A 56364-nucleotide genomic window follows, 5' to 3' on the forward strand; every position below is an offset into this window, starting at 1 on the left:
TCTCGGACGAGGACATGAAGTTCGTCCTCGACGTCGACACCGAGGTCTGGAAGCAGGAGGCCGCCCTGGTTCCCGAGTTCTTCAAGACCTTCGGTGAGCACCTCCCCGAGGAACTCTGGGACGAGTACCACGCGCTGCTGAACCGTCTGGAACGGTAGTCACGACGGTGGCCCCGCCCCTTCCGCACGATGGGGCCGACCGACGTCGAGGGACGCGGGCACGAGGCTGTCCGCGTCCCTGACGTGTTTTCCGGGAGCGGTCGGGCCGAATCCCTCCGTTCCTCAGGCTCGGTACGTCTAGGGAGAGTGCAGGCGCAATACCGCGTGCTCGGCCCACTCCGGAGGCCGAGTGAAGCGTGAGACGACCATCATCGTCAGGAAGGCCAGTGGGACGGTCCATGCCGCAGGCTGGGCCAAGAGGACGGTCACCCAGCCGCTCGGGGTGGGCAACAGGATCGACCATCCCACCGCGCCGGTGGCGGTCACCCCGCCCACGATCAATCCGGTGGCGGCGCCCGGCAGGGTCAACCGGCGCCACCAGATCCCCAGCACCAATAGTGGACAAAAGGTCGACGCGGCGACGGTGAACGCCCAGACCACCAGCACGTTGATGTCGATCATCTGGGCGGGCAACGCCAAAAGGACCGACACGCAGGCGCCGATCACCACCGCCAGGCGTAGTCGCGGCACGCTGCCCTGGAAAAGGTCGTGGGAGAGTCCACCGGCCAGGGCCAGCAACAATCCCGACGAGGTCGACAGGAACGCCCCGAAGGCTCCTGCGGCGACCATCGCGGTCAGCAGGGTGCCCACCGAACCCGGCACCGCGTGGGCGGGCAGTACCACGGCCACGGTGTCGGTGCCCTGGAGCATCACCAGATGGGGGGTGAGCACCCGTCCCAGCAGGCCGTAGACGGTGGGGAACAGGTAGAACAACCCCAAGAGCGCGATCACGCCCACGGCCACCCGTCGTGCGGTCCGCGCGGTGGGGCTGGTGTGGAACCGCATGATCACGTGCGGTAGCCCCATGCAGCCAAGGGTGATGGCCAGCAGCGTCGACCAGGTCTCGAACAGTGGATAGCCGCCCACGTCCAACAACGGCGTACTCCACCGCTGGCTGCCCAGCACCGGCAGATCCTCGGGGTGTGGGATGGGAGCGCCCGCGGGGAAGACGTACTCGGTACCCCGCGCGACCGAGTGAGAGCCCGCGGGCAACTCCAGTTCCTCACCCTGGGGGGTGAGGACGGTGACCGGCTCGTTCAGGGTGAAGTCGGTGGCGACGCTGAACTCCACCGGGGTGGTCTGCGGAAAGTGTGTCTCCCACTCGGGATGCAGGGCCTCCGTGCGCGTGTCGGCGCCGGCGTGCACGACCAGGTAGATCGCCGGGATCGCGAGGAAGGCCAGTTTGATGAGGTAGTGGAAGGCCTGTACGTAGGTGGCCGAACGCATGCCGCCCGCCGCGATGGAACCGCTCACCACCAGCCCGGCCAACAACACCCCGACCCAGTAAGGCGTGCCGCTGACCAGGCTCAGTACCACTCCGGCCCCCTTGAACTGGGGAACCAGGTACAGCAGCATGATCACCAACACCACGAAGCCGCACAATTTGCGGAGTCGGGGCGCACCCAGTCGGTACTCGGCGAAATCCGGCACGGTGAAGGCACCCGAGCGTCGCATCGGCCCGGCGACCAACGCCACCACGGCCACGTATCCAGCGGTGAATCCCACCGCGTACCACATGGTGCCCAGGCCGTTCTTGAGAAGCAGCCCCGCCAGCCCCAGCACCGAAGCGGCGGACAGGTACTCACCGGCGATGGCCAACGCGTTCCAGTTGGGGGAGATCCTCCGCGAGGCCACCAGGAAGTCCGAGGTGGAGCGCGCGGCCCGTACTCCGTAGACCCCGATGATCAGGCTCGTGACGAGCACCAGACCGATGGCCGGTACCGCCCACGTCATGTCGCCTCGCCGCCCGTGCTCGAATCACCCTTCGAGCGTCGGCGGCGATCCACGCGCCGGCGAGAGGGGCCGCGCGCGGTGGAGCGGCCACGGTCGACCGACTCCGCCTCCCCTTCCAACCGCTCCGTGGAGCGCACGTGCCACAACGCCAGCCCGAACAACAGCGGATAGACCGCAACGGTCAGCAGCAACCAGGAGACCGGCACCTGAGCCAACCGGATCTCCCCGAGTTCGGGGAACAGGGCGAAGGAACCACTGAGACCGAACAGCAAAACGCTCAGTACCACCACCGTGCGCACCGCGGTGCGTCGCTGTGCCCGGAACAGGGCGCGGGCCGCCTCGGTGTCCACCGGGCCGGGGACCGGTTGCAGGTGTTGCACGGGCCGGTTGCCCCTGGCCAACGCGATCCGGGTCTGAGGGCTGGTGAGCTTCTCCCGACGTGGGCTCAAGACTGCTCCTTGGCCGTCCCCGAGGCGCGCCCGGACGCCGAACGTCCGAGCTGGTCCCGCTTGGCCGCCTCCAAGAGCTGGGCGCGCAGGTGGCGACCGTGACGACGGCTCACCGGTACGTCGCCTGCGGGGGTACCGGCCACCAGCCCGGAAGAGGAGGTCACCCGTAGGTCCCGCACCCACGGGATGGCGACGAGGAAACCTCGGTGCACCCGCACGAACCCGGCCGCGGCCCACACCTCCTCCAGGTACGACAGGGACAGACGGATCAAGTGGGTGCCGTCTGCGGTGTGCAGTCGTACGTAGTCACCCTGGGCCTCCACGAACTGTACGTCGTCACGCTTGACGAACACGGTGCGTCGACCGGTATCGATCTGCACCACGTGCAGGTCCTCAGCCGGGGAGGACCTGTCGCTCGGATCGCTGCGCAGTTGCGCGATCCGCCCCACCGCCTCGGCCAACCGCTCGGGTCGGATCGGCTTGAGCAGGTAGTCCACCGCGCCGATCCCGAACGCCTCCACGGCGTGCGCCTCCGAGGCGGTCACGAACACGATGGAAGGCGGCTCCGACATCACGCTCAGCACCCGCGCCACGTCCATGCCGTCCAATCCGGGCATGAGGATGTCCAGGAAGGCCGCGTCGATACTGGTGGTGCCCAGCAAACGCACCGCCGTGGCCCCGTTCGAGGCCACCAGCACCTCCGATACCTCCGGCATGTCACCGAGCAGGGAGGTCATCTCCTGGCGAGTGGAGGCCTCGTCCTCCACCACGAGCACACGCAGTTCCGGTTTCACCTGACCACCACTCCTGGTGCGAATCTCGGCACGCGCACGGTCACCTTCGTCCCTTCTCCCAGCGCGGTCTCGATCATCAGACCGTACTCGGGTCCATAGACCGCCCGTAGTCGCTGGTCGACGTTGGCCAGACCGACGCTGCGTGCCTCCGGACCGGTACCCGCCAACAGGGCGCGCGCCAACTCGGGGTGCATGCCCACGCCGTCATCCTCGATCTCGATGACGCACAAGGGCCCTTCCCCGAAGCCGGAGACGCTGATGTGCCCCCGCCCCTCCTTTCGCTCCAGACCATGCCGGATCGCGTTCTCCACGATCGGTTGCACCACCAGGAACGGGACGGCCACGGGCAGCACCTCGGGGGCCATGCGCACCGTGATGTCCAGCCGGTCGTGGAAACGGGCCCGCTGGAGTTCCAAGTAGGTCTGGGTGGCCTCCAGCTCGTCGGCGACCGTCGCGTAGTCGCCCTTGTCGGAGAACCCGTAACGCAGGTAGTCGGCGAAGTCCGACAGCAACTGGCGGGCCCGGTCGGGGTCGGTGCGCACCAGGGCCGCGATCACGGCGAGGGAGTTGTGCATGAAATGAGGGGAGATCTGGGCGCGCAGGGTCCGCAGGTCGGCGGCGGCGATACGGTCCCTGGCCCGGCGCAACGCCGCGTGGTCCAGGCTGTCCGACACCAGCGCCGCGGCCGCCTCGACGTCGGTCTCCACCGGTTCACCGGTGGCCACCAAGGCCCCGGCCAGTTCGTCGGCCACGTGCAGGGGCACGGCGCAGACCGAGGTGCCGTCCGACAACCGGGTACGGGCACCGCCGCCGTACTCGAAGACCTGGAACAGGACCCCCTCGATCTCCTCGTCGTTCGGGCGCGCCCCGTGCGCGACGACGGGGCCGTCGAGGTCGGCCAGCATCACGCCGTCCACGGCCAGGACCCGACGCAATCGCCGAACGGCCGCGCCGACGTTGCGACCATGCAGCCCATCCTGGAGGTCGACTCTCAGGGCATGGACCTGACGCATCAGTTCGACGCTCGCCCGGCGTTCCACAGAGGTTGGGCGGCGGGTGAGGGAAAGCCACGACAACCACCGATACGACACGGAACGATCTTATCCTCGCAAAGTGTGTCAGCGATCACGTCGACAGGTCACCTTTTCTCGACGATGCGCGAAGACGCCACGGGAAGGGCCCGCCACCCCCGGGAGGAAGGGTGGCGGGCCGGGAACACACGGACGTGAACGGGAGAGGTGATCACGGTCCATGCGCGACCCCCGCAAGCGGCGGGACGGGAGCCGGAATGATCCAAGGAGCACGACCTAGTGGTCGGCGGCCTTCTCGGCGCCCGCACCGGTCAGGGCACGGACTTGGAGCATCGCGAACTTCTCGAAGTCCTGTTCCTTCGAGGACAGGGTTCCGATGACCGCGCACAGGAGACTGATCGGCACGGACACCAGGGCCGGGTTGGGCAGCGGGAACCAGGCGAAGTCGGCGTTGGGCATGAGCGCGGTCTCGGACCCGGAGACGACCGGGGAGAAGAACACCAGACCGACGGCGCTGATCAGACCACCGTAGATGCCGGCCAGGGCGCCTCGGGTGTTGAAGCGCTTCCAGAACAGGCTGAGCAGCAGGGTCGGAAGGTTGGCCGAGGCCGCCATGGCGAACGCCAGGGAGACCAGGAAGGCCACGTTGAGGTTCTGGGCGAAGATCGCCAGGACGATCGCCACCACTCCGACGCCGATGGCCGCGAACCGGGCGACCCTGACCTCTTCGCTGCCGGTGGCCTCGCCCTTGCGCAGCACCGAGTTGTAGAAGTCGTGCGCCAGCGAGGACGACGAGGCGATGACCAGGCCGGCGACGGTCGACAGGATCGCGGCGAACGCGGCCGAGGCGATGATCGCCAGCAGGATCGCACCGGCCATGTCACCACCGATGCGCTCACCCACCACCTGCGCCAACTGCGGAGCCGCGGTGTTGCCCGCCGCGTCCTGGGCGGTGATGGCCTCATGGCCGACCAGGGCGGCCGCGCCGAAGCCCAGCACCAGGGTCATCACGTAGAAGGTGCCGATGAGACCGATGCCCCAGTTGACGGACTTACGGGCGCTTTGGGAGTCGGGGACGGTGTAGAAGCGGATGAGGATGTGCGGTAGACCGGCGGTGCCCAGGACCAGCGCCAGACCGAGGCTGATCAGGTCCAGCTTGTTCCACATGGTCTGAATCGGGTCGCCCACGACCTCGACGCCGTAGCGCAGGCCCGGTTCCAAGAATCCGGCCGCGTTGCCGTCCGCGGCGGCCTGGCTGGCGTTGGCGGCGTCGCCCATGAGCGCGCCGAGGTTGAAGCCGTACAGCGACAGCGTCAGGAATGTGAGCAACGCGGCGCCGGCCATGAGGATGACGGCCTTGACGATCTGCACCCAAGTGGTGCCCTTCATGCCACCGAAGGCCACGTAGATGGTCATCAGTAGACCGACGACGACGATACCGACGATCTTCGCGGTCGGGGCGTCCATGCCCAGGAAGGTCTGTCCCTCCTGAATACCGAGGAGCAGGGCGATCAGAGCGCCCGCGCCGACCATCTGCGCGAGGAGGTAGAAGATCGACACGACGAGGGTGGAGACCGAGGCGGCGGTCCGCACCGGACGCTGCTGCATGCGATAGGAGAGGACGTCGCCCATCGTGTAACGGCCGGAATTGCGCAGGAGTTCGGCGACCAACAGCAGGGCCACCAACCAGGCGACCAAGAAACCGATGGAGTAGAGGAAACCGTCGTAGCCGAACAGGGCGATCATGCCGGCGATGCCCAGGAAGGACGCCGCGGACATGTAGTCGCTGCCGATCGCGAGACCGTTCTGCAACGGGGAGAATCCACGCCCGCCGGAGTGGAAGTCGGTGGCCGAACGGGTGTTGCGACCGGCCCAGACCGTGATGCCGATCGTGGCCGCGACCATGAGGCCGAAGAGAACGAGTGTGACGAGGCGACTACTGTCGCTCATCGCTTCCTGAGCCAGGATCATCGGCCCGCCTCCTCGTCGACCTTGGCCTTCGTGCCGTTCTGGAGTTCGGCACGCAATCGGGCCGCGCGGGAGTCGAAGTTGCGATTCGCGTACATCGTGTAGAAGACCGCGATGCCGAAGGTCGAGATGAACTGGAACGCCCCGAAGACCAGAGCGACGTTGACGTTGCCGAACAGGTCGATGCCCATCACGTCACGACCGAAGGCCGACATCATGACGTAGAGCAGGTACCAGGCCATGAACGCGATGCTCATCGGGAAGACGAAGCGGTACAGCCGCCGCTTCAACTCACCGAAGCGTGGATCCGAGTGCATCGTCACGTAGGCGGATTCCTTGATGGGTTCGTCCCCGGCACCGTGCTCGGGTGGAGGAGCCGGATCCTTGCTGGGCCTGTCTGTCGCCATGGTGCGGATACCTCCGGGGGATGGGTCAGCGGGCGGTCACGCCGTTGAACGCGGGCCCTGTGCTTGTGAGATGTATTCCTCGGGACTGTAAGGAGCGACACCGTGATTGAGCAGGGGGCGCGACCTCGCGCGCGCCGAACGCGGGAGTGAAGCGTCAAACGGTCGTTCGACGTGCGGTGAACGGTCGTGCGGTACGCCGAACGGTCGCCGGATGGTCGTAGCGGTGACCATGGGTCCGCTCCCATGGTGGTGACCGACCCCTCCACCCACCCCGGAAGTCCCTCGTGGGACGAGCCGTTGTACCGTGCGAGAACCCGTGGACCCCGGACGAGGTGCGCCGTACCCGGTCAAGACAAGACGGCGCGGATACGGTTTCCGCGTTCGTGGAGGTGACAGGGCATGGCCTGGTTCGTTCTGGTGATCTCGGGTCTGTTGGAGGCCGCGTGGGCGGCGGCGCTCAACGCTTCACAGGGTTTCAGCCGTCTGTGGCCATCGGTGACCTTCCTCGTCACCCTGGCGTTGAGCATGGCCGGTCTGGCCTACGCGTTGCGCACCATCCCCTTGGGCACCGGGTACGCCGTCTGGGTGTCCATCGGCGTCGTCGGCACCGCTTTGATCGGCGTCTTCTTCCTCGGCGAGGGCTTCAGCCTGCCCAAGGCGCTCTGCCTGATCGCGATCGTGGCCGGTGTGGTCGGCCTGAAGGTCCTGAGCTGATCCTCGGCCTCAGGGGAGACGGTAGCGGCTACCGTCGGCCTCCCGTTCGAGGGATCCTTCCTCCACCAGGTAGCGGCGCAAGGTGGAGGGATCGTCGAAGCGGCCGAGAGCGGCCGCGTCGACCTGCTCCTCGGTGTACTCCATCCCCGGGGCGAAGAGCCGTTCGGCGATCCGCTCCAAGACGGACGGGCGCTCGGTATCGGCCGACGAGGGCACCGAACGGGCGGGACCCGGCACGACGGTTTTCTTCCTCGAACACACCGATCCCGTCACCGTAGGGCCACGCCAGGTCGGTGGCCGGTGGGTTTCAGCCCCGCTCCAGGAGTTCCTCCACCACCCGACCCACACCGTCCTCGAAACTGGACGGAGCCACGCGTAGCCCCAAGGCGGGATCGAGCAGTTCCGGGTGTCCGCTCTCCATCGCGTAACCGGTACCGGCCCAGGTGAGAGCGGAGCGGTCGTTGGGCATGTCGCCGAATGCCACGACCTCCTCGCGAGGCACCCCCCACTCCTGGCACAGCAGGGCCAAGGTGCTGCCCTTGTTCACCCCAAAGGCGCTCAGCTCCAACAATCCGCCCTTACCCGAGTAGGTGACCTCCGCCAACGAGCCCACCGAGGCGACGGCCGCTTCGTGCATGACGTGCACCGGAGTATCGCGAGAACGGGCGAGGAGTTTGGTGACCGGATCGGCCGCCGCCAAGAGGGCGTCGGTGTCGTCCAGCACCCCGGCCACCCAGCCGGGCGGTACCCATGGCTCCAGGTAGTAGCCGGATTCGTGGTAGAAGTCCGTGCCGGTCTCCACACCGAACCCCACCTCGGGCAGGGAGGAGCGGAGTTCGTCCACGAGGACTTGGGAGGTCTGCCGGTCGATCGCCCGCACCAACGGGTCCCGGCCCGGCAGCCGGGTGTGGGCTCCGTTGCCGCAGACCACGGCGGCGCATTCGAAGAGAGAGGCGATGGCCGTGGTGGTGCGGGGTGGGCGGGCGGTCACGATGACCACTCGAATGCCGGCCTCGATGGCGGTGTTCAGGGCGCGTCGGTTGCGTTCGGAGACCTCTCCGGTTCGGCCCAAGAGGGTCCCGTCGAGGTCGGTGGCGATCACACGTGGAAGGGCCATGGAAGGGATTATGGCCCTTGGGGACGACGGTTTCCATGGGTCGTTCGCCGCCTTCCGGCGGCGGGCTTCACGGCCCTGGAGCACGGGCGTTCCGGCCTCGGCCTGGTGGCGCACGTGTCCTCGACGCCGGTAGCGGCACCGGTTTCGACGTGCCCCCTCGTGTGCCCATGCTCATGCTGATGAACGCCCAGGTCGAGGCCCCTGCGCCGTGGCGTCGGACCTGGGGTGGTCCCTTGTGCACCGTCACCGCCACCGCCACCGCGCCCACGGGTCGGCCGGAGCCGATCTCCACCAGGTTGATCGGAGCCTGGTTCGAAGCCGGCGGAAGGGCCCCACCACCGAACCGCTCCTGCTGCGCGAACGCGGTCGGATCCGATCTGATCCGACCGCCGCGGTGCCTGTGGAGCGCTACGCGCACGCCGGGATACGGTTGGGCACGACCTGTGCCGAACCGTGCCCATGGGCGGCCCGCGGCAGACGGCCAGTTCCGGGAGGCGACCGTATGCTCAGACGCGCGAAAGTCATGACCTGGGTTCGACGTGGGTTGCTGGGTCTGCTCGCCGCCCAGGTCGCCGTGGTCGCGACCCTCCTCGGAATCGACCACTGGCGCAAGAAGGTGCGTCCACACCGGGTCGCCTTCCCCCGCACCGAACCCGCCTCGGTGCCGGTGGGAGAGAACACGGTCACCGTCTACACCTACGGCGCCGACCTCTTCGAGGACATGCTCAAGGAGATCCGAGGCGCTCGACACCGCATCCTCTTCGAGTCCTACATCATCAAGTCCGACTCGGTGGGACAGGAGTTCAAAGCCGCCCTGATCGAGGCGGCCGAGCGGGGCGTCGAGGTGTACGTCGTCTACGACGGCTTCGCCAACCTGGTGGTCCCCCGACGATTCTTCGACTTTCCGCCCTCGGTACGGGTCCTGCGCTATCCCGCGTTCCGCCCCGGCGTGCTGCTGTTGGACGTCCGTAAGTCCGGTCGGGACCACCGCAAGATCCTCACCGTGGATGGCAGGGTGGGGTTCGTCGGCGGCTTCAACATCGGCACGATCTACGCCATCGAGTGGAGGGACACCCACATGCGGCTGGTGGGGCCGGAGGTGTGGGAGCTGGAGAACGCCTTCGTCGACTTCTGGAACTCGCACAAGGCCGTGGGCGAACCCGGAATCGAGTTGCTGGGCGAGACCACGTGGGACTCGCGCATTCGAGTCCACCGCAACGTGCCCGAGGTTCTCATCTACCCGATCCGGGCGATGTTCCTGGAGGCCGTGGACCGGGCCAAGGACAGGGCGCTCTTCACCCAGGCCTACTTCATCCCCGACCGTGAGCTGGTCCGGGTCCTCATCGAAGCGGCCGGACGCGGGGTGGACGTCAACGTGCTCATCCCGGAGACCTCCAACCACGTCGTCGCCGACTGGATCGCCCGTGGCCGTTACTCGGAACTGCTTCGCGGTGGAGTGCGTCTGTGGCTGTACCAGGGCACCATGGTGCACGCCAAGACCGCCACCGTGGACGGGCGCTGGAGCACCATCGGCACCGCCAACGTGGATCGGCTCAGCCTCACCGGCAACTATGAGGTCAACGTCGAGATCTTCGACGAGGGGGTGGCCAGGCACCTGGAACGGGTCTTCGAGACCGACCTCACCAACGCCCGCGAACTCACCGAACAGGAGTGGCGCGGTCGTCCCGTCATGGCCAAGTTCAGCGAACTCGTCCTGGCCCCTTGGCGCGGGATCCTCTGAACCGGATCCGGGCCGCCTACTTCTTTGAACCCTCGGCTCCACCCTCGTGGGCCATCACCGACCAGGAAGTGTCGCCATGGAATTCGACTTCGACGATCCCGCCCTCAAGGCCGCGCTCGCCCTGCACGAGGGACAAAAGCGCCAGGGACCGGGGTCACGTGCCACCACGGAATGCCTGCTCCGCCTGGCCGCTCCGCTGCCCGAGCGGCCACGGATCCTCGACCTGGGCAGCGGCGCCGGTGCGGCGACCCTGGCCCTGGCCGAGATCGAGGGCGCCAAGGTCACCGCCGTGGACGTCTATCCGCCCTTCCTGGAGCAGCTGCGGGCCGCGGCCGAAACCGCCGGGGTCGCCGACCGTGTCGACGTACGGCTTGGGTCGATGGCCGATCTGGACGACCTGGAGGACGGCTGCCTGGACCTGGTCTGGAGTGAGGGGGCCGCCTACAACATCGGATTCGGCGATGCCCTGGCCTCCTGGCGCAGGCTGCTCGCCCCTGAAGGAGCCTTGGTGGTGACCGAGTGCGGGTGGATCACCGACGAACCCTCCACCGAAGCCAAGGAGTACTGGGAGGCCGCCTATCCGCTGCGGAGCACCGGGGAGAACGTGGACCAGGCCACCGCCGCCGGGTACACGGTGGCGGCGACCTACCTATTGCCCGACGGCGACTGGCTGGACACCTACTACGCGCCCCTGATGGCTCGAGCCGAACAGAGCGATCCAGCGGACCCGCACGCCGTGGCCGCCGCGGAGGACCTACGTCGGGAGTACCGGCTGTACCGGGAACACGGGCACGAGTACGGCTACGTGGGGTACGTCCTGCGACCTCGTTAGGGGTCCTCGGGCGCGAACCGGTGGAATCGGGGGAAGAACACGTCGGGTTCGGGCCGCCGGGGGCGAGGACCGCCCCAGTGTTGGGGGCCGGGTTGGGGGTCCTTGGTGAGCGCCGCCGCGATCGCGGAGGGGGAGCCGCCTCGTCGCCGTCCCCTCGTGCGGCCGCTCTCCTGCTCCGTGTCGGGCTCGGTCCTGTCCTCGCGGTCCGCCATCGGCCACCCCCCGTTCGACCTCGATCACGTCCATTCGGCCTGATCGGCCCTGCTTCCATGATCGACGCCGATGGGGGAGAAGCCCCTTCGACACGACGTGCCCGACGAACTCTTCCCCAGGACCGTGACTCCGCTGGGCGGTCGTGACCTTCCGAATGGGGAGGTGGGGGCACTCATGGCGACTTGACCGGGGGCAAGGGGTTTTGGGGTGAAAACAACGAAACGGGCGTCACCTCTGTTCAAGGTGACGCCCATGCGCGGACTGCGGCCCCGGCAGGATTCGAACCTGCGGCACCCGCTTTAGGAGAGCGGTGCTCTATCCCCTGAGCTACGGAGCCATGGCGGGGCGAGGAGCTCCCCGACGCAGGGTCAAGCCTAACCCAGGTTGGGTGTGCATGTGGTGCCGATCGCTGCGTGACCGCTGAGTCGGGGAGGTGTTGTGCGCGGGGCAGAGTACGCTGACCTACGATTGGTTGTCCTGGCGTCGGTGTGATGTTGTTCATTTCGCGTGTCGCGATTATGGCGACTCGGGTGTTGCGGTCACTGTGGGTTGATGGACGTGAGAACCACCGGGGGCTTGATGACCAGGCCTTCCATCGAGGGTGGAACGGGGTGCCCGGCCCGGGAGCGACCAGAAGCCCCCGGCCACGGTCGCCGAGGTGAACGGTCCAGCGTGTCCGCATGTGGACATGTAGTACGTTGCCTTGCGGCCACGATTAGGTGTTCGAGGAAAAGCAGCCGGAGGATCATTCGTGCCGTTCACTTCTGATTCGGCGCGGCGCGGGTCCCGCGTTCCGGGCGGCGGGGTGCCGGCCGCCCTGAGCCCGCGTCAGCGGGTTCGGATGACGCAGGCGCTGACGCTCGCCCTGGTCACCGCGTTGCTCATCGTTCCCCTGCCGCACGCCGCGCTGGCACCGGCCTCGGCCGAGGCTTCCTTGGAGGACCTGCGAGAGAACGCGGAGAACGCCGCGGAGGCCTTGGAAACGGCCACCGATGAGTACGTCGAGCGCCAAGGGGAGCTGGAAGCGGCTCAGGAGGACCTGGTCGAAACCCTCCACGAGCTCCAACAGATCGAGATCGACCTCGGTGAGATGCGCGAGCCGCTCGCCCAGTTGGCCAGCACCATGTATCAGCAGCCCGAGGCCGGTGTGCTCGGCATCCTCGCCACCGGTGACCTCGACGAGGACCTTCAGACACAGTCCTACGCCGCGAAATTGTCCGAGGACAACCAGGCGCTCATCCAAGACGCCACGGACCTGCGCGAAGAACAGGTGGGGTTGGCGAGCGAGGCGCAGGAGCTCCAGACCTTCACCCAGCTCGAACAGGCCGAACTCGCGGCCCAGGTGGAGGAGCTGCGTGCCCAGTCCGAGGCGAGCACCAACGAGCTCACCGACGAATTGGAGTCTCGTGGGCTGGACCCGGAGACCTACATGGCCGCCGCGGACTGTGACCCCTCGGCCGCCTCGGCCGCGGACGGCTACCCCAACGGTCTGTTGCCGCAGGAGGCCCTGTGCGCGCTCTACGACGGGCATTTCCTCCGTGCGGACGCGGCCAAGGCCTTCCTCGAACTCAACATGAAGTACGTCGAGGAGTACGGGGAGAACATCTGCATCACCAGTTCCTACCGCGACCTACCCAACCAGCACCGTGTGTACGGCGAGGTCGCCCCCGGTTTCGCGGCGGTCCCGGGCACCAGTAACCACGGTCTGGGGCAGGCGATCGACCTGGGGTGCGGTATCCAGAACTTCCGTTCGGACCGGTGGAACTGGATGGAGAGAAACGGGGCCGATCACGGCTGGATCCACCCGGCCTGGGCCAAATCGAGCCCGTTCGAGCCCTGGCACTGGGAGTTCGAGGGCTGACATCCGGACCTGTGAACGGTTCGGGCCGGTTCGGGCACCGAAGCCCGGGGTCGATTCGATACCGGGCGAGACGAGCCGTGAGCACCGGGAAGGACAGCGCCATGGGCGTGTCCGAAGGATGCCGTACGTGCTGAAAAACCCGCACTCGTCCTTGTCTCTTGGTGCCCGAACACGGTCCGAAGCCAAGCGGAGGGCCGAGAAGGGCGGGGCCGCCGGCACGCGTGTGCGGCGGGCCCTCAGGAAGTGGCGGTCTGCGGGGTGACCTCGCTGGTGCAGTGGGCACACCGGCTGGCCTTCTTGTTGATCTCGGTGAAGCAGTAGGGGCACTCGCGGGTGGTGGCCTCTTCGGCCTTGATGAACCTCTCCATCATCTTGCTCAGGGGAAGGACCACGAGGAAGTACAGGATCGCCGCGGTGAGCAGGAACGAGATCAGGGCGTCGATGAAGGCGCCGTAGAGGAACCGGCTGCCATTGACCTCGAAGTAGAGCTCTCCGAAAGTGGGAACCCCGCCGAAGACGCCGAGCAGCGGGGTGATGAACCCTTCGGTGAACGCGGTGATGAGGCCGGCGAAGACCGAGCCGATGACGACCGCGACCGCCAGTTGCACCAGGTTGCCCTGGAACAGGAACTTCTTGAAGCCTTCCATGCTGCTGCCTTCGGTGTTCGGGGTTGTTCACGAACGTCCGGACGGACGTCTGGCACAGCCTTCACCACCGATGATCGCTCGGTCAACCGCGGATGATGATGGAAAGCCGTGACGTGGTCGCGTGCCCGGCCAGGACACGGGCCTCCTCGGGGGTGGCGGCGACGAGGATCAACGCACCGCCTTCCCCACCACCGTCGCCTTCGGGTGGCACGGCGAGCACCGGCCGGTTCCCCAACACCTCGATCGCCGGCCCGGCACGTGCGGGTGGCCCGCCGAGCTCGTCCGATGCCCGGGCGGCCAATACGTCCACCCTGCTGCCCGGTGCGAGTAGTGAAACCACTCCCGGGTCGGCCACCCGGACCGGTACCGCGACCAGGTCGGGCCCGTAGGGAGCGGCGGGGGACTCGCCCACGCGGGCGTCGGTGAGCACCTCACCGGCGCGTAGGGGTGCGTTCGGCGTCAGTCCGGTGACCGGCTCGTCGGGGAGGAGCGCGCCTTCGGGGAGTACCCGGTCCGGCAGGGTACGGCCGGTGAGGTCGGCTTCGGTCAGGGGAGCGGAGGCGTCCAGGTCGCGGGTGGCGACCAGGACCTCGGTGCCGGGCTCGGGAGGCGGTCGCAGGATCAGGACGGCGCCGACCGCGGCGAAGGCGGCCAGCAGGGCCGCCAAGGCGCGTCGGTAACGGTCCAAGAAGCGAAGGAGGCCACGACGGTGACGGTAGGGGGTGTGGGTCATGCCTTCAACGCTAGGGCGGAGAAGGGGCGAGGAACCGGTTGTCCACAGGGTGGATTCCGTTGCCGTTCGACACACGAAAGCGCCGCCGGGGCCCGGCGGCGCGACCACGGTCAACGGTGAGGTGGCTCAGCTCGCGCTGCTACTCGCGGTACTGTCGGAGCTCTTTCCACTGCTCGAGGAGTCGGCGCCGGAAGAGCTCTTGGCGCTGGAGTCGGTGGACCCGGCGGAGCCCTCCTTCTTGCTCTCGCCGGAGGAGCTCGAACCGGTCAGGGCGGAGCTGTTCGTGGTGGCCTTGCCACTGTCGGTGCGGTAGAAGCCCGAGCCCTTGAAGACCACACCCACGGCCGAGTACACCTTGCGAAGACGCCCTTCGCACTCGGGGCAGACCGTCAGCGAGTCGTCGCTGAAGCTCTGCACGACCTCCATCTGAGCGTCACACTCGGTGCACGCGTACTGATACGTAGGCACTGTTCCGGGTCCTCCTTGCTGGCACTCATGCCCGTTGACTGCTAAATAGTACGCGTTCGCCGACCACGACCGTGACAGCCCCTCATCTGTACGTTCTGACCAGGGAGAACGTCACATCACGCGGTCCCGTCGAGACACGACCGTCGGCGTCAACGCCTTGGGGGACCCGCTTAATCCCCGGCCTCGGCGGACCAGACCTCGGACGTGGGGACGAAGGCGTGCAGGCCCCCACCAGGTGTGATCACCGCGTCCACGGGAAGATCGTGGGGTTCGCAGGGCAGTTCCTCGACGAACTCCTCGTCGTGGACCACCGCGATCGCCGGTGTGCGCGGGCCCTTGTGGGCGAGGGCACGGTCGTAGCAGCCCGCGCCCCGGCCCATACGGGTGCCCAGATGGTCGACCGCCAGGGCGGGACAGATCATCGCGTCCACCCGGCCAGGCGCTTGGGGGCCGTGTCGGCGCCCGGTGGGCTCCAGCAGCCCGTGCCCGGCGGGAACGAGCTCGTCGGGACCATCGAAGGAGGCCCAGTCCAGGGTTCCGTCGGTGAGGAAGATCGGAAGGAGGACGTGTGTGCCACGCCTCCTCAGCGCGTGCACCAGCCCGCGTGTATCGGGTTCCCCACCGACCGAGTAGTAACAGGCCACGACGCGGCCCATGGCCGCCCAGGGCAGTTCCATGAAGGTGTCGCGAACCGACGCGCCGACCCGGTCACGTTCCTCGGCCCCTCGCTCGCCACGCGCGGTGAGCAAGTGCTCGCGCAACGCGCGCTTGTCGGCCCGGATTCGATCGCCCATGGAACCCAGTGTGACACCGTGACGACGTCGCCGGGCGGGCCACGGCTCTTTGCCCTGGGTGAACGCCGGGTGGCGTTTTCGACGCCTTGGTCCGAAAGGGCAAAGACTTCTCTTCGCCACCCTCGTCGAGGTGACACGACAACGGGCGGCTCTGCCCTAAAGTGCCTGTCCATGAGCGCCGACATCGATCGAACGAACCCGCCGACCTCCGATACCGTCACCAAGGCGGTCATTCCGGTGGCGGGGCTGGGCACCCGCTTCCTACCCGCCACCAAGGCCACCCCCAAGGAGATGCTGCCGATCGTGGACAAGCCCGCGATCCAGTACGTGGTGGAGGAGGCGGTGCAGTCGGGACTCCATGACGTCCTGATGATCACCGGACGCAACAAACGTTCGATCGAGGACCACTTCGACCGCGCCCACGAACTGGAGGAGGCGCTCGCCGCCAAGGGGGAGGAAGACCGGCTCCGCTCGGTCCGTGCGTCCAACGACCTGGCCCAGGTCCACTACGTCCGCCAAGGTGAGCCGCGCGGTCTCGGGCACGCGGTGCTGTGCGCGGAGGCGCATGTGGGGGAGAGTCCCTTCGCCGTTCTCCTCGGTGACGACCTCATCGAGTCGGCCGACCTGTTGTGCCGCATGATCGAGGTGCGACAGCGGCACGGGGGCAGTGTCGTGGCGCTGATGGAGGTGGAACCCGAACAGGTCTCCCTCTACGGCTGCGCGGCGGTGGAGCCCACCGAGGAGGAGGACGTCGTCACGGTCACCGATCTGGTGGAGAAACCCTCGCCGGAGGAGGCCCCGAGCCGCTGGGCGATCATCGGCCGCTACGTGTGCGACCCCGCGGTCTTCCCCATCCTGCGTCACACACCGCCCGGCCGTGGCGGTGAGATCCAGCTGACGGACGCCTTGCTCGAACTCGCCCGCGCCAAGCCGGAGGAAGGCGGAGGAGTGCATGGGGTCCTGCTGCGCGGCCGCCGCTATGACACCGGGAACAAGGCCGACTACATCCGCACCGTGGTGGACTTCGCCTTCCGTCGCCCGGAGCTGGCAGAAGAGCTCCTGCCCTGGCTCCGTGAGTTCGTCGACCGTCAGGACGCCGTCGACCACGGCTGAGCGCCCGGATGGGACGCCACGGGAGTCGGTGGACACAATGGGGTCAGGGCGACCCGCGTGACGGGAGGGCCCAGCGCGCACCACGACCCGGAAGGACCCCATGAAGAGCGTCGAACAGCACGTCCTGGATCTACTGGCTCTGGTCACCGCCCCCGAAGCGACGGAGTCGGACCTGTTCCGGGCCCACGGGACGGTGCTGGCCGAGTCGGTGGTCTCCGAAGTGTCCCTGCCGGGCTTCGACAACTCTTCGATGGACGGATACGCCGTTCACGCCGCGGATCTGGCCTCGGCCTCACCCACCACACCGGTCCGACTCCCCGTGGTGGCCGACATCCCCGCGGGGGACCCCACACCGAACGCGATCCGGCCGGGTCAGTGCGCTCGCATCATGACCGGGGCGCCCATGCCCATGGGCGCCGACGCGGTGGTCCCGGTCGAGTGGACCGACGGCGGGAACGTCGAGGTCCGCATCGAAGCTCCCGCCACCCCTGGGGGATTCGTACGCCGCCGAGGTGAGGACGTCGAGGAGGGGGCGACGGTGCTGCGCGCCGGAAGCCTCATCGACGCGGGCGCGATGGGGGTGTTGGCGGCGGTGGGTCGTCGGACCGTCCCGGTTCGACCACGTCCCAGGGTGGTGGTGCTCTCCACCGGTGAGGAGTTGGTCGAACCCGGACGGGCCCTCGGACCGGGGCAGATCTACGAGTCGAACAGTTACATGATCGCGGCCGCGGCGAAGGAGGTCGGCTGCGAGGTGCACCGACACGGGTTCGTCGGTGACGATCCCGCCGGGGTTCGGGAGGCCCTGGAGGGCCTTTTGCTCCGCGCCGACGTCGTGGTCACCACCGGTGGTGTCAGCATGGGCGCCTATGACGTGGTCAAGGAGGTGCTCAGCGAGCAGGGCACCGTGGAGTTCACGTCGGTGGCCATGCAGCCCGGAAAGCCACAGGGATTCGGCACGATCGGTCCCGACCGGACCCCCATCCTCACCCTTCCCGGCAACCCGGTGAGCGCCTTCGTTTCCTTCCAGCTGTTCGTGCGGCCGGTACTGCTGCGGTTGCGCGGACTCGCCCCCTCCCCCCTACCGAGCGTGCGTGCCCGCCTGTCCGCCGCCGTCACCTCGCCGAAGGGACGCCGGTCCTACCTGCGTGCCGTGGTGGAGTCCGCGGGCCCCGGCGAGGAGGTGGAGCACACGGTGGCGCCGGCGGTTCGCCAGGGATCGCATCAATTGTCCGCGCTGGCGGACGCCAACGGTCTTCTGGTCGTTCCGGAGCAGCTGACGGAATTGCCGGTCGGTGCGGTCGCCGAGGTGCTGCTTCTGCCCGGTGGCTGAACGGCACCACTGGGCCATCGTCACCCCACAGGAGTACGGTCGTCCGTGGGCGTGCCACCGCACGCCCCCGCGGCCGGCCATCCGAGTGGGCCGTGTGGATCGCACGCGAGGACGATCGGGTGATGCCGATGACCGACACCCCACGGCCGGAGGCGCATCCCTCCGGTCTGACCCACCTCGACGAGTCCGGTGCCGCGCGCATGGTCGACGTCTCCCGTAAGGACGTCAGTACCCGTAGCGCCACCGCCACTGGTCGGGTGCTGCTCAACACCACGACCGTCGCGGCCCTGCGCGATGGAAAGGTGCCCAAGGGCGACGCCCTCGCGGTCGCCCGTATCGCGGGAATCCAGGGGGCCAAACGCACCCCGGACCTGGTCCCCCTGTGCCACCCGATCGCCGTACACGGGGTCGACGTGGACCTGACGGTCGTGGACGGCGGGGTGGACATCAGCGCCACGGTGCGCACCGCCGATCGCACGGGCGTCGAGATGGAGGCGCTCACCTGTGTCATGACCGCGGCGCTCGGACTGGTCGACATGGTCAAGGCGATCGATCCGGAGGCCGAGGTCACCGGGGTGCGGGTCGAGGAGAAGATCGGTGGCAAGAAGGGCCATTGGAGGCGTGGTGACTGAGGCGGGGCACCGGTCCGGCCGGACGCGTCGGGTCGCGGTGGTCACCGCTTCGAATCGGGCGGCGGCCGGGGTCTACTCGGATCGTTCCGGGACGGTCATCGTGGAACGCCTACGGGAATCGGGCTACGCCGTGGTGGGGCCCTGGGTGGTGCCGGATGGTCCACCGGTCACCGAGGCGTTGCTGCGCGCGCTGCGGGAAAGGGTGGACGCGGTGCTCACCACGGGGGGGACCGGGCTCACCCCGCAGGACCACACTCCCGAGGCGACCCGCCCCCTGTTGAGTTTCGAGATCCCCGGGATCGCCGAGGCGCTGCGTGCGGCCGGGCGGGAGAAAGGTGTGCCCACCGCGATCCTCTCTCGCGGTCTGGCGGGTGTGGTGGAGCGTGAGGGGCACCGCATGCTCGTGGTCAACCTTCCCGGATCCCGAGGCGGTGTGCGTGACGGGATGGACGTGCTGGCACCGGTTCTGGAGCACGCCATCGACCAGATCCATGGTGGAGACCACCCACGTTCCGAATGAGACCGGTTAATGACCGTAATCACATCTCGGGCATTCCGGGGCGAGAGAATTCCTTGACCCGAGCCCGGTTTTCGGTGCTGGAGTGAATGGAGTTTGGAATCGACCGTTTCTCGAGCATTGAAGGTGGCGCCCGTCACCCCACGCCTTTGGGGTGGAATACTGGAGGACGTCACCGACAGCGGGCGCCGGAGCGCTCCAAGAGCCGGTGTCGTATCCGCGCCGGGCGGTGCAGAGGGCCTCGGAGGGACGACGTGAATCGCAGACGAAGGTGGCCGGTCACCCTGAAAGAGGGGCCGATCGGGCTCCGTCCCCTGCGACTGCGCGACGCACCACTGCTGCGCGAGACCCGTGCTCGTAACGCGGAGTGGCTACGCCCGTGGGAACCCAGCTATCCGGAGATGCCACTGCGCACGACGGGTCTGGCCTCCTATGTCGCGATGGTCCAGGCGATCCGTGCCGAGGCCCGGCGAGGGTTGTCCATGCCTTGGGCCATCACCTACCAGGAACACTTCGTCGGGCAGCTCACGGTCGGTGCCATCACTTGGGGTTCCGCCAGGTCTGCGCAGGTGGGCTACTGGATCGACAGTGCCTACGCCGGTCGCGGTATCGCCCCGACCGCGGTCGCGTTGGCCGTCGACCACTCCTTCTTCCGTGTCGGGCTCCACCGAATCGAGGCCAGCATTCGTCCCGAGAACCGTGCCAGCAGACGCGTGGTCACCAAGCTGGGCTTTCGGGACGAGGGTGTTCATCGCAGACAGTTGCACATCGATGGGGCCTGGCGGGACCACATCTGCTATGCGCTCACAGCGGAAGAGGTCCCTCAGGGGGTGCTCCGCCGATGGTGTGACGAGGGCTCTTCCGGTCCGACCATGGAGGGTGGTTCCGGTCCTGGTTCCGCTTTGGGGACACAGGGCCCGAACGGCGGCGAGGGACCACATGATCCGGCGCGTCCGCACCCGGGGACGAACTGAACATGACAGCATCACGGATGCGGGCCGAGCCTAAACCCCTCTTTAAGCACAATGATTCATTACTTTGTGTTGAATTGTAACTCCGCTCCGCAGTTGCCTTCTGAGCTGGGCTTTCTCTGAAGGGGGTGGAGCGACCGAAACCAAGAGTCCGCAATCTTGCGACACTCCGGCCGGAATGTGGCGCATTTATGGACACGGGGTCGTACCGTGCGGAACATAGACGCATTGACGATGCGGGCAACGCGTGGATATGGCGTACGGGAATCGCTTCCGACCCGAGCGGGGAGAGGAACGATGCTCGGCCAGGAGACGTCTCTACTCCTGGAGGTACGGCCGGCCACACGCGGCGCGGTGTCGACGAAGTGTCGATCAACGTTCAGTGGCCGTCATCGTGAGGAGGGGTGATGAGCAGCTCTCCTCTGTATTTGGCCATCGTGGTGGTGTGGCTCATCGTCCTGGTTCCGATGCTGCTGCGCAAGGACGCCGTCGATCCGATCCACGAGGACGGGCGGCGTGAGGAGGAACCCGAGGCCACGGAAGCGCCTGAGGAGGGCGAGGAGGATCCCGACCACACCGAGACCCAGGTCCTCACCCGTTCGGGCGGCCTCGCGGGCGTCACGGCCGAGGAGGAGGCTCTCGACGCGAGAGGGCCGCGCCCCGAACGGCGTGCGGGCCCCGCGCGTGAACCGCGTGCCCGGATCATCGCCCGTCGGCGGCGGCGTACCAGTGTGCTCACCTTGGTCAACGTCGCCACCATCGTGGCCGTGGCCTTCGGCCTCGGGCCTTGGTGGGTGATCGCCCCACCGGTCCTGTTGCTCGGTGGACACCTCGTTCTGCTCCGTGAGGCGGCCAAGGCCGACGCCGAACGTCGTCGCGCCCGGCACAGGGCTCGCCGGCAGGACCTCCTGCGCGCTCGTCGGGCCCGTGAGATCGAACGTGAAGCCGAACGCGAGGCCGAGCGTGAGGCCGAGGTGATCGCCCTCAAGGAACGCCGCAGTCAGGTCTACGACCAATACGCGGACGCCCGTCTACGGGCCGCCGGAGACTGACCTCACTCCGGGCCCGGGGTGGACCCGTTCGGAGCACGGGAACTTTCCTGATAATGTTGTGCACGTCTTCGGGGCTGTGGCGCAGACCGGTAGCGCACCTCGTTCGCATCGAGGGGGTCAGGGGTTCAAATCCCCTCAGCTCCACCGAAGGTCGAAGGCCTTGTTCCACCCCTGGAACAGGGCCTTTCGGCATTTTGTGAACCTCGACCGCCACGGCGCCGACTCGGAAACGAGGGAAGGGGCCCGACTCCAAGGGGATCGGGCACCTTCCCGTGTGCGGGGTCGCATGGTGGTCGGTCCGACTCTGCTGTGATTCCCTGTCGCGGGCGGCCGTCCGGACCGGAGCCCCGAGTATCACCGGCGAAGCGTCCATCCCCTTCAGCGGGGCAGCCGATGTGGATCCAGCCTACCCGGAAGTTCGATGGGGCGAGGGTTCGTGACCCCCTTGGTGAGACGGCTCCGGTCACCGCCCCTCGACGCTTTGCGGGGGCCATCGTGCGTATCGGAAAAGGCTGAGGGAGTTAACCCCTTTCCGGTGTGTCCGAAACAGGGTTCTCTGAGGCGCCGGAGACGGTCGCTCGAGGGAAGACAACTTTCCTCATGATCGCCCAGAGTGACGAAAGACTTCGGGTGATCTGTCGTGGAAATGGTGCTATGTCTAGTTTTCTCCACACTTGAGAAGATGGTATCGCTCCACGTGAGCGCCAGAGTACGCCTCGGTTCCCGATGGAATCGGGTGCCGGAGGTGGAACGCCGGAGCCGCGCCGGCAATAGTGGGATGGTTGCTCTCTGTTATGTAGAGCTCTTCTGGTTTTGTCCACCAAGGTCGTTGTCTTTGCAGGTCATGGGGAGGGCGTCCTGTGGGTATGGTCAATGGGGACTTGTCTGAACTGCGAGAACATGGCTTTCTGTGGTTATTCGGGCTTCGGGTCGGCAACCTTTGGCCGTGCGCCGGTCATGGAATGATGAATGTTCGGCTTCGGGCCTTGTGGAGTGCTCCGAGATAGGACATCTTGGTTCCGGGATGGGCTGGAAACGCTAAGAAAGGTAGATGCCATGACCGTGTACGCGCAGAGCACCCGTAAGAACAACGGCTGGACCTGGTGGTAACCGGACCGGCCCGATGACTCTCGAGCGGAGTCGTCGCTGAGTAGGGGCCCATCGATCCCGAGCCGGATCGGTGGGCCCCTTTCCCATGGATGGAATGGTCTCCTTCCCCCGCGAACGTGGGTACACGAGGATTCGACCCATCACTCCTCCGGGTAGGAGCCCCTTGCGCCTTCCGGGCCAGTCGGTGTCCGGACCGAGTCGATCGTGAAGGGCGAATCACAGCGGTGTCCGACTCCCCCCAGCAGCCAGGTGGTTATCAGTCTCCGGAAGAACCGGGATCGGCGGGCGGCTATGCGCGCCCACCGGACCGGGGAGACGGGCCGGGGCGTCCGATTCCCGAGAGTCGGGTGGAACCGGTGCCGGACGAGGATCCCACCGCGATCGTGGGGGAGAACTTTCGACGCACCACCAGAGCGCGCAACAAGGTCATGCGGGCCGAACGCGGGCGAGGGTTCTGGCGTCTGGGCGTTTCGACCATCTTCTACGTCATGGTGGTCGGAGGGATGGCCGACTACGTCGAATCGCAGGCGCGGATCGGCGCGCACCTGTTGTTCTGGCTGTTCATCGCGTTCGGCCTGGGGATGACGGTGGCACGTGAACGTCGCCACGACTGGGCGCCCAGACCACGCTGGCCGTGGCTGTCGGCGGCTTTGGGCGGCGCGGTGATCGTCGAGCTACTGATCCTGGCGGTGGGGTCGCCGGCGATCATCGTGGGATCGATCATCTTGCTGGGGTTGGGGGCGTTCTTCCTCGTCCTGGTGGGATGAACCGAGGACACAAGGATCAGGTGGCCTCGTCGTCGAAGGGCGGACGTTTGCCGTTCAGGCGGGAGGCGGGCTTCTTCTCGGCCTCCTCCTCTTCCTCCCAGAAGTGCTTCTGGATGAAGCGTTTGGGGTGGAGGTCCTGAACGTCGAAGTCCTTGTACTCCGGGCCGAGCCCTTCCTTGATGTCCTTGGACGCGGAGTTGGCCATCGTGCGGAGTTGCCGCAGGACGCGGCCGACCTGCTGCGCCGCCTTGGGTAGCTGATCCGGACCGAAGACCAGCAACGCGAGAAGCAGGAGGAGGACGAACTCTCCTCCACTGATGCCGAACATGTGCCGTCCTCGCCTTCGGATGATGACCAGCTTCAAGCAGGTTAACCGTTATCGCCATGCTTGGGTAACCGTGTCCCCATCAGATGTGCGACCCCCGGGAACGCGAACCAGCCCTCCACCCGGCACCGGGCGGAGGGCTGAGGAAACGCACGTGTGACGGTCAGACCGTGCGAACGTCCGCCGCCTGCGGGCCCTTCGGGCCCTGGATGATGTCGAACTCGACCTTCTGGTCCTCTTCCAGGTTCCGGAAGCCGGTGCCCGCGATCGCCGAGTAGTGAACGAACACGTCGGGCTGACCACCCTCGACGGCGATGAACCCGAAACCCTTCTCAGAGTTGAACCACTTCACGGTGCCCTGAGCCATGTGCTCTCCCTTGGGGACTACGGCGGGACCGCACCCTGCTGGTCCCGGGTCGCCGAGCGCCGGACCGAAGAAGGGTGATACCCGAATCGACAAGCGCCCACGTGAAGTTCCGCGAGGCGCCTGGGGCATCCATGGAAACTACAACAGCAACCAGTTGCCGACAATACCAGGAAGGATGGTGCCTTGCCGAGGCCTTTCCACCAGGAATCGCCGCTATCGGAGTGTCCTGTTTCGGCTACTCGAAACTGTTGATTTCCTGCCCTTGGGCCACTAATGGAGTTGTGTTCCGGGAACGCTTTTCGTGGTTCTTCTCAGGAGTGGGTCAGGATGCGTCACGGCCATAGATCCACACGTCGAACCACAGAGGGTCGCCCCAGCTCTCGGTGGGGACCGGATAGGCCGAAAGGACCGGGTAAAGGTAGGCGAAGTGGGCGATGATCAACAGAACCACCACGCCGAAGACCACACCGCCCAAGGCGCGCAGGTAGGGCGCGAAGCGTGAACCTCCCTCACCGGCGCCCATCAACAACCCCAACATCAGCACGATACCGAGCACCAGGAACGGCAGGATCGGCAGCGCGTAGAACAGGAACATCGGCCGTTCGGGGTAAGCGAACCAGGGCAGCCAGCCCGCGGCGACGGCGAGTAGTACCGCACCCGCCCGCCAGTCGCGGAAGGTGATCCACCAGCCGAACATCACCACCGTGGCGATGATGCCGACCCACCACACGGTCGGGGTGCCGATGGACACCACCGAGGTCACGCAGTCGCCGGTGCCGCACCCGACGGCCTGGCCGTCGTAGTGGAACATCACCGGGGTGCGCATGATGATCCATTCCCACGGAGCGGAGATGTAGGTGTGGTCGCTCGTCAGGTTGGAGTGGAAGTTCATCATCCGGCCGTGGTAATCGGCCAGACTCAAGAGGGCTTCCACGGGTGCGGCCAGGAAGTTCGGCACCCAGTCGGGAAGCAGACCGACGGCGTGGTCACGGTTGTATCCACCACGGGTGAACAACCACCCCGACCACGAGACGAGGTAGACGATCGCGGCGACGACCACCGTTTGGAGGAAGGCCGGAACGGCGTCGATGCCCAGCCAACGACCGAAAGGACGATGTTGTCCGACGGTGCGTCGCGCACCGTAGTCCCAGGCGACGGTGAGCAGACCGAAGGCCGCCACGAAGAACAGCGCGGACCACTTGGTCCCGATCGCCAGGCCGAAGCACAGGCCGGCGGCCAGACGCCACCAACGCATCCCGAGCCAGCCCACCGTCGTCAGGTCGACCCCGGCCTCCGACAAGCGGACGAATCGTTCCCTGGTCCTGTCCCGATCGATCACCAGGCAAGTGAACCCGGCGAGGACCCACAAGGTGAGGAAGATGTCCACCATCGCGATACGGCTCAGTGTGAAGTGCAGGCCGTCCAGGGCGAGGATCAGGCCGGCCGTGCAACCGAGCAGCAGGGAACGGGTCATTCGGGTGGCGAGCCGGACGAGGATGAGGACGCAGATCATCCCGGCCAAGGCGGAGGCCGTGCGCCAACCCTCTGGGCTGATCGCGGTGCCGAAGGGCAAAAGCGACCACAACCAGTCGCCCAGGGCGATCATCCACTTGCCGACCGGCGGGTGCACGATGAAATCGCCGGTGCCGGTGAAGATGTCGGGATCACCTTCGGCCAGGAGGACATCGGAGTTCTCCCGGCTCTCGTGCTCGTAGCCGTAGCGCCATAGGGCGAAGGCGTCCGTGGCGTAGTAGGTCTCGTCGAAGTAGATCCGCTCCGGTCGTCCGAGGTTGAAGAACCTCAACGCCCCGGCGAACAGGGCGATGGTGACGGCGCCCGACCAGCCCAGCCACCAGGGGGTGGGCATACGAGGCACGAAGCGGGAACGGAGGTCGGTGGACCGGCTCGTGGTCCGGGGTTCGGAGGACTCGGCCTCACTGGGGAGTGCGCTGGTGGTCATCTCGACTCGTAGGTTGGGGTCACAGATGGGGGTCCGTTGCGGACGGGCCGCGAAACCGGCTTTCGGGTAGTGCCATCATGGCCAACCGTAGCGCGACAGGACGGGGATCACAGTGGTCGAGGGTGTTGACGGAACGCGACGCTTTGGGAGGCTCGTTCTGGCCGGGCTGCCCATCGGGAACCTGGAGGACGCCCCACCTCGGTTGCTCCGGGCCTTGGAGGGGGCGCGGGTGATCGCCGCGGAGGACACCCGCAGGTTGCGGCAGTTCGCCTCCCGCGCCGGAATCCGCATCGGTGGGGAGGCCGGCGCCCGCATCGTTTCCTACTACGACGCGAACGAGAACCGTCGGGGCGACGAACTCCTCGCCGACCTTCGTCGAGGTGAGGAGGTCTTGGTCGTCACCGACGCGGGGATGCCGGGTGTCTCCGACCCCGGCTACCGTCTGGCCGCGGCCTGTGCGCGGGAGGGCATCCCCGTCACCGCGATCCCGGGACCCTCCGCGGTGACCACCGCCCTGGTGGTCTCCGGGCTTCCCACCGATCGATTCTGTTTCGAAGGTTTCCCGCCGCGTAAGGGCTTGAAGACCTACCTGGACGAGTTGGCCGACGAACGCCGCACCATGGTCTTCTTCGAGAGTCCGCACCGGATCACCGCCACCCTGGAGGCGATGGCGGCGGCGTTCGGCGCGAACCGTCGCGCGGCGGTCTGCCGAGAGCTCACCAAGACCTACGAGGAGGTCCGCAGGGGCGGGCTGAGCGAGCTCGCCGCCTGGTCCGCGGACGGGGTGCGCGGTGAGATCTCGGTGGTGGTGGAGGGGGCCCGGCCCCGTTCGGAGAGCATGAGCGACGCCGATCTGGTCGAGGCCGTGGCCACGTTGGAGGACGAGGGGATGCGCCGCAAGGAGGCCATCGTTCGGGTGGCCAAGGAGTCCGGGGCGCCCAAACGTCGGGTCTATGACCTGGTCCACGAGGTGGTCGAGGCCGAGTGAGTCGGAGACACCGGTGAGGCCTTCCGACTCGTCTTGGAAGGACAGGGCCCCGTACCGGTCCGGGCCTTGGAGGAGGTCCCCGGGCCCACCTACGGACGAGGGGGCACAGACGAGGGGCAGGGCCCCGGCCCGCGCGAGCGGTCCGAGGCCCTGCCTTCATTCGGGGACCCGTTCGTTCGGGCTCCTAGACGACGGCGCCGTCGTCGTTCTCGCGAGCGGCCTTGGCGGCCACCTTCTGCTTGGCCTTGCGCTCCTTGATCACGTGCGGAGGGGGCGTCTTGTCCCACCTCTGTAGCCAGATGGCCAGCGGCACCGCGACGAACACGGTGGAGACCACACCGGTGGTCAGACCGACCAGCATGGCGATCGAGAAGTCCTGGAGCGAGGACCCACCGAAGAAGGTGAGGAAGGCCAGGATGATCCACGCGCCGACGGTCGTGTTCACCGTACGTGGCAGGGTGTTGAGCACCGCGCGGTTGGCGATCTCGGGGAACGAGGACTTCTCGTCCTTGGCCCATTCGTCTCGCACCCGGTCGAACACCACCACCGCGTCGTTGACGGTGAAGCCGATGACGCTCAGGATCGCGGCGAGGAAGACCCCGTCGATGGGCTTGCCCAACCACATGAACAGGCCGATGACCAAGATCATGTTGAAGGCCAGCGAGAGCATCGTGGAGACACCGAAGGACCAGCGGAAACGCCAGGCCAGGTAGGCCATCTGCAGGGCCAGGGCGGCACCGAGCGCGATCAGTGCCCGGTTGCGCAGTTCGTCGCCCATGCTCGGACCGATCAGCTCGTCACTGACCAGTTCCACACCGCCGGTCTCCTCGGCCAGGGCATCGGCGATGCTCGCCGCCTCGGGGTCGGAGATGTCACCGGTACGTACCGCGATGTCGCCATCCCCGGACTCCTGGACCACCGCGGTGTCCGAACCGGGGAAGTCCAGCCCGGAGATGACGCCCCGGGCCTCGTCCACCGAGATGTCCTGTTCGCCGGTGACCTCGTACTCCAGGACACGACCACCGGTGAACTCCACACCGAGGTTGACGTCTCGGACCAGCGGAGCGGCGACCGCGGTGACCACGATGAGGGCCGCGACGAGCAGACCGACGCGGCGGAACTTCATGAGCTGCGGGTTCTTCTCGACCAGCCAGGAACGGACCTTGCCGATCCCTCCGAGGCCGGTGATCGACGGGTGCTTCTTGATCACCGCGCGACGCACCGCCCACTCCACGAACACACGTGCGATGACGAGCGCGGAGATCATGGAGGCGATGGTGCCGATGCTCAGGGTCACACCGAAGCCCTGAACGGTACCGGAGGCGAAGAAGAACAGCAGGGCCGCGGCGATGATCGTGGTGACGTTGGTGTCGAGGACGGCGCTCCAGGCCTTCTGGGTGCCTTGGACGAACGCCTTCTCCAGGTTGGGCGGCACCGCGCGGCGACGGCGACGGGCCAACGCACCGGTCTCCTTGCCCTCCCCATCGGAGGCGTCCTTCATGCCGGAGGCCTTGTTGGCCTCATAGACCTGTTGCTGGCGTTGGTACTCCTCACGTGCTCGTTCGAAGATCAGCACGTTGGCGTCGATCGCCATCCCGATGGCCAACACGAAACCGGCCAGACCGGGCAGGGTCAACGTGGCGCCGATGGCGACCAGCGCACCGTAGGCGATCAGGGTGTAGAAGGCCAGTGCCACCGAGGCCAGGAAACCGACCAGGCGGTAGACCAGGGTGATGTACAAGGCGGTGAAGGCGATGCCCAGGACGGCGGCGATGGCGCTGGCCTGGATGGCGGCGGCACCGAGGGTCGGACCGACCGTCTGGCGCTGGACCTCGGTGACCGGCAGCGGCAGTGAGCCGCCCTCGATCAGCACGGCCAGCTCGTTGGCGGTCTCGCTGGTGAAGTCACCGCTGATGGTGGTCTGGCCGCCGGCCATACCCACTTCACAGGCGGTCTCCTGGGTCACCTGCGGGGAGGAGATGATCTGGTCGTCCAGGACGATCGCCACGCGGCGACGCGGGTCGCCCTCCTGGAAGCAGGCGGCCTGGCCGGTCAGTTCCTGCCACTGGTCCCGGCCCTCGCCACGGAAGCTGACGTTGACGACCCACTGGGCGCGGTTGACCTGGTCGAGTCCGGCCTCGGCGCTGGAGACCCGGTCGCCCTGGATGGCGGCCTCGCCCAGCTGGAGCGGGTTGCCCTCCGAGTCGGGCAGCGTCATCGCGACGTCCTCGGGGTTCTCCGCCGAGGGGCCGCCGGCTCCCTGGCCGCCCGGAGGCATGCCGCCCAAGCCGCCGCCGTCCATGCCGCCCAGAAGGTCCTCCAGCTCCTCCTGGGTCATCTCCCCACCCTCGGCGGGGGCTTCTTCGGCCTCGCCGTCGCCGGGAGCGCGGGCCTCGTCCGCGGGCGGGTTGGCGAAGTCGCCACCCGGGGGTGCCTGGACACCCTGCCCCCCGGCCTCGCCCACGCCCAAGACGGGGTGGAAGGACAATTGGGCGGTCTGGCCCACGATCTGGGCGGCCTCCGCAGGGTCCTGCACACCGGGGAGTTCGACGATGATCCGGTTCTCCCCGGAACGGGACATGGACGCCTCGGCCACGCCGAGTCGGTCGATGCGCTGGCGCAGGACCTCGACGACCTTGTCGGTGTTCTCGGAGTTGGCCTGGGTGCCGTCGGTGCCGTCCTGGGTCTCCAGGACGATCTGTGTGCCACCGCTCAGGTCGAGACCCAGGCGCGGTGGAATGAACCACGCCGCGCCGAACGCGACGAGGATGACGAGAAGGGAGATGAGCGCGCGCGTCCAGCGCGCCCCCGCTCCCGTTTGACTGGACAAGGGGCGAACCTCTCACTGCGGATGATGGGTACCGGTCGCGTGCCCGGACACGGGGCGGCCCGAGGCGTTCGGGCGCCCGGGACCGGGCGGGGGGTGCGAGGGGCCGTGTCCGTGGAGTACGGACGGGACCGGCCGGCTCAGGTCAGACGGTGGCGTGCGCGGTGAGAGGGGGTGCCCGGGTGGACGGCAGACCCTTCGCGTCGATCCGTTCGGGAACGGGATCGAAGTGGGGAAGGGGCAGCGGCCACCAGGGTTGGTCCCACACCGCCAGGCGCAGGGCGCACGAGGGCACGGCATCGGGCAGGTCCCGCAGCACCAACCGCTGGTCGCAGGTGGAGGCGGGTGGCCCGAGCGCGATCGTCTGTGGGCCGACGTAGGGGCGGACCTCCTTGCCCGCCCCTTGGGCGGTGGGGGAGGGGCCGGTGGCGGCGGTGTCCGCCTGGGAGGCGGTCGCGTCGATCGAGGACGGGGCGGAGCCGATCCCCTCTTGGGGGGCGCCCGCGGCCAGAGGAAAGGACAGCACCAGCAGCAACACCACACCGGCGAGCAGTGAGGCGCTACGTCGGGCAGGGAGGGGTAGGGCACGGGTAACCGTGGTGACCACCGCCTCAGTCCCGGGTTGGAGGGTCGTGTCCGTTCCACGCCGGTGCCCCGGTGACACCCGACGTCGTTGAGCCGAGCATAAGGGTAGGTGTCCATCCCGGGGAATCACTCGTCACCAAGCCTGTGGACAACTGTTGTGGGAACGTGCACGAAAGGCGCTCACGGCCGGTGAGAGCGGTACGCGGGCACCCTTGGACGCCTTTAGTCTTGAGTCATGTCGTCGAATCGCCACATCCTGACCGCGGTCGCCTGGCCCTACGCCAACGGCCCGCGCCACATCGGCCACGTCTCCGGCTTCGGGGTCCCCTCCGACGTCTTCGCGCGTTTCCAGCGAATGTCGGGGAACAACGTGCTGATGGTCAGCGGCACCGATGAACACGGCACCCCGATCCAGGTGCTGGCCGACCAGGAGGGTGTGAGCGCTCGCGAGCTGGCCGACCGCTACAACCGGATCATCGCCGAGGACCTGGTCGCCCTCGGTCTGTCCTACGACCTGTTCACCCGTACCACCACCGGTAACCACTACGCCGTCGTCCAACAGCTGTTCACCACGCTCTACGACAACGGCTACGTCTTCACGCACACCACCAAGGGCGCCATCTCACCGTCCACCGGCCGCACCCTGCCCGACCGTTACATCGAGGGCACCTGCCCCATCTGCGGTTATGACGGAGCCCGCGGTGACCAGTGCGACGACTGCGGCAACCAGCTCGACCCGGTCGACCTCCTGGCGCCCCGCTCTCGGATCAACGGGGAGACCCCCGAGTTCGTGGACACCGAGCACTTCATGCTCGATCTGCCGGCCTTCGCCGGGGTCCTCACCGAATGGCTCAAGGGCAAGGAGGGCCAATGGCGACCCAACGTCCTCAAGTTCTCCTTGAACCTGGTGGACGACCTACAGCCGCGTGCGGTCACCCGTGACCTCAACTGGGGTGTGCCGATCCCGTTGGAGGGCTGGAACGAGAACGCGAACAAGCGTCTCTACGTGTGGTTCGACGCGGTCATCGGTTACCTGTCCGCGTCCATCGAGTGGGCCCGGCGGGTGGGCGAGCCCGACGCCTGGAAGCGCTGGTGGCAGGGGGAGGACTCCGAGTCCTTCTACTTCATGGGCAAGGACAACATCGTCTTCCACTCGGTCATCTGGCCGTCCATCCTGTCGGGTGCGAGCGGTGGAGGGGACCGGGGCGGCGAGGTCGGCCCGCTGGGTGAGCTGAACGTGCCCACCGAGGTGGTCTCCAGTGAGTTCCTCACCATGGAAGGGCAGAAGTTCTCCTCTTCGCGCCGCGTGGTGATCTACGTGCGTGACTTCCTGGAACGTTACTCCGCCGACGCGCTGCGGTACTACATCATGGCCGCCGGCCCGGAGAACCAGGACACCGACTTCACCTGGGCCGAGTTCGTACGTCGCAACAACGACGAACTGGTCGCGGCCTGGGGAAACCTGGTCAACCGTTCCATCTCCATGGCCGCCAAGAACCTCGGTGAGATCCCCGCCGCGGGCGAGCTCACCGACGAGGACCGCAAGGTCCTGGAGGACTCACGGGCGGCCTTCGCCACGGTCGGTGCCCGTCTGGAGCGTTCCCAGTTCAAGGCGGCCCTCCAAGAGGCCATGCGCGCCGTCGCCGAGGCCAACAAGTACATCTCCGATCAGGCCCCGTGGGCGCTGAAGAAGACCGACCCCGAGCGGATGGCCACCGTCTTGCACGTGGCCTTGCAGCTGGTCCACGACGCCAACACCCTGCTCACCCCGTTCCTGCCGGCCGCGGCCAACAAGGTGTACGCGATGCTGGGCGGTTCCGGGACCTGGACCGGGATGCCCCGGCTCGACACCGGTCACGACACCATCGGCGAATCGACGGAACAGGTGGACTACCCGGTCATCACCGGTGACTACGCCGACAACGTCGCCCGCTGGGAGTCGACCCCGATCGTCGTGGGCACTCCGCTGAGTCGTCCGGAGCCGTTGTTCACCAAGCTCGACGCGTCCGTGGTCGACGAGGAACTCGCACGCCTGGCCGGTGAGGTCGACTAGCCTCCACTTCCGGTGCCGTGGGCCCCTGGGGAGCTCTCCCCAGGGGCCCACGGTGCTCCCCGAGTGGCCGGGAAGCGGCCAGGGTCCGTCTTGGTCCCCATCGCGCGTTCGAGCGCTGGAGGGTCCGGTGGCGGGGCCCGACTAGAATCTGCACGACGTCGGACGATGGGAAACGGGAGACGCACACGTGGGCAAGCGCAGTGGCAAGGCGGTCAAGGAGCGCAACGCGCGGACACCGCCGCCGGCACCCGAGGCGCTGCGGGTACGGGTGGCCGACAGCCATACCCACATGGACATGCAGACCCCCGAGGTCGCGGAGATCATCGCCGCGGCGGAGTCCGTGGGCGTGACCCCGCTGGTGCAGGTGGGCGTGGACCTGTCCTCGTCTCGCTGGGCCACCGAGATGGCTCGTGCGTACCCCGGCAGGGTCTGGGCGGCGGTGGCCCTGCACCCCAACGAGGCTCCGCGTGTGGTGCATGGTGATGGGGCCGAGGGGGTGGAGGTCGACGACACCGACTGGACCGAGAAGGCCCGTCCCGCGGGCGGGCTCGAGGCCTTGGAGGCCGAGCTGGCCGAGATCGACGAACTGGCCGGCCTGCCCGAGGTCGTCGCGGTCGGGGAGACCGGGATGGACACCTTCCGGACCGGGCCGGAGGGAGCCCGAGCGCAGGAGGAATCCTTCCGACGCCACATCGCCATCGCCAAGAAGCACGGCAAGGCGCTGATGATCCACGACCGTGAGGCACATGACGACGTCCTGCGGGTCCTGGAGGAGGAGGGCGCCCCGGAACGGGTGGTCTTCCACTGTTTCTCCGGTGACGCCGACATGGCCAAGGTGTGCGCCGAACACGGTTACTTCATGAGTTTCGCGGGCAACGTCACCTTCGCCGGTGCCGAATCCCTGCGTGAGGCCGCGCGGGCCGCCCCGGCGGAACTCATCCTGGTGGAGACCGACGCCCCCTTCCTCACCCCCAAGCCCTATCGGGGCCGGCCCAACGCGCCCTATCTCATCCCGCTCACGCTGCGGCGGATCGCGGAGGCCAAGGGGATGGAGGAGGACGAGCTCGCCGGGATCGTCGCCGACAACGCTCGGAGGGCCTTCGGGTTCTGACCGGGCTCGGCGCTGGAAGACGTGCCGAAGCCCGGTCGGGTTCTGGAGCTCGGAGCCCGTGTTCGTGGCGGGCGGACCCACGCCCGAGCCGGCCGTTTCGCCTTCGTGATCAGCGGCGTGGTCTCCACACATCGTCACCCGAGGAAGGGGGCGTGGAGGACGTGGCCGGAGCACCGTGTCGGGGCGTGTAGTCGTCGTCTTCCGGTTGCAGGGTGTGCTCGGAGGACCTGTGGGAGGGCCGTGAGTAGTTCCGGCGTTCGTCCTCGTCCCCGCTCAGTAGGAGGAAGAGACTGCAGATCAGCAGGAAGACGAACAACCCCACGATCAGTGGTAGCACCAGGTCGGTGGCCTTGGCGCCATCCGGGGCGCCGTAGCGGGTGAGCTCGGAGTCGGTGATGTGCACACCGGCCATGCCCGTGTAGTGCATGGCGGTGACGGCCAAGGCCATCACCAGGGAGGCCCCGGCGGTCGCGCCGAGGTGCTTCAGGTTTCGGGCGAACCACAGTGCCACGGTGGAGGCGACCAGGGCGATCACGCAGGACAGGACGACGGGGACGACGTCGTGGTGCAGTTCCCCGTGCAGGTTGATGGAAGCCATGCCCATGTAGTGCATGGTGATGACGGCGACACCGAGGAGCATCCCGGCGATCAGCAGTCGGACGGTGTCGTGGGACCGGATCACCAGGTGTAGGGCCACACCCATGACGATGATCGGTACCAGCCCGCTGATCAGTGTCAGGAGGGGGTCGTAACGGAGGATGACCCCGGGGATGGTGTGCCCGATCATCGCGATGAAGTGCATCGACCACACCGCCATCCCGCCCAGGGTCACGGCGGCCAGGACGAGCCACTGCCAGCGAACGAAGCCGGTCGCTCGGCGGGCCCTGGTGGCGAAGGTCAGGCCGAGAAAGGACCCGAGGACGGAGACGGCGTAAGCGAGAGCAGGGGTGAGCAAACCCTGGGGGAAGAGGTCGGCCACGATCTCAGGCCTCTACTTTCTATGACTGAGGTCACAGCTGTGACCATCGTCCATGGATCGTAGAGACGAACCCCGCTCACCTGCCAGGGGTGTATCTGGAATTGATATGTCCGGATGTGGCCAATGTGCTAGCCGTAGGTTTCAACTCCGTCGCGCCGTGACCTGGCTTTGTTCCTCCCCTGCTCGTCGTCCTCGCCCAGCATCAGGAGCAGACTGCACACCAGCAGGAAGACGAAGAGGCCCACCACGAGGGGCAAGAGGAGTTCCATGGAGCTCGATCCCGGCAGTGAGGCGCTCCCGCCTGCCTCGGTCAAGGTCACGTCGACCCCGAGCATGCCGGTGTAGTGCATGCAGGAGACGGCGACACCCATGAGCAGGGCCGCGGCCGCGATCGAGACGGTTCCCTCCAGGCGCTGCGCGAACCACAAGGCCACGGTGGCCGCCGCCATCGCGATCACCGTCGCCGCCACCACGAACACGAGGTCGTGGCTCATGTGGCCGTGCATGTGCATGGAGGCCATGCCCATGTAGTGCATGGACGCGATACCGATTCCGGCGACGACGCCACTCGCCACCAGCCAAGCGAAGGTCTGACGGATGCTCGTCAGGTAGAGGGCCACGCCCATGACCACGATGGCGAGTAGACCGCTGACGACCGTGAGGAGTGCGTCGTAACGGATCGGGGTGCCCTGGACCTGGAAACCGAGCATGGCGATGAAGTGCATCGACCACACGGCGGTTCCCCCTAGGCAGATCGCGCTCAGGACGAGCCAGAACCACCGGGCGAGACCGGTGAAGACCCGGGCCCGCCGACTGAACAGCAGACCGATGAAGGATCCGATGACGGAGACCGTGTAGGCGATCAGGGGGGTCCAAAGACCTAGAGAGAAGTGATCGATCATGAACTCAGCGCCCTTGGGGTGTAAGAGGGTGGGGAATCCCCAGAAGGATAAGTTCCCTGGTCAGGTGGCTTTGGGCTGAACTTCTGATCGGTCGTGGTCAGACGTGCGCGTGAGCCCCGCTGGGTAGGCGAAGCAGGTTTCGGTTTACCCGGAACCTGGTGTTCAACCTCACTCCGAATCGGCGTCCGTTCTCAGGTTCGGTGCGAGCGCATGCCCTCGAAGGCGATGTGGGCCAAGGCGTCCGCGACCTCCTGGGTACCCAGGCCACGGTCCGGCTTGTACCACTCTACGATCGAGTTGACCATGCCGAACAGGAGGCGAGAGGCGATCGCGGGGTCCACGTCGCTGCGGATGTCACCGTCGACCACGCCCTCGCGTACCAGGTCCGCGATCAGATGGTCGAACCGTCGACGACGTTCCAGGGCCCGCTTCTCCACCTCGGTGTTGCCGCGCACCCGCAGGAGCAGGGTCACGTGCGGAAGTTCCTCGACCAGGACCCGGACACTGCCGCGCATCACGTGTTCGAGGCGGTCGATGGCGGGTCCGGTGGTCGCCGCGTCCTCCCGGGTGACGGCGAACAGCGCGTCCATGGCCACTTCGAGGGATCGGCGCAGCAGCTCGGCCTTACCGGTGACGTGGTGGTAGATCGCGGACTTGGTGACGCCCAACGCGCGGGCCAGGTCCTCCATGCTCGTTCCGTCGTATCCGCGCTCGTTGAAGACCCGGGCGGCCACGCGCAACACGGAGTCGGCGTCGTGCCCAGGGCGACCGGAGCGACGCCTGCCGGTCGAACGATCGGCGGATTTTTCGGCTGCGGGAGTTCGGGCCACGGTTGTCGAACCTACCTTGCGGCGAGGGCTGGGCGTGCGCGGAGGACGGGCCCACACGTCATGTGTTCGAAGTCGTGTCTTCGGAAGCGGGACCGCCTGGTGAACGAACGATCGGTAGGTCACCCAGCATAGTCGCCGGATGTGAGCCGGTGGAGGTCAGGAGCATCGAGACGACCACCCGGAGGAGCCGGGAGCGGCATCGAACACGGAAGTCCCGAAAGGGAATAACCGGCCATAAGGCTATGTGAGTGTCGAAATGCCGCGTAAGTGTTCGTTGATTGGAAAAATCAGAAGTGCCTGCTGGTGAGAAATGTGCGGTTAACCAGCAAAGACACAACAAATATTAGAAAAGCCTGCGAAATAAACTTTGGAGTTCTATTCTCGAACCGTCCTCCAAGGACACTGTCCGACCCACCCGTGGGCCGACCGGATCGGCTCCACCCTCACAAAGGAACGCCGTGCACGCCATCGACCAGCAGATGCGGGAGATGCTCCAGACGCCGGGTGTGCGCAGTGTCTGCCTCGTCGACTGGCGCGGCGGCCACGCCCTGACCTGCCTCGGTGAGACCGACGGGGTGGCGGGCGCGACGGCGATGCTCCAGGCCATCGATGGTGGACCGCTCTGCGCCGCCCAGATGGTGGAGGACGTAGTGGTCACCGAAGGAGAGCACCACCTGCTGTTGGCGGTTCTGCGCGGTTCGCGGTACTGCGTTCAGGTCCGTGTGGAACGCGAACGGGGCAACCTGGGTTTCGCCCTGCGTCGGCTACGCGACCTGGTCGACAACGCCGAACCGCCCGAACACGATCCCCGACCTCCGCCCCGCCGTGGCGAGGGCCGCCCGGTCCGTCCCCGTGCCCTGGTCACGGTGGACCGTCCGGTATTGGAACGAGTGCTCACCGGACTTCGCGCGTTGACCCTGGGGCGTACCCGCGCGGGAACGGTGGTCACGTGAGCGGTGCTCCTCCCCCGCATCATCGAATTCCGGGGCTGCGCCGTTGGATCGCCGACCGGAAAGCGTCGCGCCGAGTCAACCAAAGGAAAGAGAAGGACATGCCGAACATCGAAGCCGGGCTCAAGGAAATGATGGAGATCGAAGGGGCCATCGGTGCCGCCGTGGTCGACTACGGCAGTGGTATGGCCCTGGGCACGCTCAGTTCGAGCAATTCCCTCGACCTCACGGTCGCCGCGGCCGGGAACACCGAGGTGGTCCGGGCCAAGATGCGGACCATGGACCAGTTGGGTCTCAACGACGCCATCGAGGACATCCTCATCACCCTGTCCGGGCAGTACCACGTCATCCGCCCACTCACCAGCCGCAAGGGGCAGGGACTCTTCCTCTACCTGGCCCTGGATCGGAGCCGCGGCAACCTGGCCCTGGCCAGGCACCGCCTCAAGGGCATCGAGGAGACACTGGAGGTCTGACCGGACCCGGGCCGAAGTGGTGGAGGTCGGGCCCACCTCCACCGAGCCGCCCCACCGACCTCGTCACGACCTTCCCCATTCCGACGCCGATGGGGGACAATGCCGTTGACCACCCCCCCGACAGGCAGGGAGACCGGCGATGTTCCGGATCGCGATCAGTCGACTCACCGACCACGGCCGACGGATCACCCCCGAACACCGGGGCACGGCCCTGTCCATCGACGAGGCGGTCCTCGAACTCGAGAAGATCCTGCCCACCGTGGACACCACCGTCTTCGGCGGCGACGCCGTGCAACGCTCGGTCAACCGGGTCAACGACTTCCGCCATGACGTGAGCACCACCGAAGGCGACCGCTACCGGGTGGTCATCGCCCCCATGATGTGAGCCGCCGCCCCGAACCGATCGGGGCGGCGGTGCCGTTGCCGGCTTCGACTCGATCTCAGTCCGAGGAGAAGGCCGAGTCGAAGGAGGCCGCGGGCGGGTCGAAGGCGTTGGCGCGCACGAACCTCACCGCTTCGGCGGCGCCGGTCAGCCGGTCCATTCCGGCGTCCTCCCATTCGATCGAGATCGGCCCCTCGTAGCCGATCGAGTTCAGTACGCGAAAACACGCCTCCCAGGGCACGTCGCCACGGCCGGTGGAGACGAAGTCCCAGCCTCGGCGCGGGTCTCCCCACGGTAGGTGCGACCCCAGCCGCCCGTTCCGACCGTTGCCCACCCGCTTGCGGGTGTCCTTGCAGTCCACGTGGTAGATGCGATCGCGAAAGTCCCACAGAAAACCGACCGGGTCGATGTCCTGCCACACCATGTGGCTGGGGTCCCAGTTGAGCCCGAACGCCTCACGGTGCCCCACCGCCTCCAGAGCCGCCTGCGTCGACCAGTAGTCGTAGGCGATCTCCGAGGGGTGCACCTCATGGGCGAAACGCACCCCTACCTCGTCGAACACGTCCAGGATCGGATTCCACCGCTCGGCGAAGTCCCGGTATCCGGCCTGGACGACCTCGTCGCCCACCGGCGGGAACATTGCGACGTACTTCCAAATGGCCGACCCGGTGAAGCCCACCACGGTGGACACACCGAGCCTGGCGGCGGCCCTCGCCGTCGTCTTCATCTCCTCGGCGGCGCGCCGTCGCACACCCTCGGGATCACCGTCGCCCCAGACACGGGAAGGCAGGATCTCCTCGTGTCGGTGGTCGATCGGGTCGTCGCACACCGCTTGCCCCGGCAAGTGGTTGGAGATGGCCCACACACCGAGTCCGTGGCGCTGGAGGATCTCCAGGCGGTCTTGAACGTATTCGTCTTCCGTGGCGGCGCGGGTGACGTCCAGGTGATCGCCCCAACAAGCGATCTCCAGTCCGTCGTAGCCCCAGGAGGCGGCGAGTTCGCACACCTTCTCGAAGGGCAGGTCGGCCCACTGGCCGGTGAAGAGGGTGACCGGTCTGGTCATCGTGGTTCCTCCGTGGATTCCGTGTCAGTGATCGTGCTGTCCGGGCGGCCCACCGACGACTTCGTCGACGGCTTGGTCACCGTCCCGGGCGTCGTCGGGTTCCATGGCCCCGACGTCCGCAGGGCCGGGGAGATACAGGTGGATGTGGCCATGACCGGCGTCGATACTGATCAGGTCGAGTTGGGTAGCGGCCACCGACCACGCACGGACCGCCTGGTCGCGCAGGTCGGTGGCGAGTTCGAGAAGTTCCGCGCGCCGGTCGCCATCGCTTCGGCCGGCGGCGCGGTAGGCGTTCAACGCGGAGTAGAGCACGTCCACGGAGCCGCGCAGCCCTGCTTGGGTGACGTCGAATCCGGTCTCACCGGTCTCGGCGTGGTCCAAGTGGGCGCGGGCGTCGCGCACGGCTCGGAGCCGCTCGTCGATGTCATCGAGGGAGGGGAGGTCCTCCATGTCGCTCGAGTCGTCCGTGGGCGGTATCTCGTCCAGGAACTCCAGGACGGGCACCAGGCCTTCACGGGCCGCGCGGGTGTGTTCGATCAGCTCCGCGACCTGATCGACGTGCTCCTCGGCGGCGGGGGTCTCCAGTCCGGCCACGGGTGCCGGGTCGGGCGCGAGGTGTTCGCTCCTTTCCTGGAAGAACGCCACCAACGTGGCCACGAAGGCACCGGCCAACAGCACGGATCCTCCGGTCAGCCACCACGTGGCGCGGGTGGAGCCCTGGGTCATCACCCTTTCGGTCGTGTTCGGGCCTTCTTCGTCCCTGGTCGGCTGAGGGAGGTCGTCCTGCTTCTCGTGGGTGCTCAACGGGCACCTCCTGTCGGGGTCGACACTTGCCGGGCGGGCGACGTGTGCCGTGCGAACGCGTCGCTGGGGTGTGGCGGGCCCGGCGTTCACCCTTCCGATCGGGCTCGTCGGCCACCGCCCTCGACGGGCCCCAGGGGGTGCTGTCTTCCGGGTAGGGCCGGGGAGGAGGGAGGCGTGGCGGACGGTTCGGAGGTCGTGATCGGGCGGAGGAACGACAGGCCCTCGACCGCGATCGCGTCCTGGGAAGCGGCCAGGGGCCGCCACACGGACGCGGCCGTGGCGATGCTCGCATTCTCGGCCGTGAACGACTCGATGACCAGGGGGCCGAAGTAGCCGGATTCGCCCAGGGCCCTCACTATGCGTGACCAGTCCAGGTGATCGGCCCCGGGAGCCCCTCGATCGTTCGCACAAACCTGGACGTGGTGGATCCTGCCGGCCGCCCGAGAGATCGCCTCCGCGACGTCCCTCTCCTCGATGTTCATGTGGTAGACGTCCAGCGCCAGCCCGCAGTGCTCCGCGGGCAGGTCCGCCAGTGCGTCCAACGCCTGGTCCACCGTGTTCAGTACGCTGGTCTCGTACCGGTTCAGCGGCTCCACGGCCACCCGCACCCCCGCGGCCGACGCGTGGTCGACCACGGGGGCGAGTGCCTCGGTGAGTTCGGCGCGCAGTCCCATCCGCTCGGCCGGGGACAGTCGCCACGTGCGCCCCACCGAGGCGTAGGCCGGACCCGCGACGACGGTGGAACCGACCGTCGCCGCGGCGTCCACGACCCGCCTCAAGTAGTCCTGGGTCGCCTTCCGGGTGCCGGGATCGGTCGCCACCAACTCCCGGCCCGCCCCCATGACCAAGGCGACGGTGGCACCCAGGCCCGAGTCCTCCAGCAGGGTCCGGGCACGCCGGGGATCCCAGTCACCGACGTTCTCCACCGGAAGTTCGAGCAGGTCGAACCCCCACCCCGCCACACGCGGCGCGATCCGTTCCAGTTCGGTGTCGGTCAACGGTGACGTCCACACCCAGGTGTTGACCCCCAGCGCACGCATCTACCGGTCCACCCACGCCTGGGGGAAGCCCGGCAGGTCCTCGCCGCCGAACTTCGCGTAGTGCAGGGAGGGCATGTCGGAGTTGCGCTCCAGGTAGTCGTCGAGCTCGTCCTCGCCGATCGGGTCCTGCGGCAGGACCCACTCGGCCGGGACCTCCTCGCCCGCGAGGATCATGCCGGCGGCGAGTACCGGAGTGCGCCACTGGAAGTTGGAGTACACCGGTGCGATCGCGGTCAGTCCTTCCTCCTTCCACTTGCGCATGAAGCTCAGCTCGTCCTCCCCGGCGATGACCGGGTAGGGTCGGCCGGCGTCCTCGAAGGCCTCCAGCCCCGCGACCGCGCCGTCACCGGCGTCCATCCAGATGCCGTTCACCTCTCCACGTTGCAGGTGCTGGGAGACCAGGTCCTTGATCTGGGCACCGTCACCCTCGGTGAACTCGAAGCCCAGCACCTGGAGCTCACTGTCGGCGAAGATCCGTTGTGCCGCCGCCCAACGATGCTCCAACACGTCCACACCCGGCAGGATGCGCAGCGCGAGGACGGTCGACCCCGGTTCCAGGTTCTCCACCAAGAAGTCGGCGGCGTCCGCGCCGTAGGCGTAGCCGCCGATCGGGTGGATGAACGTGACCATGCAGTCGGAGTTCACGCCCCGGTCGAAGACGATGACCGGCACCCCGCTCTCACAGGCGGTCTCCACCGCCGGCGTCAGGGTGGCGGTGGTGGACGGGGAGATGATGATCGCGTCGCAATCCCCGGAGTCCACGAACGCCTGGATGTCGGAGATCTGCTGGTTGTCGTCATCGGCCGCGTCGGAGCTGTCGAAGCTGCCGATCCGACCCTCGTCGATCAGCGCCTCCACCTGTTCCTCCATGGTGATGAAGCCGGTCACCCGCCAGGGGTTGGACACCGAGGCGTTGGAGAAGCACACGTGGGCGTCCTCGGGGGCGTCGATGGCGAACTCGGAGGTGTCGACCCACTCGGGTTCGATCGCCTGCATCCAGGGCTCGTTCTCCGGGCCCTCGGGTTCGATGTCGCGCTGGGCGATCTGGGCGTCGAACTCGGCCTGGTCGAACCACTCGGCGTCCGGGGACGACTCGGTGCCGTTGGAGCCCTCCACCCCTTCGGTGCCCTCGGGGGCGTCGGTCGTACAGGCGCTGAGTATCAGCGTCAGGCCGGCCGCGCCGGCGAGGAGTACGCGAGGTGCGCGCATGGGGGTTACCTCCTGGAAGAGTCGAGCGGTCGCTCGTTCGGGTGATCCGGTCGCCGGCGCGGACGCCGCTTCGGCGGGCGCGGGTCGGTGCGACGTGAGGCGTAGGCCACCGCCGCGACGATGATGAGCCCTTGTGCCGTCGGCTGGATGGTCGAGGGCAGGTACAGCTGGTTGAACAGGGTGAAGAGCGCTTCGACGGTGAGGGCGCCCAGAGCGGCGGCCACGACGGTCCCGCGGCCACCGCCCAACACCACGCCGCCGAGGACGACGGCCGTGATGGCGGTGAACTCCAACCCCTGTCCGACCTGGGCGGTGACCCCCGCGAAGCCGCCGATGAGGACGGCGGCCACGGTGGCCATCAGGGCGGAGCCCACGAACGCCAGGGTGCGCACCCGCCCGACCCGGACCCCGGAGAAGGCGGCGGCGGTGTCGTTGTCACCGGTGGCCATGAGCGAGCGTCCGTAGGGCGAACGCATCAGCAGGATCGCTCCGACCGTCAGGACCGCGGCGACGACCAGGGCCCAGGGCAGCTGACCCAGTCCGGGGACACCGTCCAGACCGTGTCGGCCGAACACCCGGAAGTTCTCCGACAGGGCGCCGGTCGGGGCGCCTCCCGTCCAGTAGCGCACGGCGCCGAAGAGGATCAGCATCGTGCCGAGGGTGGTGATGATCGACGGGACCTTCAGCAAAGTGGTGACCAGGCCGTTGACCAGGCCCACCAACAGACCGAAGAGCAGCATCACACCGATCACCGGGAAGGTCATCGCCTCGTCACCGTCGATGAGGCGCGCGGCGATCACGACTTGGGCGCCCACCAGGGAACCGACCGACAGGTCGAACTCGCCGGAGACGATCACCAGGTACTGGCCGATCGCGAGGATGACCAGCGGGGCCGCCTTCTTCGCGAACGCCATCAGCGGTGGTCCCTCGAAGAACGACGGGTTCTGGGTGGCGATGACCACGAAGATCAACACCAGCAGCACGCTCACGGTCCCGGTGCCACCGCGCAGGGCGGACAGCGCCGAACCGAACCGAGGGCGGGGAAGAGGGTTCTCGACGTTCATCGCTCTCCTCTCCGGGCCGCGTGTTCGGGGGCCGGTGGTGATGGTGGTGGCGACGGCGGCTCCGGTGGGCCGGCCGCGGACGGGGGCGCGCCACCGGAGGGGAAACGGAGTCGAACGGCGGCCCGGGCGTGCCGGCCGCGCGCGTAGACGGCCACGGCGGCGATCACGATGGCGCCGCGCAACACGTCCTTGACGAACGGGTCCATCGACAGGGTGTTGAAGACCGTGTCCAGGGTGGCGAGGATGAACACTCCCGCCACGGTCCCGGCCACGCCGCCACGTCCGCCCAACAGGTAGGTGCCGCCGAGCACGACCGCGGCGATGGCCTCCAGTTCGTAACCGTTGTTGTAGACCAGCGTGTTGCCGGTGCCAAAGCGCGAGGCCAGTAGGAGACCGGCGATGCCGGCCATCATCGAGCACAGCACGTGCGCGGCGATCAGGGGCAGTTCGGGGCGGATACCGGACAGCCGGGCCACCTCGGCGTCCCCGCCCACGGCGTACATGTGCAAGCCCATACGGGTACGCCGCAAGAAGAGGATCGCGGCCACCGCCAAGGCCAGCATGACCAGGGTGGAGATGGGCAGGACGCCGACGCGGGAGAGCCCGAACATCTGGAACTCGCTCGGGACCGACCCGGCCGGTCCCTGGAACCGGGTATCGAGGTAGCCCTTGATCACCAGTCCCATACCCAAGGTGGCGATGAAGGGGTTGACCCGCAGCCTGGTGATCACGAGCCCGTTGACCAGGCCGATCAACGCCGCCAGGCCCAGGGTGGCACCGACCCCGAGGACGATCCGAGAGGGGTCCCCGGCCATGGTGATCGCCGCGACCATGGTGGACAGCGCCGCCACGTAGCCCACCGACAGGTCGAGGGAACGGCACAGGATCACCAGGGTCTGCCCGATGGCGAGGAATCCCAACAGGCTGGAGCGGGTGAACAGGTCCACCGTGTTGGCGGCGGTGAACAGGTCGCCGCCCTGGAAGGCCACGAGGAGCGCGCTGAGCACCAGGACGACCACCAAGGCCAGGTAGACCAGTCCGGTGGTGCCGGTGCGGGCGCGCAGATTCTTGGACACGGAGACGGCGCGGGTCACGGGGCGGCCTCCTCGTGCCGGGGGGACGAGGCTCCGGTGGCCAGGGCCATCACGTCCTCTTCACCGGCGTCACCAGGGAGTTCGCCCGCGATCCGACCGTCGTCGAGCACGATCAGGCGATCGGACATTCCGAGGAGTTCGGGGAGTTCGGAGGAGATGAGGACGATGGCGACACCGGCCGCGGCGAGTTCGCGCATCAGCGTGTACACGGCCTGTTTGGCTCCCACGTCGATGCCACGCGTGGGCTCGTCCAGGACCATGACGCTGGGGTCGGTGGCCAACCACTTGGCCAGTACCACCTTTTGCTGGTTGCCTCCGGACAGGTACCTGACCTCCTGTCCGTGGCCGCCACGGGCGACCAGCTCCAGGGAGGAGAGCAGGCCCGGGATTCGCCGCGCACGTCGGCCGGAACCGAACGGTAGTACGGCGTCCAGGACGAGGCGGGCGTTGGCCAGGACGGACTGCTCCAGGAGCAGGCCTTGGGCCTTGCGGTCCTCGGTGACCAGCGCCAGCCCGGCGCGGACCGCTTGGCGGGGTGAGCGCGGGTCGACCCGGCGCCCGTCGACGTGGACCTCGCCCCGCGTGAAACGGTCGACGCCGAACAGCGCGTGCGCGATCTCGGTGCGGCCGCTGCCCTGCAACCCGGCCAGCCCGACGATCTCACCACCGTGCACGCGGAGTTCGATGCCGTCCAGTCGTGTGTTGCCGCCGCCGGAGACCGACAGGCGTACCTCGCCGACACGGTCGCCGTGGGGTTCGAGGGGATCGGGGAAGACGGAGGAGATCGGCCGTCCCACCATCTTGCGGACCAGCTCGGCGGGCCGGGTGTCGGCGGCGGCGACGGTGTCCACCCGATGGCCGTCCTTGAGGACGGTGATGGTGTCGGCCAGGTCGAAGATCTCCTTCAACCTGTGGGAGACGTAGAGGATGCCCACGCCGCGCTCGCGCAGTCGGGCGATGATCCGGTAGAGGACCTCGACCTCGTGGTCGGCCAGGGCGGCGGTGGGCTCGTCCATCGAGATGACACGCGCGTCGTGGGAGAGCGCCTTGACGATCTCCACCACCTGCTGTTCGGCCACCGACAGGTGCCGCACCTTCGAACGGGGGGAGACGCCCTCCAGACCCAGGTCGTCCAAGAGCGCCGCGGTGGCGTTCTCCATGGCCCGCTCGTCCACCATGCCCCGAGTGCGGGTCTCCCGTCCCAGGAACACGTTCTGTGCGACGGTGCGTTCGGGGAGCAGGTTGAACTCCTGGAACACGGTGGAGACACCGGCCCGCTGGGCCCGTAGGGGGTGTTCGAAGGAGACCTCCGTGCCGTCGAGTTCGATCCGCCCGTCATCGGGCCGGTGCACCCCGGCGAGCACCTTCATCAAGGTGGACTTGCCCGCACCGTTCTCCCCCACCAGGGCGTGCAGCTCGCCGGCGTACAGGTCCAGGTCGACGTCGTGCAGGACCCGCACACCCAGGAAGGACTTGCCGATACCGGTCATCCTGAGCAGGGGTTCGGTGATCACGCCGGACCCACCTCGCTCATGGTGGGGACATCGACCCAGCGACGCTCCCGTGCCGAGACCAGGACGGACTCGGCGAGCACGGCGGCGCGCAGACCATCGGCGAACACCGGAAGCCCGTCCGGGGCCGCTCCGGCGATGGCGGCGCCCGTGTCGGCGACCAGCGCGTTGAAGCAGTCCTGGTATCCCTGCGGGTGGCCCACTGGAAGGGAGACCAGGCGCGTGGCGTCGGCGCTGAGTTCGGGGTCGTCGCGCCAGATGAGGCCGGTTCGGGTCCGCCCACCCGCCCACAGGGTCTCCGGGCGTTCCTGGTCGAAGCGTAGGGAGCCCTCGGTGCCGGAGACCTCCAGCACCAGCTGGTTCTTGCGGCCGGGGGAGACCTGGCTGATCACGGCGGTGCCGACCACGCCGCCCGCCGTGGCGAACTGGAAGGACACCAGATCCTCGGTGGTGACGGCCCGCCCGTCCTCGCCTCGGGCGTCGGTGATCCGGGAGGTCTGGGCGCTGACCGAGGTGATGCGGTCGCCGGTGACGAATTCGAGCATGTCGCACCAGTGCGAACCGATGTCACCGAAGGCGCGGGTCGGGCCACCGACCTCGGGGTCCACCCGCCAGTTGTCCTCCTCGGGGTAGAGGAGCCAGTCCTGAAGGTAGCCCCCGTGCGCCAGACCGACCCGCCCGATGGAGCCCGCGGCGACCCGCGCGCGAGCCTCCCGGGCCATGGGATGGAAACGGTAGACGAAGGGCACCACGGCCACCCGTCCGCTCCTTCCGGCGGCGGTCGTCATGGACAGAGCGGTGTCGGCGTCGGTGGCCAAGGGCTTTTCACAGACCACGTGTTTGCCCGCGGCGAGGGCGGCCAGGCTCAACGGAGCGTGCAGGTGGTTGGGGGTGCACACGTGCACGACGTCCACGTCGGGGCTGTGGATGAGTTCGAGGGCGTCGGTGTGGGCCCGGGCGATGCCGTGACGGGCACGGAACCGTTCGGCTTTGGCGTGGGAGGAGCCGGCGACTCCGACCACCTCGCCACCGTTGGCGCGGACGGCGTGGGAGTGGACCCGTCCCATGAAGCCGGTTCCGACGACGGCGGCTCGGTAGGCCTGGGGGATGGCCGGTCCGGACGGGGGATCGCCCAGGCCTGTGACCTTCTTCACTGACATGCCGGTGACGTTACGCTCCACTTATGCCGAGAGTCAAGCAAAAGTTGACGTATCTGAGTGGATTAGTTGGCTGTCAGAAAATCAATAGATCCTGTGATTCACTGTCCACATGACGGAAGAAGCGCTCACCGACCGGGGGACGGGCAAGGTCGACCCGGGCACCCCCACGGCCGCGCCCGGCGCCGGCACCCTGCTCCGGCTGCTCCGCGACGGCCGCCCCCGTACCCGCTCCGAACTGGCCTCCGTCACGGGTCTGGCCCGCTCCACGGTCACCCAGCGCGTCGACGCGCTCCTGGCCAGCGGACTCATCGGGCCGGCCGGCGAAGCGGTCTCCACCGGCGGTCGGCCGCCCACGACCTTCTCGTTCCGCCCCGGTGCACGCGTCGTCCTGGCAGCCGACCTCGGCGCCACCCACGCACGCCTGGCCCTCACCGACATGTCCGGGACCGTCTTGGCCGAGGACCGCGCGGACATCGACATCGCCCTGGGGCCGGAGCCCGTCCTGGACTGGGTGGTCGAACACGGCCGGGCCCTGCTCTCCTCCACGGAGCGTGACGGTGGCGAACTCCTCGGCGTGGGCATCGGTCTGCCCGGACCGGTCGAACACTCCACCGGCCGCGCCGTCAACCCGCCGATCATGCCCGGTTGGGATCACTTCGACGTGGCCGGACACGTCGGGACCTCATTCGACCGGCCGGTGCTCGTGGACAACGACGTCAACATCATGGCCCTGGGCGAGCACCACGTCGCTTGGCCCACGGCCGGTCACTTGCTGTTCGTGAAGGTCGCCACCGGCATCGGTTGCGGCATCGTGAGTGAGGGCGGGGTCTACCGGGGTGCCCAAGGAGCGGCCGGGGACATGGGGCACATCCACGTCCCCAACGGTGAACAACGCCCCTGCCGATGTGGCAACACCGGTTGCCTCGAAGCCGTCGCCAGTGGGCACGCCCTGGCCGAGGCCCTCACCGCCGAAGGCGTGCCCGCCAGGAGTGCCCGCGAAGTGGTGGAGTTGTCCCGTAGTGGGTCGGTCCCCGCTCTGCGCGCCCTACGCCAAGCCGGTCGCGACATCGGTGAGGTCCTGGCCGCCGCCGTCAACATGCTCAACCCGTCCGTGATCGTCATCGGCGGTGCCCTGGCGATGGCGGGGGACCACCTTCTGGCCGGCGCGCGCGAGATCATCTACCAGCGCTCCCTGCCCCTGGCCACCGAGAACCTCAGCATCGTCTCGTCCAAAGCGGGTGAGAGCGCCGGTGTCATCGGTGCGGCGGTCATGGTCATCGAACACTGCCTGAGCGCCCAACACGCCCAGACCCTGGTCGTGGGCCCTTGAGCGGCATCCGACTCCAGGACCGAAGAAGGGGGACGGGGCCTGTCACCAGGCCCCGTCCCCGTACTCGTTCCTTCGTACGTGCTCAGTCGTCGCGGGTCCCGTAACGGGCACGCTCTTCCTCCGCCTTCTGCCGCTCGGCACGGGCTCGGGCCTCGTCGTACTCGGCGTCCTCCTCCATCGCGCGATAGCGGGCGGGGTCGTAGTCCCGCTGCCCGACCCCGGGCAGGACGCCTTCCTGATACAGAGCGGGCTCCGGTCGACTCTCGGGGGTGGCGGGAACCCGGCTGATGATGGCGCTGCGACCCACGCCGCGCAGCAGCGAGGCGATGGCGATACCGCAGACCAGGTTGATCAGACCCGTGAAGATCTGGCTGGAGAGTTCGGCGCCCTGGGTGAAGGGCGTGACGGCCGCGATGGCCGTGGCCAGCCCGATGATCCAGCCGAAGAACGAGAGCGCCCGTGGCGCGGACAGCAAGAGCATGTGCATCAGTGCCGTCGCGATGAGGGCGATCAGGGCGGCCAGCAACGCGTAACCCACGGTCCCCGCGTCGCCCAAGTGGCCGGCCTCCTCCGGTGCCAGCACCGGCACACCGAAGATCCCGCGGACGATCAGCGTGCCCGCGAGGATCACCAGTGCGGCGACCACGGCCGTGGCCAACCCGCCCGACCAGAGCCGGGTGATGTTGACGGCTCGTTCACTACCGTTTTCGTTCATACCGATATCCCTGAAATAGGGCTCCAATTCGGTCGTAGGCCACCTACCCGCAGCTCCTCAGAGGTAACCCGAGCGTGAAACACTGGAGGTATGGCTCCTTTCGCGCACGCTCGCGTCAACGTGGACGCGATCACCTCCAATGCCCGGCTGCTCCGTGAGCGGGCGGGGGGCACCCCTTTGATGGGTGTGGTCAAGGCCGATGGGTACGGCCACGGCATGCTTCCGGCCGCCCGTGCCCTCATCGCGGGCGGCGCGAGCTGGCTGGGCACCGCCCAGATCAAGGAGGGCCTGGCACTGCGCGAGGCCGGGATCACCATCCCGGTGATGTCCTGGATCATTCCACCGGGCGAACCCGTGGGGGCGGCCATCGAGGCCGACATCGATCTGGGGGTCAGCGACCGGGCCGTACTGGACGAGGTGGTCGCCGAGGCCCGACGCCTGAACCTTCCGGCCCGGGTGCAGCTCAAGACCGACACCGGCCTTAATCGCGGCGGGGTCTCCCGTGGTGATTGGGAGTCGGTGGTCGAGGCCGCCGCGCGCGCCGAGGAACGAGGGCTCATCAAGGTCAGTGGGGTGTGGTCGCACTTCGCCTGCTCGGACGAACCCGGTCACCCCTCGATTCAGGCGCAACTGGACGTGTTCCACGAGAGTCTGGGGATCGCGGACAAGGCGGGGCTGACCCCCGAGGTTCGACACATCGCCAACTCGGCCGCGTTGTTGACCCTTCCCGAGGCGCGTTTCGATCTGGTGCGTGGCGGAATCGCGAGTTACGGTCTCTGTCCGATCCCGGATTTGAGTGTGCCCGGATTGCGGCCCGCGATGACCCTGGAATCCAAGATCGCACTCACCAAACGGGTGCCGGCCGGCAGTGGCGTCTCCTATGGTCACCGATACGTCACCGAGCGCGAGACCTCCCTGGCCCTGGTGCCGTTGGGCTACGCGGACGGGGTCCCCCGCGCGGCCACCAACAAAGGGCCCCTCCTCCTCGGAGGGCGCCGACGCACCATCGCGGGAACAGTCTGCATGGACCAGTTCGTTGTGGATGTCGAAGACGACGCCGTGGCCGCGGGGGATTACGCGATACTGTTCGGCGATCCGGGCGAGCACACCGACGTCCCCACCGCGCAGGACTGGGCCGATGCCCTGGACACCATCCCGTACGAGATCGTCACGCGGGTCGGTGTACGTGTGCCCCGCGAGTACGTCGGCGATTCCTGACTTCTTCGCCGATACCGGTCACGAACGTCCCTCGCCCCACCTAACCTGGCGGAAGAGGGAATCTCGGTGCGCTTCACGGCCCATCGAACCACCACTGCGACAAGCTGCGAGCCCATGACAGACACCACAGCCACCACCACCGGCGTGCCCGACGTCCACGCGGTGACCGCCGCCACCGACGAGGCCATGCGCGCCCTCGGCCGTGATCTCGCCACCCTCGCCCGTCCAGGGGACCTGCTCATCCTCTCCGGGCCCCTGGGCGCCGGAAAGACCACCTTCACCCAAGGGCTGGGCCAAGGCCTGAGCGTGCGGGGATCGGTCACCTCGCCCACCTTCGTCATCTCCCGGATCCATCCCTCGCTCAAGGGTGGTCCCGCCCTCGTGCACGTGGACGCCTATCGGCTCGGTGGCCCGGACGAGATCGACGACATCGACCTGGACATGACCCTGACCGACTCCGTCACCGTCGTCGAGTGGGGCGAGGGCGTGGCCGAAGGGCTGGCCGAGGACCGGCTCGAGATCCGGATCGAACGACACACCGATGACACCCGCACCGTCCACCTGCGCCCGGTCGGGCCCCGGTGGGCCGAGATCGACCTGCCCGGCGCCCTCGCCGGACGTGGATAAGGCGGAACCTTCGTGCTGCTCCTTGCCTTCGACACCGCCACCCCGGCGGTCACCGCGGCCATCGGTGAGACCGACGCCGACGGCGCCTTCGCCCTCCGCGCGAGCGCGAGCTCCGTGGACGCCCGCCGACACGGCGAACTCCTCACCCCCACGATCCAGGGACTGCTCACCGAATCCGGGCTCACCCTCGCCGAGCTCGACCACATCGCGGTGGGCGTGGGCCCCGGTCCCTACACCGGTCTGCGCGTGGGCCTGGCCACCGGACGCGCCTTCGCCGACGCCCTCGGCATCCCCTGCCACGGGGTGGTCACCCTGGACGCGTTGGCCTTCGCCACCAAGCGCACCGAACCCTTCCTCGGTATGACCGACGCCCGACGCAAGGAGGTGTTCTGGGCGCGCTACGACGACCACCTCACCCGGACGGGCGAGGTCCAGGTCGACCGGCCCGCCGAGATCGACACCGAAGACCTACCCCTGATCGGTGACGGGGCCCGCATGTACGCCGACGTCCTGAACACCCAGGCCCAGGAGCCCCACCTGCCCGATGCCGGGGCCATGGCCGAACTGGCCCTGCTGCGCCTGCATCGGGGGGAGGAACTTCCCGAACCCGTCCCCCTCTACCTGCGTCGGCCCGACGCCGTCGAACCCGGAGCGCCGAAGAAGGTCCGCCAGTGGGTGAAGTGATCATCGAACCGACCCTGCGCCCCATGACCGGCGCGGACGTTCCCGCCGTCATGGAGCTGGAGCGACGGCTGTTCCCGCTCGACGCCTGGAGCGAGGGGGTGCTGCGCGACGAACTCGCCGAGACCGCCACCCGCCACTACGTGGTGGCCGAGACCGACGGCCGGCTCGTCGGGGACGCCGGGCTGCGATTCGTCCCGCCCGAAGGAGACGTACAGACCATGGCCGTGGCCGAGGACGCCTGGGGAAGGGGCATCGGTCGGGCACTGCTCACCGAACTCCTGGACCAGGCGGCGGCGCGCGGCGTCACCGAGACGTTCCTGGAAGTGCGTTCGGACAACCCGCGTGCCCAGGACCTGTACCGACGTTTCGGTTTCATCGAGCTCGGTGTTCGACGGGGCTACTACAAGGGGGCCGACGCGATCGTCATGCGGCGCGTCGCGGAGGAGGAGAATCCGTGAGTGAGCCGTTGATCCTGGGGATCGAGACGTCCTGCGACGAGACCGGCGTGGCGTTGGTCCGAGGCTGTGAGCTGCTCGGCGACTCGGTCGCCTCCAGCGTCGACCAGCACGTGCGCTTCGGTGGCGTGGTGCCCGAGGTCGCCAGCCGCGCCCACTTGGAAGCCATGACCCCCACCGTGCGTCGCGCCTTGGACCAGGCCGGTGTCACCCTCGCCGACGTCGACGCCGTGGCCGTCACGGCCGGTCCCGGACTGGCCGGTGCGCTCCTGGTGGGCGTCTCCGCGGCCAAGGCCTACGCCATGGCCCTGGGCAAACCTCTGTACGGGGTCAACCACCTGGTCGGTCACGTGGCCGTGGACCAGTTGGAGCACGGGCCCCTTCCCAAGCCCTCCATCGCCCTGTTGGTGTCCGGTGGGCACACATCGTTGCTACTGGTCAACGACCTGGCCACCGGGGTGGTCTCGCTGGGCGACACCGTCGACGACGCCGCGGGTGAGGCCTACGACAAGGTCGCCCGCCTGCTGGAACTGCCCTATCCAGGCGGGCCGCCCATCGACGCCGCCGCGCAGCGCGGCGACTCCAAGGCCATCCGGTTCCCCCGAGGCAAGTGGGGAGACGGTACCTACGACTTCTCCTTCTCCGGCTTGAAGACCGCCGTGGCCCGCCACGTCGAGGACGCCGAACGACAGGGCGTGCCCCTCGTGGTCGCCGACATCGCCGCCGCCTTCCAAGAATCCGTCGTGGACGTGCTCACCCGCAAGGCCGTCGACGCCTGCGTGGAGCATGGAGTACGCACCCTGGTGATCAGCGGTGGCGTGGCGGCCAACTCGGCGCTGCGCGCTTTGGCCGAGCAGCGCTGCGCCGAGGCCGGCATCGAGCTGCGTGTGCCTCGGCCGCGTCTGTGCACCGACAATGGCGCGATGATCGCCGCGCTGGGCGCCGAGGTGGTGAAGGCGGGTCTGCCCCCGTCGTCCCTGGACCTGGCCACGGACACCTCCCTGCCGGTGGGTTCCCCACTGGCGATGTGAACGGCGAACCGGGGGCGGGACTAGAACCGAGCTCGGTCGACGTGGTTGGCTACGGGTATGTTCGCCATCACCGCAGCACGTATCTCGTTCGACGACCCACTCTCCGGCTTGGAGATCGGTGAGCGTCCCGACCCCGAACCCCGCGAGGGCTGGACCACGGTCCGGGTCAAGGCGGCCTCGCTCAACCACCACGACATCTGGAGCCTGCGAGGGGTCGCGCTCGAGCAGGACCGCCTGCCGATGGTCCTGGGCGGGGACGCCGCCGGAATCGATGAGGACGGCAACGAAGTCATCGTGCACAGCGTGATCACCGAACCCGCCGCGCCGGGGAGGTCGCCACGCTTCTCCCTGCTCTCCGAGGTCCACGACGGCACCCTCGCGGAGAAGGTCCTCGTGCCCCGGGAGAACCTCGTTCCCAAGCCCGCGGAGCTGTCCTTCGAAGAAGCCGCCTGTTTGCCCACGGCCTGGCTGACCGCCTACAGCATGCTCTTCGGCAAGGCCGACCTGCGCCCCGGCTCCACCGTGTTGGTGCAGGGCGCTGGGGGAGGGGTGTCGGTCGCGTTGATCACCCTGGCCTCCCAGGTGGGCCACCGGGTGTACGTGACCAGCCGCGACGAGGCCAAGCGCGCCAAGGCCCTGGAACTGGGCGCCTACGCCGCGGTGCCTTCGGGTGAGCGTCTACCGGAAAGGGTGGACGTGGTGTTCGACTCCGTGGGAGAGGCCACGTGGAAGCACTCGGTTCGCTCCCTGAAGCCGGGTGGCGCCATCGTCACCTGCGGCGCCACCAGTGGTGACGCCCCTTCCGCCGAGCTGACCCGGGTGTTCTTCCTACAGTTGCGGGTGCTGGGTTCGACCATGGGCACCAAGGAGGAACTCCAGGCCTTGACCGAGATGTGCGTGCGTACCGGCATCCGACCGAAGATCGACAGGGTTCTGCCGCTCAAGGAAGCCAGGGAGGGCTTCCGGGCGATGGCCGAAGGGGAACTCTTCGGCAAGATCGTTCTCACTCCCTGAACGCGGGACGGGAAAGCCCGTGCCTTCGGCCAGGTGGATCGGATAGAGGGCTCTGGTGACCTGGACGCGGGTCACCGGAGCATCAGGCTCAGAGGGAGCGGGGGAAGGACTCCGCGTCCCGGGACGCGGAGTCACCGCAGTGGTGGTGCACCAGCCGGACGCCCGAATGGATCGCCGGAACCATGAACGGGCCGAAGTCCGTGTGGGCCGTGCTCCACTCGCCCCTACCGCGTCCGGTGACCGGAAAGGTGCCGACCCCGAATGGGCGGGACGGCCCCGGGTGAGCATGCTGCTCGCTCTCGTGGGACTGCTCCCTGGCCGAGGACCGGATTCGCGGTCCGACTTCCAGGGAGCAGTTCATCCAGCGGCCGGGCCCTTCGGGGTGGGACCGGTGACGAGGCGGTGGGTCGTTACTCGTCGTCGTCCTCGTCGTGGTGACGCCGCTTCTTACCGTCGCGCCCCGGACGCAACAGCGCTTCGGCCAGGGCCAGCACCGTCTCTTCCAGGGAGGTGAACCGCTTGGTGATGTCGTCGTGCGAGTTCTCCACCGCCTCGGTGACGGTCTCCTCGAATTCGTGACGGTCCGGGCGCTGCTTGAGCTCCCGCACAAGCGGCTCGACCGCGGAGGTGATGTTCGCGTCGATCTCGTCGAGCCTGCCGGAGTGGTCCAACTGCGGGCGGTCCACCAACTCGGTGAGGCGCCGGTGCACCTCGCTGACCTCCAGGGTCTGCGGGAGTTGGTTGAGCCGCTGGTTGAGCGCCTCCATCCGGTCGTCGATGGCCTCCATTCGGCCGTCGACACCTTCGAAGTGGCCGCTGACCCCCTCGAACTTGCCCTCGACACCGTTGACGCGGCCGTCGATGCCGTCCAAGCGGCCGTTGACACCGTCCAGGCGCCCGTCCACTCGGTCGATCTTGCCCTCGACGCTTTCGAAGCTGCCCTCGAAGTGTCCCTCGAAGGTGTCGAACCGGTCGGTGAGCCGGCCCAACTCGTGGTCGACCTTTCCGGTGATCTGCGACAGGTGGTTGTCCACCTTGCCGCTGAGGGTCTCGCGGTGCCGCTCCAAGCGCTCGTCGAGCGCGGTCCGGTGGGTTTCGGCCTGCTCGGTGAGCGCTTCGGTCAACGCCCGGTGACGATCCTCGGACTCCGTGGTGAGCCTGTCCCCCGTCTCCTGCATGAAGGACCGCATCTCGGCGAGTTCCGTGGCGGTCCTCTCCGCGTCCTGTGAGACCCGGGTGGCCAGGGCGTCGGAACGCTCGGCGACGGACGCGCGCAGACTCTCGGCGGTGGCCTCCGCGTGCTCGCGGGTCTCGGTACGGCCCAACTCGATCTGCTCGTCCAACTCGGACAGACGCCGGCGTAGGTGCGAGCGCAGTTCGGTGAGGGAGGACTCGTGGTTCTCCCGCAGCTTGCCGAGGGTACCGGTGAGGTCGGCGACGGCGGCGGTGCTCTCGGCGTGGTTCTCCTCGGCCTGAGTGCTGAGGTGACCGACGCTCTCGGTGACCCTGCCGTGCAGGGCCTCGTGCCGCTCGGTGGCGGCGGTCTCGGCGGCCTTGAGTTCACCACTGAGGGCCTGGTGACGTTCGTCGGCGGCGGTGGCGAGGGTCTTGAGTTCCTGGCTCAGGGTCGCGTGGCGCTGCTCGGAGGTGTCGGCGAGGGCCTTGAGCCCGTCGGACAGGGCCTCGTGGCGCTCGCCCAACGCACCGGTGTTCTCCTCGAGACGGGCCAGCAGCGTCTCGTTCTGCTCAAAGGTGCGCTCCTCCACGAACGAGCGGAGTTCGGCGACGTGCTCGGTGAGGGCACCGGTGAGTTCCGTGCGGCTCTCCCGAACGGCCTCGCGGGTCCGCTCGATCGTGCCGGCCAGTTCGCCCCTACCCGCGATCAGAGAGGCTTCGATGGCCTCGGCCCGGCCGTTGAGGTTCTCCAGGGCCGCGTCGAGCGCGTCCAAACGAGCGCTCATGGTCTGGTCCAGTGTGCTGACGCGCTCGCTGATCTCGGTGACCTGCTCCGCGGTCCGGGTGCCCGTCTCGGCCATGCGCTGAAGTCGGGTCAGCGCGGTGTCCAGGTGGCCGGCGAGGCGGTGGGTGTCCGCTCGCAGGGAGGGCATGTCGGACAAGGGCTTGATCTGTCGGCCGACGACCTCTATGTGCTCGGCGAGGGCCTCGGCCCACTCCGGTGGTCGGGCCAAGAACTCGTCGATCCGACCGTTGACCGTGCCGATCGACTCGGACAGGGCGATGAGTTCGCGCTCGCGTAGTTCGCGCAGCAACCACTCCATGCCTTCGAGACGCTGACGCATCTCCTCGCTGACCGCGCCCTGAGACTTCTGCTCCGAGACATGTTCCTGGGCGGCCTGGGACAGGAGGTCTCGCATCCGGTCGGAGACACCGGCTTGACCT

General features: G+C 67.8%; 56 protein-coding genes, 2 tRNA genes and 1 riboswitch (1 of these 59 only partly in view). Of the genes, 26 read left to right on the forward strand and 32 right to left on the reverse strand.

The features are described from left to right. Positions 1-158: phosphoenolpyruvate carboxykinase domain-containing protein (locus D472_RS28075; protein WP_152447905.1), on the forward strand; the 158-nt coding region annotated here is incomplete at its 5' end. A 138-nt stretch (positions 159-296) separates the two neighbouring features. On the opposite strand, the gene D472_RS0104560 is transcribed toward D472_RS28075, so the two are convergent. From D472_RS0104560 to D472_RS0104585, 6 genes are all read right to left on the reverse strand, one after another. Continuing rightward, positions 297-1952: a sodium/solute symporter gene (locus D472_RS0104560; RefSeq protein WP_017603322.1), complete on the reverse strand. Its 1656-nt coding sequence runs from the start codon at positions 1950-1952 to the stop codon at positions 297-299. After that, positions 1949-2401, reverse strand: a complete 453-nt coding sequence (locus D472_RS0104565) for a hypothetical protein (protein WP_017603323.1) — start codon at positions 2399-2401, stop codon at positions 1949-1951. The genes D472_RS0104560 and D472_RS0104565 overlap by 4 nt, the downstream gene beginning before the upstream one ends. Further along, the gene (locus D472_RS0104570; RefSeq protein ID WP_017603324.1) at positions 2398-3195 is read right to left on the reverse strand and encodes a LytR/AlgR family response regulator transcription factor; all 798 of its coding nucleotides are present in this window, start codon (positions 3193-3195) and stop codon (positions 2398-2400) included. Before D472_RS0104570 ends, D472_RS0104565 begins: the two co-directional genes overlap by 4 nt. Next, the gene (locus D472_RS0104575; protein WP_026117379.1) at positions 3192-4208 is read right to left on the reverse strand and encodes a sensor histidine kinase; all 1017 of its coding nucleotides are present in this window, start codon (positions 4206-4208) and stop codon (positions 3192-3194) included. The genes D472_RS0104570 and D472_RS0104575 overlap by 4 nt, the downstream gene beginning before the upstream one ends. 294 nt (positions 4209-4502) lie before the next feature. Then, positions 4503-6197, reverse strand: a complete 1695-nt coding sequence (locus D472_RS0104580) for a solute symporter family protein (RefSeq protein ID WP_017603326.1) — start codon at positions 6195-6197, stop codon at positions 4503-4505. After that, positions 6194-6601 (reverse strand): DUF485 domain-containing protein, encoded by a 408-nt coding sequence (locus D472_RS0104585; protein ID WP_017603327.1) that lies wholly within the window; start codon positions 6599-6601, stop codon positions 6194-6196. The genes D472_RS0104580 and D472_RS0104585 overlap by 4 nt, the downstream gene beginning before the upstream one ends. Positions 6602-6909: 308 nt before the next feature. Next, a riboswitch (guanidine-III (ykkC-III) riboswitch) is annotated at positions 6910-6968 on the forward strand. A 32-nt stretch (positions 6969-7000) separates the two neighbouring features. Between D472_RS0104585 and D472_RS0104590 the strand changes: the two genes are divergently transcribed. Continuing rightward, the gene (locus tag D472_RS0104590; RefSeq protein WP_017603328.1) at positions 7001-7315 is read left to right on the forward strand and encodes a DMT family transporter; all 315 of its coding nucleotides are present in this window, start codon (positions 7001-7003) and stop codon (positions 7313-7315) included. Positions 7316-7324: 9 nt separating this feature from the next. Here the strand turns inward: D472_RS0104590 and D472_RS28985 are convergent, their stop codons facing one another. Both D472_RS28985 and D472_RS0104600 read right to left on the reverse strand, forming a co-directional pair. Then, complete coding sequence (locus D472_RS28985; RefSeq protein WP_017603329.1) at positions 7325-7552, reverse strand: DUF2087 domain-containing protein; 228 nt, start codon at positions 7550-7552, stop codon at positions 7325-7327. 70 nt (positions 7553-7622) lie between these two features. After that, positions 7623-8432, reverse strand: coding sequence for an HAD family hydrolase (locus D472_RS0104600; protein ID WP_017603330.1), 810 nt, complete (start codon positions 8430-8432; stop codon positions 7623-7625). Between the two features lie 502 nt (positions 8433-8934). Between D472_RS0104600 and D472_RS0104605 the strand changes: the two genes are divergently transcribed. Continuing rightward, on the forward strand, positions 8935-10173 hold the full coding sequence (locus D472_RS0104605; protein WP_026117380.1) for a phospholipase D-like domain-containing protein: 1239 nt from the start codon (positions 8935-8937) through the stop codon (positions 10171-10173). Positions 10174-10249: 76 nt separating this feature from the next. After that, positions 10250-11005, forward strand: a complete 756-nt coding sequence (locus D472_RS0104610) for an SAM-dependent methyltransferase (RefSeq protein ID WP_017603332.1) — start codon at positions 10250-10252, stop codon at positions 11003-11005. On the opposite strand, the gene D472_RS0104615 is transcribed toward D472_RS0104610, so the two are convergent. Both D472_RS0104615 and D472_RS0104620 read right to left on the reverse strand, forming a co-directional pair. Further along, entirely contained in the window at positions 11002-11217 is a 216-nt protein-coding gene (locus D472_RS0104615) for a hypothetical protein (protein WP_017603333.1), read from the reverse strand. The two genes, D472_RS0104610 and D472_RS0104615, sit on opposite strands and share 4 nt — an antisense overlap. Before the next feature lie 265 nt (positions 11218-11482). Then, positions 11483-11555 (reverse strand) — tRNA-Arg (locus D472_RS0104620). 414 nt (positions 11556-11969) lie between these two features. Here D472_RS0104620 and D472_RS0104625 point away from each other — a divergent pair. Then, positions 11970-13079 carry a M15 family metallopeptidase gene (locus D472_RS0104625; RefSeq protein WP_026117381.1) on the forward strand — a complete coding sequence of 370 codons (1110 nt, stop codon included), beginning with the start codon at positions 11970-11972 and terminating at the stop codon, positions 13077-13079. A 236-nt stretch (positions 13080-13315) separates the two neighbouring features. Here D472_RS0104625 and D472_RS0104630 read toward each other — a convergent pair whose 3' ends face one another. The 4 genes from D472_RS0104630 to D472_RS0104645 all read right to left on the reverse strand — a co-directional run bounded on the left by D472_RS0104630 (position 13316) and on the right by D472_RS0104645 (position 15721). Further along, a complete protein-coding gene (locus tag D472_RS0104630) occupies positions 13316-13726 on the reverse strand; it encodes an MscL family protein (RefSeq protein ID WP_017603335.1) in 411 nt (136 codons plus the stop codon). Between the two features lie 82 nt (positions 13727-13808). Then, positions 13809-14459, reverse strand: coding sequence for an SAF domain-containing protein (locus D472_RS0104635; RefSeq protein WP_017603336.1), 651 nt, complete (start codon positions 14457-14459; stop codon positions 13809-13811). Between the two features lie 126 nt (positions 14460-14585). Then, on the reverse strand, positions 14586-14927 hold the full coding sequence (locus D472_RS0104640; RefSeq protein WP_026117382.1) for an FmdB family zinc ribbon protein: 342 nt from the start codon (positions 14925-14927) through the stop codon (positions 14586-14588). 170 nt (positions 14928-15097) lie between these two features. After that, a complete protein-coding gene (locus tag D472_RS0104645; protein ID WP_017603338.1) occupies positions 15098-15721 on the reverse strand; it encodes a 5-formyltetrahydrofolate cyclo-ligase in 624 nt (207 codons plus the stop codon). Between the two features lie 171 nt (positions 15722-15892). Here D472_RS0104645 and galU point away from each other — a divergent pair, with 171 nt between their 5' ends. The 8 genes from galU to D472_RS0104685 all read left to right on the forward strand — a co-directional run bounded on the left by galU (position 15893) and on the right by D472_RS0104685 (position 23213). Continuing rightward, positions 15893-16834: a UTP--glucose-1-phosphate uridylyltransferase GalU gene (gene galU / locus D472_RS0104650; RefSeq protein WP_017603339.1), complete on the forward strand. Its 942-nt coding sequence runs from the start codon at positions 15893-15895 to the stop codon at positions 16832-16834. 100 nt (positions 16835-16934) lie between these two features. After that, positions 16935-18164 carry a molybdotransferase-like divisome protein Glp gene (glp, locus tag D472_RS0104655; RefSeq protein WP_017603340.1) on the forward strand — a complete coding sequence of 410 codons (1230 nt, stop codon included), beginning with the start codon at positions 16935-16937 and terminating at the stop codon, positions 18162-18164. 128 nt (positions 18165-18292) lie between these two features. Beyond that, a complete protein-coding gene (gene moaC, locus D472_RS0104660) occupies positions 18293-18796 on the forward strand; it encodes a cyclic pyranopterin monophosphate synthase MoaC (protein ID WP_026117383.1) in 504 nt (167 codons plus the stop codon). Continuing rightward, the gene (locus D472_RS0104665) at positions 18789-19316 is read left to right on the forward strand and encodes a MogA/MoaB family molybdenum cofactor biosynthesis protein (protein ID WP_017603342.1); all 528 of its coding nucleotides are present in this window, start codon (positions 18789-18791) and stop codon (positions 19314-19316) included. The genes moaC and D472_RS0104665 overlap by 8 nt, the downstream gene beginning before the upstream one ends. Positions 19317-19567: 251 nt before the next feature. Next, the gene (locus D472_RS0104670) at positions 19568-20287 is read left to right on the forward strand and encodes a GNAT family N-acetyltransferase (protein WP_017603343.1); all 720 of its coding nucleotides are present in this window, start codon (positions 19568-19570) and stop codon (positions 20285-20287) included. Positions 20288-20691: 404 nt separating this feature from the next. Continuing rightward, entirely contained in the window at positions 20692-21336 is a 645-nt protein-coding gene (gene sepX / locus D472_RS0104675) for a divisome protein SepX/GlpR (protein WP_017603344.1), read from the forward strand. 70 nt (positions 21337-21406) lie between these two features. Further along, a tRNA-Ala gene (locus tag D472_RS0104680) sits at positions 21407-21480 on the forward strand. 1322 nt (positions 21481-22802) lie between these two features. Next, complete coding sequence (locus tag D472_RS0104685) at positions 22803-23213, forward strand: hypothetical protein (RefSeq protein WP_338036510.1); 411 nt, start codon at positions 22803-22805, stop codon at positions 23211-23213. 16 nt (positions 23214-23229) lie between these two features. Here the strand turns inward: D472_RS0104685 and D472_RS0104690 are convergent, their stop codons facing one another. From D472_RS0104690 to D472_RS0104700, 3 genes are all read right to left on the reverse strand, one after another. Further along, entirely contained in the window at positions 23230-23541 is a 312-nt protein-coding gene (locus D472_RS0104690; protein WP_017603346.1) for a sec-independent translocase, read from the reverse strand. Positions 23542-23701: 160 nt separating this feature from the next. Next, complete coding sequence (locus D472_RS0104695; RefSeq protein WP_017603347.1) at positions 23702-23905, reverse strand: cold-shock protein; 204 nt, start codon at positions 23903-23905, stop codon at positions 23702-23704. A gap of 322 nt (positions 23906-24227) precedes the next feature. Further along, positions 24228-25865, reverse strand: coding sequence for a dolichyl-phosphate-mannose--protein mannosyltransferase (locus D472_RS0104700; RefSeq protein WP_017603348.1), 1638 nt, complete (start codon positions 25863-25865; stop codon positions 24228-24230). Between the two features lie 112 nt (positions 25866-25977). Here D472_RS0104700 and rsmI point away from each other — a divergent pair, with 112 nt between their 5' ends. Further along, positions 25978-26853 carry a 16S rRNA (cytidine(1402)-2'-O)-methyltransferase gene (gene rsmI, locus D472_RS0104705; RefSeq protein WP_033303162.1) on the forward strand — a complete coding sequence of 292 codons (876 nt, stop codon included), beginning with the start codon at positions 25978-25980 and terminating at the stop codon, positions 26851-26853. A gap of 184 nt (positions 26854-27037) precedes the next feature. Here rsmI and secD read toward each other — a convergent pair whose 3' ends face one another. After that, a complete protein-coding gene (gene secD, locus D472_RS0104710) occupies positions 27038-29683 on the reverse strand; it encodes a protein translocase subunit SecD (protein WP_017603350.1) in 2646 nt (881 codons plus the stop codon). Positions 29684-29825: 142 nt separating this feature from the next. After that, positions 29826-30287, reverse strand: a complete 462-nt coding sequence (locus D472_RS0104715) for a hypothetical protein (protein ID WP_017603351.1) — start codon at positions 30285-30287, stop codon at positions 29826-29828. A gap of 213 nt (positions 30288-30500) precedes the next feature. On the opposite strand from D472_RS0104715, the gene metG reads away from it, so the two are divergent. Then, the gene (gene metG, locus D472_RS0104720; RefSeq protein WP_017603352.1) at positions 30501-32318 is read left to right on the forward strand and encodes a methionine--tRNA ligase; all 1818 of its coding nucleotides are present in this window, start codon (positions 30501-30503) and stop codon (positions 32316-32318) included. A gap of 187 nt (positions 32319-32505) precedes the next feature. Continuing rightward, positions 32506-33429 (forward strand): TatD family hydrolase, encoded by a 924-nt coding sequence (locus D472_RS0104725; protein ID WP_017603353.1) that lies wholly within the window; start codon positions 32506-32508, stop codon positions 33427-33429. 109 nt (positions 33430-33538) lie between these two features. Here D472_RS0104725 and D472_RS0104730 read toward each other — a convergent pair whose 3' ends face one another. The 3 genes from D472_RS0104730 to D472_RS0104740 form a co-directional block, all read right to left on the reverse strand. After that, entirely contained in the window at positions 33539-34408 is an 870-nt protein-coding gene (locus D472_RS0104730; protein WP_017603354.1) for an MHYT domain-containing protein, read from the reverse strand. A 128-nt stretch (positions 34409-34536) separates the two neighbouring features. After that, positions 34537-35310, reverse strand: a complete 774-nt coding sequence (locus tag D472_RS0104735) for an MHYT domain-containing protein (protein WP_017603355.1) — start codon at positions 35308-35310, stop codon at positions 34537-34539. 191 nt (positions 35311-35501) lie between these two features. After that, positions 35502-36044: a TetR/AcrR family transcriptional regulator gene (locus D472_RS0104740; RefSeq protein ID WP_026117387.1), complete on the reverse strand. Its 543-nt coding sequence runs from the start codon at positions 36042-36044 to the stop codon at positions 35502-35504. Between the two features lie 554 nt (positions 36045-36598). Between D472_RS0104740 and D472_RS0104745 the strand changes: the two genes are divergently transcribed. The 3 genes from D472_RS0104745 to D472_RS0104755 all read left to right on the forward strand — a co-directional run bounded on the left by D472_RS0104745 (position 36599) and on the right by D472_RS0104755 (position 37948). Beyond that, positions 36599-37093 (forward strand): hypothetical protein, encoded by a 495-nt coding sequence (locus tag D472_RS0104745; protein ID WP_017603357.1) that lies wholly within the window; start codon positions 36599-36601, stop codon positions 37091-37093. 98 nt (positions 37094-37191) lie between these two features. Then, positions 37192-37563 (forward strand): hypothetical protein, encoded by a 372-nt coding sequence (locus D472_RS0104750; protein WP_017603358.1) that lies wholly within the window; start codon positions 37192-37194, stop codon positions 37561-37563. Between the two features lie 139 nt (positions 37564-37702). Beyond that, positions 37703-37948 (forward strand): hypothetical protein, encoded by a 246-nt coding sequence (locus D472_RS0104755; protein WP_017603359.1) that lies wholly within the window; start codon positions 37703-37705, stop codon positions 37946-37948. Positions 37949-38003: 55 nt separating this feature from the next. Here D472_RS0104755 and D472_RS0104760 read toward each other — a convergent pair whose 3' ends face one another. The 8 genes from D472_RS0104760 to D472_RS0104795 all read right to left on the reverse strand — a co-directional run bounded on the left by D472_RS0104760 (position 38004) and on the right by D472_RS0104795 (position 46884). Next, positions 38004-39008 carry a sugar phosphate isomerase/epimerase family protein gene (locus D472_RS0104760; RefSeq protein ID WP_017603360.1) on the reverse strand — a complete coding sequence of 335 codons (1005 nt, stop codon included), beginning with the start codon at positions 39006-39008 and terminating at the stop codon, positions 38004-38006. 24 nt (positions 39009-39032) lie between these two features. Further along, positions 39033-39812, reverse strand: coding sequence for a hypothetical protein (locus D472_RS0104765; RefSeq protein WP_017603361.1), 780 nt, complete (start codon positions 39810-39812; stop codon positions 39033-39035). An 86-nt stretch (positions 39813-39898) separates the two neighbouring features. Further along, the gene (locus tag D472_RS0104770) at positions 39899-40852 is read right to left on the reverse strand and encodes a sugar phosphate isomerase/epimerase family protein (protein WP_017603362.1); all 954 of its coding nucleotides are present in this window, start codon (positions 40850-40852) and stop codon (positions 39899-39901) included. Next, a complete protein-coding gene (locus D472_RS0104775; protein ID WP_017603363.1) occupies positions 40853-42061 on the reverse strand; it encodes a substrate-binding domain-containing protein in 1209 nt (402 codons plus the stop codon). It abuts the gene before it with no gap. A 5-nt stretch (positions 42062-42066) separates the two neighbouring features. Beyond that, positions 42067-43125 carry an ABC transporter permease gene (locus D472_RS0104780; protein WP_017603364.1) on the reverse strand — a complete coding sequence of 353 codons (1059 nt, stop codon included), beginning with the start codon at positions 43123-43125 and terminating at the stop codon, positions 42067-42069. Beyond that, positions 43122-44219 carry an ABC transporter permease gene (locus D472_RS0104785; RefSeq protein WP_017603365.1) on the reverse strand — a complete coding sequence of 366 codons (1098 nt, stop codon included), beginning with the start codon at positions 44217-44219 and terminating at the stop codon, positions 43122-43124. The genes D472_RS0104780 and D472_RS0104785 overlap by 4 nt, the downstream gene beginning before the upstream one ends. After that, the gene (locus tag D472_RS24835) at positions 44216-45733 is read right to left on the reverse strand and encodes a sugar ABC transporter ATP-binding protein (protein ID WP_017603366.1); all 1518 of its coding nucleotides are present in this window, start codon (positions 45731-45733) and stop codon (positions 44216-44218) included. The genes D472_RS0104785 and D472_RS24835 overlap by 4 nt, the downstream gene beginning before the upstream one ends. Then, positions 45730-46884, reverse strand: coding sequence for a Gfo/Idh/MocA family protein (locus tag D472_RS0104795; protein ID WP_017603367.1), 1155 nt, complete (start codon positions 46882-46884; stop codon positions 45730-45732). Before D472_RS0104795 ends, D472_RS24835 begins: the two co-directional genes overlap by 4 nt. Before the next feature lie 115 nt (positions 46885-46999). Here D472_RS0104795 and D472_RS0104800 point away from each other — a divergent pair, with 115 nt between their 5' ends. After that, complete coding sequence (locus tag D472_RS0104800; protein WP_017603368.1) at positions 47000-48220, forward strand: ROK family transcriptional regulator; 1221 nt, start codon at positions 47000-47002, stop codon at positions 48218-48220. Between the two features lie 82 nt (positions 48221-48302). On the opposite strand, the gene D472_RS0104805 is transcribed toward D472_RS0104800, so the two are convergent. After that, positions 48303-48935, reverse strand: a complete 633-nt coding sequence (locus D472_RS0104805; protein WP_017603369.1) for a DUF6069 family protein — start codon at positions 48933-48935, stop codon at positions 48303-48305. Between the two features lie 90 nt (positions 48936-49025). Between D472_RS0104805 and alr the strand changes: the two genes are divergently transcribed. The 6 genes from alr to D472_RS0104835 all read left to right on the forward strand — a co-directional run bounded on the left by alr (position 49026) and on the right by D472_RS0104835 (position 53964). Continuing rightward, complete coding sequence (alr, locus tag D472_RS0104810) at positions 49026-50153, forward strand: alanine racemase (RefSeq protein ID WP_017603370.1); 1128 nt, start codon at positions 49026-49028, stop codon at positions 50151-50153. Positions 50154-50267: 114 nt separating this feature from the next. After that, positions 50268-50780 carry a tRNA (adenosine(37)-N6)-threonylcarbamoyltransferase complex ATPase subunit type 1 TsaE gene (gene tsaE / locus D472_RS0104815; RefSeq protein WP_017603371.1) on the forward strand — a complete coding sequence of 171 codons (513 nt, stop codon included), beginning with the start codon at positions 50268-50270 and terminating at the stop codon, positions 50778-50780. Positions 50781-50792: 12 nt separating this feature from the next. Then, positions 50793-51464, forward strand: a complete 672-nt coding sequence (gene tsaB, locus D472_RS0104820) for a tRNA (adenosine(37)-N6)-threonylcarbamoyltransferase complex dimerization subunit type 1 TsaB (protein ID WP_017603372.1) — start codon at positions 50793-50795, stop codon at positions 51462-51464. 23 nt (positions 51465-51487) lie between these two features. Continuing rightward, complete coding sequence (rimI, locus tag D472_RS0104825) at positions 51488-51922, forward strand: ribosomal protein S18-alanine N-acetyltransferase (protein ID WP_051045939.1); 435 nt, start codon at positions 51488-51490, stop codon at positions 51920-51922. After that, on the forward strand, positions 51919-52950 hold the full coding sequence (gene tsaD / locus D472_RS0104830; RefSeq protein WP_017603374.1) for a tRNA (adenosine(37)-N6)-threonylcarbamoyltransferase complex transferase subunit TsaD: 1032 nt from the start codon (positions 51919-51921) through the stop codon (positions 52948-52950). The genes rimI and tsaD overlap by 4 nt, the downstream gene beginning before the upstream one ends. Positions 52951-53007: 57 nt before the next feature. Beyond that, positions 53008-53964 carry a zinc-binding dehydrogenase gene (locus tag D472_RS0104835; RefSeq protein ID WP_017603375.1) on the forward strand — a complete coding sequence of 319 codons (957 nt, stop codon included), beginning with the start codon at positions 53008-53010 and terminating at the stop codon, positions 53962-53964. Between the two features lie 410 nt (positions 53965-54374). On the opposite strand, the gene D472_RS0104845 is transcribed toward D472_RS0104835, so the two are convergent. Next, a protein-coding gene (locus tag D472_RS0104845; RefSeq protein WP_017603377.1) for a hypothetical protein crosses the window boundary here: on the reverse strand, positions 54375-56364 show its 3' portion. It continues 35 nt past the right edge of the window; 1990 of the gene's 2025 nt are visible here — the last part of the coding sequence; its start codon lies beyond the right edge, outside the window; it ends in the stop codon at positions 54375-54377.

The sequence above is a fragment of the Nocardiopsis alkaliphila YIM 80379 genome (assembly GCF_000341005.1).
GTDB classification, from domain to species: domain Bacteria; phylum Actinomycetota; class Actinomycetes; order Streptosporangiales; family Streptosporangiaceae; genus Nocardiopsis; species Nocardiopsis alkaliphila.

What these genes read in the sequence shown, in the direction of transcription:
- D472_RS0104835 (WP_017603375.1), top strand. Translation starts at nt 53,008, where the DNA reads ATGTTCGCCATCACCGCAGCACGTATCTCGTTCGACGACCCACTCTCC.
- D472_RS0104760 (WP_017603360.1), bottom strand. Translation starts at nt 39,008, where the DNA reads ATGACCAGACCGGTCACCCTCTTCACCGGCCAGTGGGCCGACCTGCCC.
- D472_RS0104645 (WP_017603338.1), bottom strand. Translation starts at nt 15,721, where the DNA reads ATGGGCGATCGAATCCGGGCCGACAAGCGCGCGTTGCGCGAGCACTTG.
- D472_RS0104755 (WP_017603359.1), top strand. Translation starts at nt 37,703, where the DNA reads ATGTTCCGGATCGCGATCAGTCGACTCACCGACCACGGCCGACGGATC.
- alr (WP_017603370.1), top strand. Translation starts at nt 49,026, where the DNA reads ATGGCTCCTTTCGCGCACGCTCGCGTCAACGTGGACGCGATCACCTCC.
- D472_RS0104780 (WP_017603364.1), bottom strand. Translation starts at nt 43,125, where the DNA reads ATGAACGTCGAGAACCCTCTTCCCCGCCCTCGGTTCGGTTCGGCGCTG.
- D472_RS0104585 (WP_017603327.1), bottom strand. Translation starts at nt 6,601, where the DNA reads ATGGCGACAGACAGGCCCAGCAAGGATCCGGCTCCTCCACCCGAGCAC.
- D472_RS0104700 (WP_017603348.1), bottom strand. Translation starts at nt 25,865, where the DNA reads ATGACCACCAGCGCACTCCCCAGTGAGGCCGAGTCCTCCGAACCCCGG.
- D472_RS0104735 (WP_017603355.1), bottom strand. Translation starts at nt 35,310, where the DNA reads ATGATCGATCACTTCTCTCTAGGTCTTTGGACCCCCCTGATCGCCTAC.
- galU (WP_017603339.1), top strand. Translation starts at nt 15,893, where the DNA reads ATGAGCGCCGACATCGATCGAACGAACCCGCCGACCTCCGATACCGTC.
- D472_RS0104635 (WP_017603336.1), bottom strand. Translation starts at nt 14,459, where the DNA reads ATGACCCACACCCCCTACCGTCACCGTCGTGGCCTCCTTCGCTTCTTG.
- D472_RS0104750 (WP_017603358.1), top strand. Translation starts at nt 37,192, where the DNA reads ATGCCGAACATCGAAGCCGGGCTCAAGGAAATGATGGAGATCGAAGGG.
- D472_RS0104610 (WP_017603332.1), top strand. Translation starts at nt 10,250, where the DNA reads ATGGAATTCGACTTCGACGATCCCGCCCTCAAGGCCGCGCTCGCCCTG.
- D472_RS0104580 (WP_017603326.1), bottom strand. Translation starts at nt 6,197, where the DNA reads ATGATCCTGGCTCAGGAAGCGATGAGCGACAGTAGTCGCCTCGTCACA.
- D472_RS0104690 (WP_017603346.1), bottom strand. Translation starts at nt 23,541, where the DNA reads ATGTTCGGCATCAGTGGAGGAGAGTTCGTCCTCCTCCTGCTTCTCGCG.
- sepX (WP_017603344.1), top strand. Translation starts at nt 20,692, where the DNA reads ATGAGCAGCTCTCCTCTGTATTTGGCCATCGTGGTGGTGTGGCTCATC.
- D472_RS0104805 (WP_017603369.1), bottom strand. Translation starts at nt 48,935, where the DNA reads ATGAACGAAAACGGTAGTGAACGAGCCGTCAACATCACCCGGCTCTGG.
- glp (WP_017603340.1), top strand. Translation starts at nt 16,935, where the DNA reads ATGAAGAGCGTCGAACAGCACGTCCTGGATCTACTGGCTCTGGTCACC.
- D472_RS0104770 (WP_017603362.1), bottom strand. Translation starts at nt 40,852, where the DNA reads ATGCGTGCGCTGGGGGTCAACACCTGGGTGTGGACGTCACCGTTGACC.
- rimI (WP_051045939.1), top strand. Translation starts at nt 51,488, where the DNA reads ATGACCGGCGCGGACGTTCCCGCCGTCATGGAGCTGGAGCGACGGCTG.
- D472_RS0104575 (WP_026117379.1), bottom strand. Translation starts at nt 4,208, where the DNA reads ATGCGTCAGGTCCATGCCCTGAGAGTCGACCTCCAGGATGGGCTGCAT.
- metG (WP_017603352.1), top strand. Translation starts at nt 30,501, where the DNA reads ATGTCGTCGAATCGCCACATCCTGACCGCGGTCGCCTGGCCCTACGCC.
- moaC (WP_026117383.1), top strand. Translation starts at nt 18,293, where the DNA reads ATGACCGACACCCCACGGCCGGAGGCGCATCCCTCCGGTCTGACCCAC.
- D472_RS0104695 (WP_017603347.1), bottom strand. Translation starts at nt 23,905, where the DNA reads ATGGCTCAGGGCACCGTGAAGTGGTTCAACTCTGAGAAGGGTTTCGGG.
- D472_RS0104600 (WP_017603330.1), bottom strand. Translation starts at nt 8,432, where the DNA reads ATGGCCCTTCCACGTGTGATCGCCACCGACCTCGACGGGACCCTCTTG.
- D472_RS0104590 (WP_017603328.1), top strand. Translation starts at nt 7,001, where the DNA reads ATGGCCTGGTTCGTTCTGGTGATCTCGGGTCTGTTGGAGGCCGCGTGG.
- D472_RS0104560 (WP_017603322.1), bottom strand. Translation starts at nt 1,952, where the DNA reads ATGACGTGGGCGGTACCGGCCATCGGTCTGGTGCTCGTCACGAGCCTG.
- D472_RS0104615 (WP_017603333.1), bottom strand. Translation starts at nt 11,217, where the DNA reads ATGGCGGACCGCGAGGACAGGACCGAGCCCGACACGGAGCAGGAGAGC.
- D472_RS0104630 (WP_017603335.1), bottom strand. Translation starts at nt 13,726, where the DNA reads ATGGAAGGCTTCAAGAAGTTCCTGTTCCAGGGCAACCTGGTGCAACTG.
- tsaE (WP_017603371.1), top strand. Translation starts at nt 50,268, where the DNA reads ATGACAGACACCACAGCCACCACCACCGGCGTGCCCGACGTCCACGCG.
- D472_RS0104605 (WP_026117380.1), top strand. Translation starts at nt 8,935, where the DNA reads ATGCTCAGACGCGCGAAAGTCATGACCTGGGTTCGACGTGGGTTGCTG.
- D472_RS0104800 (WP_017603368.1), top strand. Translation starts at nt 47,000, where the DNA reads ATGACGGAAGAAGCGCTCACCGACCGGGGGACGGGCAAGGTCGACCCG.
- D472_RS0104775 (WP_017603363.1), bottom strand. Translation starts at nt 42,061, where the DNA reads ATGCGCGCACCTCGCGTACTCCTCGCCGGCGCGGCCGGCCTGACGCTG.